At 74.3% G+C, this 57,671-nt stretch carries 39 protein-coding genes (1 of these 39 only partly in view); 23 read left to right on the forward strand and 16 right to left on the reverse strand.

Annotation, left to right across the window (positions count from 1 at the left end; genetic code table 11):
* Positions 1-102: 102 nt before the first annotated feature.
* Positions 103-2,073, reverse strand: a complete 1,971-nt coding sequence (locus ABTZ03_RS00690; RefSeq protein ID WP_350510649.1) for an AfsR/SARP family transcriptional regulator — start codon at positions 2,071-2,073, stop codon at positions 103-105.
* Between the two features lie 140 nt (positions 2,074-2,213).
* On the opposite strand from ABTZ03_RS00690, the gene ABTZ03_RS00695 reads away from it, so the two are divergent.
* Complete coding sequence (locus ABTZ03_RS00695; RefSeq protein ID WP_350510650.1) at positions 2,214-3,095, forward strand: alpha/beta fold hydrolase; 882 nt, start codon at positions 2,214-2,216, stop codon at positions 3,093-3,095.
* A gap of 68 nt (positions 3,096-3,163) precedes the next feature.
* On the opposite strand, the gene ABTZ03_RS00700 is transcribed toward ABTZ03_RS00695, so the two are convergent.
* Positions 3,164-4,324, reverse strand: a complete 1,161-nt coding sequence (locus ABTZ03_RS00700) for an FAD-dependent oxidoreductase (protein WP_350510651.1) — start codon at positions 4,322-4,324, stop codon at positions 3,164-3,166.
* 113 nt (positions 4,325-4,437) lie between these two features.
* On the opposite strand from ABTZ03_RS00700, the gene ABTZ03_RS00705 reads away from it, so the two are divergent.
* The gene (locus ABTZ03_RS00705) at positions 4,438-5,187 is read left to right on the forward strand and encodes a TetR/AcrR family transcriptional regulator (RefSeq protein ID WP_350510652.1); all 750 of its coding nucleotides are present in this window, start codon (positions 4,438-4,440) and stop codon (positions 5,185-5,187) included.
* Positions 5,188-5,210: 23 nt separating this feature from the next.
* Here the strand turns inward: ABTZ03_RS00705 and ABTZ03_RS00710 are convergent, their stop codons facing one another.
* On the reverse strand, positions 5,211-5,987 hold the full coding sequence (locus ABTZ03_RS00710; RefSeq protein WP_502894366.1) for a polysaccharide deacetylase family protein: 777 nt from the start codon (positions 5,985-5,987) through the stop codon (positions 5,211-5,213).
* A gap of 227 nt (positions 5,988-6,214) precedes the next feature.
* Here ABTZ03_RS00710 and ABTZ03_RS00715 point away from each other — a divergent pair, with 227 nt between their 5' ends.
* The 4 genes from ABTZ03_RS00715 (at position 6,215) to ABTZ03_RS00730 (ending at position 10,126) form a co-directional block, all read left to right on the forward strand.
* Positions 6,215-6,895, forward strand: coding sequence for a response regulator (locus tag ABTZ03_RS00715; protein ID WP_350510653.1), 681 nt, complete (start codon positions 6,215-6,217; stop codon positions 6,893-6,895).
* On the forward strand, positions 6,892-8,430 hold the full coding sequence (locus tag ABTZ03_RS00720) for a sensor histidine kinase (protein ID WP_350510654.1): 1,539 nt from the start codon (positions 6,892-6,894) through the stop codon (positions 8,428-8,430). The genes ABTZ03_RS00715 and ABTZ03_RS00720 overlap by 4 nt, the downstream gene beginning before the upstream one ends.
* Positions 8,427-8,903: a GerMN domain-containing protein gene (locus tag ABTZ03_RS00725; protein WP_350510655.1), complete on the forward strand. Its 477-nt coding sequence runs from the start codon at positions 8,427-8,429 to the stop codon at positions 8,901-8,903. Before ABTZ03_RS00720 ends, ABTZ03_RS00725 begins: the two co-directional genes overlap by 4 nt.
* Before the next feature lie 215 nt (positions 8,904-9,118).
* Positions 9,119-10,126 carry an NADP-dependent oxidoreductase gene (locus ABTZ03_RS00730; protein ID WP_350510656.1) on the forward strand — a complete coding sequence of 336 codons (1,008 nt, stop codon included), beginning with the start codon at positions 9,119-9,121 and terminating at the stop codon, positions 10,124-10,126.
* 21 nt (positions 10,127-10,147) lie between these two features.
* Here ABTZ03_RS00730 and ABTZ03_RS00735 read toward each other — a convergent pair whose 3' ends face one another.
* Together ABTZ03_RS00735 and ABTZ03_RS00740 are read right to left on the reverse strand one after the other, a co-directional pair.
* Positions 10,148-11,092 (reverse strand): DUF5996 family protein, encoded by a 945-nt coding sequence (locus tag ABTZ03_RS00735; protein ID WP_350510657.1) that lies wholly within the window; start codon positions 11,090-11,092, stop codon positions 10,148-10,150.
* Between the two features lie 99 nt (positions 11,093-11,191).
* On the reverse strand, positions 11,192-13,267 hold the full coding sequence (locus tag ABTZ03_RS00740; protein ID WP_350510658.1) for a hypothetical protein: 2,076 nt from the start codon (positions 13,265-13,267) through the stop codon (positions 11,192-11,194).
* A 183-nt stretch (positions 13,268-13,450) separates the two neighbouring features.
* Here ABTZ03_RS00740 and ABTZ03_RS00745 point away from each other — a divergent pair, with 183 nt between their 5' ends.
* From ABTZ03_RS00745 to ABTZ03_RS00765, 5 genes are all read left to right on the forward strand, one after another.
* The gene (locus ABTZ03_RS00745) at positions 13,451-13,543 is read left to right on the forward strand and encodes an Ms4533A family Cys-rich leader peptide (RefSeq protein ID WP_317620150.1); all 93 of its coding nucleotides are present in this window, start codon (positions 13,451-13,453) and stop codon (positions 13,541-13,543) included.
* A 155-nt stretch (positions 13,544-13,698) separates the two neighbouring features.
* Positions 13,699-15,432 carry an ABC transporter substrate-binding protein gene (locus ABTZ03_RS00750; RefSeq protein ID WP_350510659.1) on the forward strand — a complete coding sequence of 578 codons (1,734 nt, stop codon included), beginning with the start codon at positions 13,699-13,701 and terminating at the stop codon, positions 15,430-15,432.
* Positions 15,433-15,466: 34 nt separating this feature from the next.
* Positions 15,467-16,492: an ABC transporter permease gene (locus tag ABTZ03_RS00755; protein WP_350510660.1), complete on the forward strand. Its 1,026-nt coding sequence runs from the start codon at positions 15,467-15,469 to the stop codon at positions 16,490-16,492.
* Complete coding sequence (locus ABTZ03_RS00760) at positions 16,489-17,478, forward strand: ABC transporter permease (RefSeq protein WP_350510661.1); 990 nt, start codon at positions 16,489-16,491, stop codon at positions 17,476-17,478. Before ABTZ03_RS00755 ends, ABTZ03_RS00760 begins: the two co-directional genes overlap by 4 nt.
* Entirely contained in the window at positions 17,475-19,196 is a 1,722-nt protein-coding gene (locus ABTZ03_RS00765; RefSeq protein ID WP_502894359.1) for an ABC transporter ATP-binding protein, read from the forward strand. Before ABTZ03_RS00760 ends, ABTZ03_RS00765 begins: the two co-directional genes overlap by 4 nt.
* 115 nt (positions 19,197-19,311) lie before the next feature.
* Here the strand turns inward: ABTZ03_RS00765 and ABTZ03_RS00770 are convergent, their stop codons facing one another.
* Positions 19,312-24,588: a glycosyl hydrolase family 18 protein gene (locus ABTZ03_RS00770; RefSeq protein WP_350510662.1), complete on the reverse strand. Its 5,277-nt coding sequence runs from the start codon at positions 24,586-24,588 to the stop codon at positions 19,312-19,314.
* A gap of 586 nt (positions 24,589-25,174) precedes the next feature.
* On the opposite strand from ABTZ03_RS00770, the gene ABTZ03_RS00775 reads away from it, so the two are divergent.
* Positions 25,175-26,254, forward strand: coding sequence for a hypothetical protein (locus tag ABTZ03_RS00775; RefSeq protein ID WP_350510663.1), 1,080 nt, complete (start codon positions 25,175-25,177; stop codon positions 26,252-26,254).
* 18 nt (positions 26,255-26,272) lie between these two features.
* Here the strand turns inward: ABTZ03_RS00775 and ABTZ03_RS00780 are convergent, their stop codons facing one another.
* Positions 26,273-27,016: an SDR family oxidoreductase gene (locus ABTZ03_RS00780; protein WP_350510664.1), complete on the reverse strand. Its 744-nt coding sequence runs from the start codon at positions 27,014-27,016 to the stop codon at positions 26,273-26,275.
* Positions 27,017-27,313: 297 nt separating this feature from the next.
* On the opposite strand from ABTZ03_RS00780, the gene ABTZ03_RS00785 reads away from it, so the two are divergent.
* The 7 genes from ABTZ03_RS00785 to ABTZ03_RS00815 all read left to right on the forward strand — a co-directional run bounded on the left by ABTZ03_RS00785 (position 27,314) and on the right by ABTZ03_RS00815 (position 31,327).
* The gene (locus tag ABTZ03_RS00785) at positions 27,314-27,778 is read left to right on the forward strand and encodes an MmyB family transcriptional regulator (RefSeq protein ID WP_350510665.1); all 465 of its coding nucleotides are present in this window, start codon (positions 27,314-27,316) and stop codon (positions 27,776-27,778) included.
* A 39-nt stretch (positions 27,779-27,817) separates the two neighbouring features.
* Complete coding sequence (locus ABTZ03_RS00790) at positions 27,818-28,249, forward strand: Rrf2 family transcriptional regulator (RefSeq protein WP_350510666.1); 432 nt, start codon at positions 27,818-27,820, stop codon at positions 28,247-28,249.
* A gap of 94 nt (positions 28,250-28,343) precedes the next feature.
* Positions 28,344-29,090 carry an SDR family NAD(P)-dependent oxidoreductase gene (locus ABTZ03_RS00795; RefSeq protein WP_350510667.1) on the forward strand — a complete coding sequence of 249 codons (747 nt, stop codon included), beginning with the start codon at positions 28,344-28,346 and terminating at the stop codon, positions 29,088-29,090.
* A gap of 96 nt (positions 29,091-29,186) precedes the next feature.
* Complete coding sequence (locus ABTZ03_RS00800) at positions 29,187-29,603, forward strand: VOC family protein (protein ID WP_350510668.1); 417 nt, start codon at positions 29,187-29,189, stop codon at positions 29,601-29,603.
* Between the two features lie 32 nt (positions 29,604-29,635).
* Positions 29,636-30,001, forward strand: coding sequence for a hypothetical protein (locus tag ABTZ03_RS00805; protein ID WP_350510669.1), 366 nt, complete (start codon positions 29,636-29,638; stop codon positions 29,999-30,001).
* A gap of 127 nt (positions 30,002-30,128) precedes the next feature.
* Positions 30,129-30,461: a putative quinol monooxygenase gene (locus ABTZ03_RS00810; RefSeq protein ID WP_350510670.1), complete on the forward strand. Its 333-nt coding sequence runs from the start codon at positions 30,129-30,131 to the stop codon at positions 30,459-30,461.
* Positions 30,462-30,565: 104 nt separating this feature from the next.
* Positions 30,566-31,327: an IclR family transcriptional regulator gene (locus ABTZ03_RS00815; RefSeq protein ID WP_350510671.1), complete on the forward strand. Its 762-nt coding sequence runs from the start codon at positions 30,566-30,568 to the stop codon at positions 31,325-31,327.
* A gap of 225 nt (positions 31,328-31,552) precedes the next feature.
* Here ABTZ03_RS00815 and ABTZ03_RS00820 read toward each other — a convergent pair whose 3' ends face one another.
* The 4 genes from ABTZ03_RS00820 to ABTZ03_RS00835 all read right to left on the reverse strand — a co-directional run bounded on the left by ABTZ03_RS00820 (position 31,553) and on the right by ABTZ03_RS00835 (position 48,748).
* Complete coding sequence (locus ABTZ03_RS00820) at positions 31,553-32,383, reverse strand: DUF4389 domain-containing protein (RefSeq protein WP_350510672.1); 831 nt, start codon at positions 32,381-32,383, stop codon at positions 31,553-31,555.
* 154 nt (positions 32,384-32,537) lie between these two features.
* Positions 32,538-34,007, reverse strand: coding sequence for a condensation domain-containing protein (locus tag ABTZ03_RS00825; protein WP_350510673.1), 1,470 nt, complete (start codon positions 34,005-34,007; stop codon positions 32,538-32,540).
* Positions 34,004-47,242: a non-ribosomal peptide synthetase/type I polyketide synthase gene (locus ABTZ03_RS00830; protein WP_350510674.1), complete on the reverse strand. Its 13,239-nt coding sequence runs from the start codon at positions 47,240-47,242 to the stop codon at positions 34,004-34,006. The genes ABTZ03_RS00825 and ABTZ03_RS00830 overlap by 4 nt, the downstream gene beginning before the upstream one ends.
* 210 nt (positions 47,243-47,452) lie before the next feature.
* Positions 47,453-48,748, reverse strand: a complete 1,296-nt coding sequence (locus ABTZ03_RS00835) for an MFS transporter (RefSeq protein WP_350510675.1) — start codon at positions 48,746-48,748, stop codon at positions 47,453-47,455.
* A 320-nt stretch (positions 48,749-49,068) separates the two neighbouring features.
* Here ABTZ03_RS00835 and ABTZ03_RS00840 point away from each other — a divergent pair, with 320 nt between their 5' ends.
* A complete protein-coding gene (locus ABTZ03_RS00840; protein WP_350510676.1) occupies positions 49,069-50,445 on the forward strand; it encodes a histidine-type phosphatase in 1,377 nt (458 codons plus the stop codon).
* Between the two features lie 71 nt (positions 50,446-50,516).
* On the opposite strand, the gene ABTZ03_RS00845 is transcribed toward ABTZ03_RS00840, so the two are convergent.
* Positions 50,517-51,944: a DUF4190 domain-containing protein gene (locus ABTZ03_RS00845; RefSeq protein WP_350510677.1), complete on the reverse strand. Its 1,428-nt coding sequence runs from the start codon at positions 51,942-51,944 to the stop codon at positions 50,517-50,519.
* A gap of 306 nt (positions 51,945-52,250) precedes the next feature.
* Between ABTZ03_RS00845 and ABTZ03_RS00850 the strand changes: the two genes are divergently transcribed.
* Complete coding sequence (locus ABTZ03_RS00850; protein WP_502894360.1) at positions 52,251-53,351, forward strand: ABC transporter substrate-binding protein; 1,101 nt, start codon at positions 52,251-52,253, stop codon at positions 53,349-53,351.
* Between the two features lie 18 nt (positions 53,352-53,369).
* On the opposite strand, the gene ABTZ03_RS00855 is transcribed toward ABTZ03_RS00850, so the two are convergent.
* The 4 genes from ABTZ03_RS00855 to ABTZ03_RS00870 form a co-directional block, all read right to left on the reverse strand.
* Complete coding sequence (locus ABTZ03_RS00855) at positions 53,370-53,810, reverse strand: VOC family protein (RefSeq protein ID WP_350510679.1); 441 nt, start codon at positions 53,808-53,810, stop codon at positions 53,370-53,372.
* A 101-nt stretch (positions 53,811-53,911) separates the two neighbouring features.
* Positions 53,912-54,520, reverse strand: coding sequence for a response regulator (locus tag ABTZ03_RS00860; protein ID WP_350510680.1), 609 nt, complete (start codon positions 54,518-54,520; stop codon positions 53,912-53,914).
* Complete coding sequence (locus tag ABTZ03_RS00865) at positions 54,517-55,674, reverse strand: sensor histidine kinase (protein WP_350510681.1); 1,158 nt, start codon at positions 55,672-55,674, stop codon at positions 54,517-54,519. The genes ABTZ03_RS00860 and ABTZ03_RS00865 overlap by 4 nt, the downstream gene beginning before the upstream one ends.
* Before the next feature lie 41 nt (positions 55,675-55,715).
* Positions 55,716-56,129 (reverse strand): hypothetical protein, encoded by a 414-nt coding sequence (locus ABTZ03_RS00870; RefSeq protein WP_350510682.1) that lies wholly within the window; start codon positions 56,127-56,129, stop codon positions 55,716-55,718.
* 384 nt (positions 56,130-56,513) lie between these two features.
* Here ABTZ03_RS00870 and ABTZ03_RS00875 point away from each other — a divergent pair, with 384 nt between their 5' ends.
* Both ABTZ03_RS00875 and bufB read left to right on the forward strand, forming a co-directional pair.
* Positions 56,514-57,092 (forward strand): hypothetical protein, encoded by a 579-nt coding sequence (locus ABTZ03_RS00875; RefSeq protein WP_350510683.1) that lies wholly within the window; start codon positions 56,514-56,516, stop codon positions 57,090-57,092.
* Positions 57,089-57,671 carry the 5' portion of an MNIO family bufferin maturase gene (bufB, locus tag ABTZ03_RS00880; protein ID WP_350510684.1) on the forward strand. It continues 290 nt past the right edge of the window, so only the first 583 of its 873 coding nucleotides appear in the window; its start codon is at positions 57,089-57,091; its stop codon lies beyond the right edge, outside the window. The genes ABTZ03_RS00875 and bufB overlap by 4 nt, the downstream gene beginning before the upstream one ends.

Genomic DNA, 57,671 nt, shown 5'->3' on the forward strand with positions numbered 1-57,671 from the left:
CGCCCCGCGGTGGCGGCGGGGGAGTTTACTCATCGGCGACCACACCCACCCCAGCCCCCGCCCGCGCGCCCCCCCCCGTCCGCGTGTCCGTCCGTCAGTCCGTCAGTCCGCCAAGGCGGCCAGGTAGCGGTCGACCGGCCCGAGGGTGAGCAGCCCGCTGCCGGCCCCGGCCAGCTCACCGGCGGCGGGCAGCAGCCGGGCCCGCACCCCGGCCCTCAGCTCCGTGTCGCCCGACTCCACCACGAGCACGGCCTCCAGGCAGCAGCGGGCCTCGTACAGCAGATCGGCGGGCGAGGGCGGCAGCGCCCGCAGCGCGGCCCGGACTGCGCCCCGGTCACCGGCGGCGAGCAGCGCGAACGGCTCCACCCAGGGCCGGTACGGGCCCCAGTCCAGGCCGAGGTCCACCTCGGGGCGGCGGGTCCCGTCCGCGATCCGCAGAGCCAGCAGGGCCAGCGGCAGCAGCCCGGTCTCCAGCCCCGGCATGCCCGCCCCGGCCAGGTCGGCGGCGGCCGCGCGCACGGCCGCCACCGCCTCTGCGGTCCGCCCGCGGGCGGCCGAGCGCAGTGCCCGGTACCAGGCGGTGAACACCCTTACCAGGGGCAGTTCATGACGGTCCGACAGTTTTTCGGCGGCCGTCGCGTGCCGGTCACCGGCCGCGAAGTCGGCGCGGGCGCAGGCGGACTGGAGCCGGATCAGGTGGCCCAGTACCTCGTGCACGGCGAGGCCGTGCCGGGCCGACAGATCCACCAACTCCGCACCGACGGCGTCGCGTTCGGGCGCCAGACCGGCCCGGGTGCAGGACTGCATGAACCGGCCGTTCAGCGCGAAGGCCAGCAGCGCCGGGTCGTTCAGCCGCCGGGCGACCGCCTCCGCCGCACGCGCCGCCTGCGGGGCCCGCGGCTCCCGGCTGCCGCGCGACTCCAGCGCGACGGTGGCCAGCAGCCGGCAGCGGGCGGCGGTGTCCCCGGCGGGCAGCGCGACGAGGGCCCGCTCGGCGGCCGCGACCACCCCGGCGGCGAGCTCGGGGTCGTCGCTGCGGGTCCAGATCGCGGGGACGTCGAAGGCGCCGATCACCCGGGCGGTGAGTTCCGGGTCGCCGTACTCCTCCGCGGCCGCGATGACCGCCGACCGCTGCTCGCGGGCCGCGTGCAGACCGGCGCCGCCGCTGACCGCGAGGCTGCGCATCAGACCGACGGTGCTCTCCAGCCGCGCCCGCGCGCCGAGCGCCAGCGTCCGGTCGTACGCCGTCGCCGTGCGCTGCCACAGCCGGGCCACGGCGGCGTCGGTGGAGGTGCCGGCGGCGCTCCCGTCCACCAGGTCGAGCGCCGGGTCCTGGGCGAGGATGTCCGCCTCCAGCCGGCGCAACGCCGGGCCCGGGTCCAGCCCGAGGCCGTCCGCGAGCACCGCCCGGGCCTCGCGCAGCGCGGCCAGCGCCTCCCCCTGCCGACCGGTGCGGTACTGGGCGAGGGCCAGCAGTCGCCAGGCCTCCTCCCGCCAGAGGTGGTCCGCGAGGTGGGCCCGCAGGTCGGGGACGGCCTGGTCGGCACGGCCGAGCGCGAGCAGTGCCGCGGCCCGCTGTTCGACCGCGCGCAGCCGCAGTTCGGTGAGCCGGGTCCGCTCGGCCCGGGTCCAGCCCTCGTCCGCGTGGTCGGCGTAGGCGGGGCCGCGCCACAGGGCCAGGGCCCCGTCCAGCCGGGTCAGGGCCCGGTCGGCGGGCAGTCCGGCCGCCTCCTGGACCGCCGTCTCGAACCGCCAGGCGTCCACCGCCTGCGGCTCCGGTCGCAGCACGTACCCGGGGCCCTCGGTGGCGAGCAGCCGGGCGGGGGCGCGCGGCGGCCGTTCGGGTTCGAGCACCCGGCGCAGGTCGGCGACGAAGGTGCGCAGGGCGCCGAGGGCGGCGGGCGGCGGGTCGGCCCACAGGTCGTCGACCAGGCGACCGACCGGGACGACCCGGCGGCGGGCCACGATCAGCCGGGCCAGCACCGCCCGGTGCCGGGGCCCCTTGAGGGCGAGGGCGGTGCCGTCCCGCTCCGCGGTCAGTGCGCCGAGCACCCCGAACCCGACCTGCGCCATCGCGTCCCTTCCCGTACCTTGCCCGTGCCGTGTCGCTCCGCGTCGTTCCCGCAGGTCAGGCTAGAGGGTGCGGCGTACTGATCGGTTGCTGATCCGGGCCCGGCAGGCTCGAACCGTCCACCCCCGAGCGAGAGGCCCCCATGACCGTCACCATCCCCGGCTTCGCGTACCACCGGGTGCCCGTCGCCGACGGCGTCGCCCTGCACACCGCGATCGGCGGCCAGGGCAGCCCGGTCGTGCTGCTGCACGGCTTCCCGCAGACCCACCTGATGTGGCGGCAGGTCGCCGCCGACCTGGCCGCCGAGCACACCGTGATCTGCCCCGACCTGCGCGGCTACGGCGCCAGCGACAAGCCCGCCGAGACCCCGGACGGCCTGGCCTACGCCAAGCGCACCATGGGCGCCGACATCGCCGCCCTGGCCGGCGCGCTCGGCCACCGGCGCTTCGCCCTGGCCGGGCACGACCGGGGCGCGCTGGTCGCCTTCCGCACCGCTCTGGACCACCCCGACCGGGTCACCCACCTGGCCTCGCTGGACGTCCTGCCGACCCTGGACATGTGGGAGGTGATGCACGGCGTGTCGGCGGCCGTCGGCTTCCACCTCTACCTGATGGCCCAGCCGCCGGGCCTGCCCGAGCGGATGATCGCCGCCTCGGCGGACGAGTTCTTCGGCCACTTCCTGGACCTGTGGTCCCGCGACGCCGCCGCGATCCCGGCCGACGTCCGCGCCGCCTACCTGGCCGCCTGCCGGGCGGCCGTCCCGTCCATCGTGGCCGACTACCGGGCCTCGGCCGGGATCGACGTCGAGCACGACTCCGCCGACCGGGCCGCCGGACGGCGGCTGGCGATGCCCGTCACCGTGCTCCAGCAGGACTGGGGCGCCGCCCTCGGCTTCGACGCCGCCGCGCTGTGGCGCGCCTGGGCGCCCGACCTGGTGCACCGCACCGTCGACTGCGGCCACTTCATGGCCGAGGAGGCACCCGCCCTGGTCGCCGACGAGCTCCGCGCCCTGCTGGCCCGCTGAACCCTGCTGGCCCGCTGAACCCTGCCGGCCCGCTGAGCCGGGGCCCGCCCGCCGACCCCGTTGCGGCCTCAGGACGGCTTCGCCCCGGGGGCGAAGGCGGGCAGCCGCTCCAGGCTGCTGCGCACGGCCTCGGCGCCGTACCCGAACATCTGCCGCTCGTAGTCGTCGACCGCGTCGCGCAGCTCCCGGCGGCCGTCGGCCACCTCGACCAGTCGGCGGCGCAGCAGGTCGGCGTCGCGCAGTGCGGTGTTGGCGCCGTTGCCGCCGGTCGGGGAGGTGGCGTGGACGGCGTCGCCGAGCAGGGTGACCGGGCCGGGCGCCCAGCGCTCGCCGGGGTGGACGACCCGGATGGACAGCAGGGTGCTGTTGTCCGGGTCGGCCTGCTCGACCAGTGCGCGCAGCTCGGGGTGCCAGCCGGCCATCCGGGAGAGCACGGCGTCCTGGGCGCTCCGGTCGCCCAGCGGGCCCGAGCGGCCCGGCGAGCCGTCCGGCGGCAGGATCATCGCCCAGCGCACGTAGTCGCCGAGGTCGGGCAGGGTGACCTCGGGGGCCAGTCGCTCGGCGGCCTGCTTCGGCGGGGTGCGGAAGCGCATCGCGCCGAGCAGCAGGCTGACGCCGCCGCCGGTGACCTTCGAGCCGTAGGCCTTGGACAGGCCGGCGAACGCGTCGGTCAGCGGGGTGCGGCCGATGACGAACCGGACCCCGGTGTCGGTCGGGGTGGTCCCCGGCGACAGCACCCCGCGGACCGCGGAGCCGACGCCGTCCGCGCCCACCAGCAGGTCCGCGGTCGCGAGCAGGTCGGCGGCGGCCGGGTCGCGGCGGGCGAACCGGGCCCGGACGGTGCCGTCGGCCGGACGGTCGTAGCCGGTCAGCGCGGCGTCGGTGTGCACGGTGAGGCCGGTCAGCAGCAGCTGCCGCAGCACCTGCCGGTCGACCACGATGCCGGTCCGGGCGGCGCCGAGCCTGCCGATCTCGTTCAGCTGCGGGTCCAGGACCAGCTGCTCGGCGGAGGCGGGCATCACGATCTCGTCCAGCAGCGGGTGCCAGCGCGTCGGCAGGCAGTCGCGCACCGCCCGGAAGCCGACCGGGTCCAGCACCAGCCGGTAGCCCTGGAACCGGGCGCCGAGCCCCGGGTCGCGCTCGAACACCTCGGCCTCGATCCCGGCGCCCCGCAGCCCTTGCGCGAGCGCCAGGCCTCCCAGACCGGCTCCGACCACGGAAACCCGCATCACACACCTCCGGACGTCGATACGAACGCGGATCGCCTCGACGAACTAAGTTCGTCATGACGAACAATGTTCTACTCAACGAACTTAGATCGTGTCAAGGTAGGGTGACCGCCATGTCCGTCGATCCCCGCCGACACCGCGCGGCCCGCCACGCCCAGCCCGCCGCCCGGCCCACGGCGGAGCCCGCCGCAGGGGCCGCGGCGCCCGCGCCGCGCAAGCGGCCCATCACCGTCGAGCGGATCACCGACGCCGCCCTGGAGGTGGTCGCCGCCGAGGGGTACGACGCGCTGACCATCCGCCGGGTCGCCGCCGTGCTCGGCACCGGCCCGTCGTCCCTGTACGCGCACATCGTCAACAAGGACGACCTCGACGACCTGCTGATCGGCCGGCTCCACGCCGAGGTCGTGCTCCCCGCACCGGACCCGGCCGCCTGGCGCGAGCAACTGGTCGGCGTGTACGGGCAGCTCCGCGACCTGTACCTGCGCTACCCCGGGGTCTCCCGCGCCGCGCTGGCCGCGGTGCCCACCAACCTGGAGACGCTGCGGGTCGGCGAAGGCGTCCTGGCGATCCTGCTCGCCGGCGGCATCGACCCGAGGACGGCCGGCTGGGCCCGCGACGCGCTCTCCCTCTACGTCGCCGGCTACGCGCTGGAACAGTCACTGGTCCGGCAACGGCGCCGGAACGAGGACCAGGAGTGGGTGCTCAGCCACGACGAGGTGGTGGACCGCTTCGCCGCCCTGCCGGCCGACCGCTTCCCGCACACCCGGCGCCACGCCGCCGAACTGGCCTCCGGCACCGGGCCCGACCGCTTCGCCTTCGCCCTCGGCCTGCTCCTGGACGGCCTGCGGCCCGCGGCCGACTGACCAGCCGACCGGCGGTCGGGGGCTCACCGCTCCGGGAAGCTGAAGGCGTAACCGTTCTCCGTCAGCCAGGGCAGCAACTCCTCCAGGGCCGCCAGGGTCTGGGCCCGGTTGCCGCCGCCGTCGTGCAGCAGGACGGTCGGGCCGATCCGCAGCTGCGCCTTCGCCGTCTCGACGATCTTCTCGACCCCGGGTCGTTCGAAGTCCCGGGTGTCCACGTTCCAGCCGAGCGGGCGCATCCCGTGGGCGGCGGCGATCTGCCGGCTCTCGGGGGTGAACGCCCCGCCGGGCGCCCGGTAGTACGGGACCGGTGCGCCGCCGGTGGCCTCCTGGATCATCCGCTGCCCGTCGACGATCTCCTTCTCCTGGTACGCCACGTCCTTGTGGTCCATCGCGGTGTCGTGGCTCACCGAGTGGTCGCACAGCCGGTGCCCGGCGGCGACCACCTTCCGGGCCAGGTCGGGGTGCGCCTGGGCGTTGGGGCCGAGCATGCAGAAGACCGCCTTGGCGCCGTTGCGGGCGAGCACGTCCAGGACCCGCGGGGTCCACTGCGGGTCCGGGCCGTCGTCGATGGTGAGGTTGACGGTCCTGCCCGGGTCCTCGGACCGGCGGGAGATGCTCATGTCCACCAGCGGCGACGCCAGGTTCGGGTCGGGCGCCGCGGCCGCGCCGCTGCCCGCGGTGGCCGCGGTGGCCGCGCCGGGCCGGTTCACGGCGTGGCCGACGCCCAGCAGGGTCAGCGCCGCCGCGCCGAGGGCGGCGACCCCCAGGGCCGCGCCGCTCCGGCCGGACGGGCGGCGCAGCCGGTCCGCCCGCGGGTACCAGCTGCGCGGGGCGTCGTCGGCCTGGGACTGCTCTCGGTACTGGCGCACGGCGGTGCTCCTCGGTTCCTCGGGGGTGTCTCGGTGCCCACCACCCTCGGCCGCCCGCTTGCGCACCCTGTGAGCTGCGTATGAGCATTTCGCAACAACCCGGCCCGGACCCGCGCCGCAGGTACGTTTCCGCAGGTCAACACCCGATACTGGCTGACATGCCACGGGTACTGCTGATCGAGGACGACGACTCCGTACGGGAGGCGCTGGCGCTGGGCCTGCGCCGCCAGGGCCATGAGGTGCGCACCGCCGCCACCGGTGAGGAGGGCCTGGAGCGGGCCCGGCAGGAGCCGCCGGAGCTGGTCGTGCTGGACCTGATGCTTCCCGGCATCGACGGCTTCGAGGTGTGCCGACAGCTGCGGCGGTCCGGTCCCACCCCGGTGATCATGCTCACCGCGCTCGGGGACGACGTGGACACCGTGCTCGGCCTGGAGGCCGGGGCCGACGACTACGTGGTCAAACCCGCGAAGTCCCGCGTCCTGGACGCCCGGATCCGCGCGGTGCTGCGCCGCGCCACCGGCCACGGCCCGGAGCCGGAGCGCGAGGCGCACGGGGACCTGGTGCTGGACCGCTCGGCGCTGACCGTCACCAAGCGCGGCGTCCCGCTCCCGCTGCCGCCCAGCGAGCTGCGGCTGCTGCTGGAACTGGCCGCCGCCCCGGGCCGGGTCTTCAGCCGCGAGCAACTCCTCGACTCCGTCTGGGGATTGGGCCGCCAGGAGGACATCCGCCTGGTCGACGCCGGGGTGAACCGGCTGCGCGCCAGGCTTGAGGACACCCCCGCCGTGCCGCGCTACATCCAGACGGTGCGCGGCTTCGGCTACCGCTTCGGACCGCTGTGAACAGCGCCGGCACTCCGGCCGAGCCCCCGGACCCACCCGACCACCCGGCCCCGTCCACGCACCCGGCCCCGCACGACCGCCCGCCCCGACTGCTGCGGCTGCGCCGCGCGGTGGCGGGCCTGCGGCCGCGGCTGCTGGTCGCCTTCGTCGCCATCGCCGCGCTGAGCGCCCTGGCCACCGCGGTGCTCACCTACCGGGCCGCCACCAACTCGACCCTCGACCTCACCCAGGACACCGCCCTGGACGAGCTGCGCCGACGCGTCGACGTCCTCGCCCCCGACCTGCCCTTCCCGCCGACCCAGGGCGAACTCGACCGGCTGGCCGGGGAGTTGTCCGGCACCGGCGGCTTCCGGGACTGGCGGGTACTGGCCTCGTACGGCACCACCCACTCCGAGTGGACCCAGCCCTTCGCCGTCCCCCCGACCCTGGAACGGGTGGTCGGTGGCGGCCGCGCCGCCTTCCAGCGGTTCAGCGCCGACGACCACCTGTGGCTCGCCGTGGGCGTCCCCGTCACCTACGCCGCCTCCCTGCCGTCCGGCCCGACCGGCCCCTCCGGACTCACCGTCTACGCCGCACTGCCGCTCGACCGCGAGCAGAGCGCCGCCGACGCCCTGCTCGCCGCGGCCGCCGGAGCCGGGGCGTTCGCCGCCGTCCTGGCCGCCGGACTGGCCCTGCTCGCCGCCCGCCAGGTGCTGCGCCCGGTCCGCGCCCTGGGCGACGCCGCCCACGCCCTCGCCCAGGGCCGGCTGGACACCCGGCTCACCGTCACCGGGCACGACGAACTCGCCCAGCTGTCCAAGACCTTCAACCACACCGCCCGCACCCTCCAGGGCACCATCGAGGAGCTGCGCGCCGTCGAATCCCAGGGCCGCCGCTTCGCCGCCGACGTCTCCCACGAACTGCGCACCCCGCTGGCCGCGATGCTCGCCGTCACCGACATCCTCGACGAGGACGCCGAACAGCTCCCCGCCGACACCGCCGCCGCCCTGCGGATGATCAGCAAGGAGACCGTACGACTCACCCGACTGGTCAACGACCTGATCGAGATCTCCCGACTGGACGCCGGGGCCGCCCCGCTGCGCGCCGAGCGGATCGACGCCGTCACCGCCGTCCGCGACACCCTCGACCTGCGCGGCTGGCTCGACCGGCTCACCCTCGACCTGCCCGCCGCCCTGCCCGCGGAACTCGACCCGCGCCGCTTCGACGTCATCGTCGCCAACCTGGCCGGCAACGCCCTGCGCCACGGCCGCCCGCCCGTCCGGGTCGCGCTGCGCGGCTCCGACGACACCCTGGTGCTCACCGTCACCGACCACGGCCCGGGCATCCCGCCCGCCGCCCTCCCCCACCTCTTCGACCGCTTCTACAAGGCCGACAAGGCCCGCGCCCGCTCCGAGGGCAGCGGCCTCGGCCTCGCCATCGCCCAGGAGAACGCCCGGCTGCACGGCGGCGTCATCGAGGCCGCCAACACCCCCGGCGGCGGCGCGGTGTTCACCCTGATCCTGCCCCGCGGCCTCGACACCGAGGAGACCGAGTGACCCCCCGCCGCCTGACCGCCGTGGCCGCCCTGCTCCTCACCGCCTGCGGCTGCTCCATCGCCACCACCAGCGCCGTGAAGAGCGGCCAGGCCGCCACCGGCATCCAGCCCGGGACCAGGCTCTACTTCCTCGACCAGCACGGCACCCGCCTGGCCATCCGCCCCGGGGCCCAACGCGAGGACCTCCAGCAGACCCTGGACAGCCTGGCCGCCGGCCCCGACCTCGCCGAGGACCGCTCCGGCCTCCGCAGCGAGCTGCCCGTCGGCGGCCGCGTCCAGGCCACCACCACCCCGGGCACCGTCACCCTCCGCCTCTCCTGGCCCGCCGCCTCCCTCAGCGCCGCCGCCATCCAACAACTCGTCTGCACCGCCGAGGACGCCCCCGCCCCCGGCCCCGCCCCCAAGATCGCCATCCTCAGCAGCGACGCCCCCTCCGCCATCCACCAGGAGTGCGACCTCCACCGCGCGGGCTGACGGCCTCAGAACTCGCCGGTGTCCAGGTCGAGTTCGAAGGGCCCGGGAAGCCGGACCGGCACGGCGTTCTCCTCTGTCGCGCCGATCTCCGCACAGCCTGGCACCCCACCACGCCCAACCCACTGGATCCGGACATTCTCTAGTCAGATGACTAAGCGCTTGCTTAGACTCGGACGTCCGTCCAGGTCCACCGCCGAGCGCCCCCAGGAGTTGCCATGACCGGAGTCAACCGCCAGATCCGCCTTGCCCGTCGACCGGTCGGTGAGGTCCGGCCCGAGGACTGGGCGCACGTGGAGGAGCCCGTGGCGGTGCCCAGGGAGGGGGAGTTCCTGGGGCGGACGCGCTACGTGTCGCTGGACCCGGCGATGCGCGGGTGGCTGGACGACCGGCCGTCTTACCTGCCGCCGGTGGGGCTGGGCGAGGTGATGCGGGCCGGGTCGGTGGTCGAGGTGGTGGCGTCCAATCACCCCCGGTTCCAGGTCGGCGACCACGTGGTGGGGTCCTTCGGGGTCCAGGAGTACGCGGTGTCCGACGGCAAGGGGGCGCTCAAGGTCGATCCCGCGCTCGCCCCGCTGTCCACCTACCTCGGGGCGCTCGGCATGCCCGGGATGACGGCCTGGTTCGGGCTGCTGGAGGTCGGCGCCCTGAAGGAGGGCGAGACCGTGGTGGTCTCCGGCGCCGCCGGGGCGGTGGGCACCATGGTCGGCCAGATCGCCAAGGTCAAGGGCTGCCGGGTGGTCGGCATCGCCGGCGGGCCGGAGAAGTGCGCGCTGCTCACCGGGGAGCTCGGCTTCGACGCGGCGATCGACTACCGCTCCGAGGACGTCCGCAAGGCGCTGCGCACCCACGCCCCGGACGGCATCGACGTCTACTTCGACAACGTCGGCGGTCCGATCCTGGACGCCGCGCTGACCCGCCTGGCGATGCACGCCCGGGTGGTGGTCTGCGGCGCGATCAGCCAGTACAACAACGAGGAGGCCGTGCAGGGCCCGTCCAACTACCTGTCCCTGCTGGTGCGTCGGGCGCGGATGGAGGGTTTCGTGGTCTTCGACTACGCCCGCCGCTACCCCGAGGCGGCCGCCGAGCTCGCCGGCTGGATCGCCGAGGGCCGGATCAAGGTCAAGGAGCACCTGGTCGAGGGCACCGTCGCGGACTTCCCGGAGACCTTCGGGATGCTGTTCCGCGGCGAGAACACCGGCAAGCTGGTGCTCCGGCTGACCTGAGCGCCCCCGGGGCGGCCGCCGTCAGCCCCCGCTCCGGGCCGCCACCGGGTCGGTGACGCCCCCGGGCGAGGCCTCACCGCGGACGTTCCAGCCGGCCAGGCCGGCTGCGGCCCGGTAGACGGACTCGTAGAAGTCCAGAACCGCGCCGCGCGGGTCGTCGCCGCCACGGACGTCGTCGTAGTGCAGGACCGCCAGGTGGCTGCCGTTCCGCTCGATCCAGCGGGCGGCCCCGGGGCGGAGCGGGTGGTCGGCCAGGCCGGCGGCCTCGGGCGCCGCGTAGGAGTAGAAGGCCGGCTGGGGAAAGGTGTCGTCGCCGAACCAGAAGCCCGCGCTGATGACCTCGCGGGAGTAGGCCTCGCGGGTGACCGGGTCGACGGTCGGAGGCTGGTCGATCTCCCGGCCGGAGAAGCGGGTGACGGCGATGTCGAAGGTGTGCCAGAAGTGGTGCACCGGGCTGGTCTTCCCGCAGAAGCCGGCCGCGAACTCCTCCAGAACGAGGGAGACTTGGCCGAGTACCTGCCAGTAGCGGTTGACCCAGTACGGATCGTAGCCGGCGTGTTCGGTGTCGTCGGCGAACGGCCGGTCCGCGTCGGGCAGGTCGAACGGGTGCGGGTTCCGGAGCGACACCGGCACCCCGACCGCGGCGAGGGCGTCGAGCGTCCGGCGGTGGAACGACGCCACGGACTGCCCGGTGAGCGGGAAGGAGGCCCTGCGGCCGTCCGAGGAACAGACCACCAGCCGGTGGTCGACGAAGTCGAAGTCGACGCAGAAGGTGCCGGACCCGTCGGCCGTGGCCATCGGACGCGTGGTGATCCCCCGCCCGGTGAGGTGGTAGGGGACGTTCCACCAGTGGTTGCGGCGCACGCTGTACGCCAGCCGGACCTTGCCGACGACCTGGGCGAACCGGTGCAGCGACTCCTTGGAGTCCCGCCAGTCGGCCAGCGGAATCGGGGGGAACAGCTCCATGGGGGTCACGCTAGGGCAGCGGGAGCGGCCCCGCACCCGCACGCGGAGTGGGGAGTCCACTGCACCGGCCGACCCCGCGGGCTTGAGGCCGAGGGCGGGTCACAGCCCGGACAGCAGCTCCCGCCACTGCTCGTCCTCGCGGACCAGCTCGTCCCCCGTGCCGGGGCGGACGATCCGCCGGTCCCCCTCGACGAGTTCGGCGACCCGCCGCCGCTGCCGGGCGTCCAGGGCGTCGGAGCCCAGCGCGTGCAGGGCCTCGCAGGCGCCGCCGATGTCGAAGCCCGCGTCGACGGCGCCCAGGGCGATCCCGGCGAGCCGGGTGAGGTCGAGAGCCTCGGGGCCGGCGATCCGGAGCAGGGCGAGGATCGCGGTGGGGGCGTTCTCCGGCTGGTCGAGCAGCGCTTCCAGCCGGGGGACCAACGGCCGGGCCGCCGGGCCGAGCTGGGCGGCCGCCCGGACGGCGCGCAGGACGGTCCAGCGGAACCACAGCGGATTGCCCACCCGGTCCAGGACGTCGCCCAGGATCCGGACGGCCTCCCCGGCGTCGCCGCCGATCCGCCGGAGGGCGGTGGCGATCGCGATGTCGGTGTCCAGCTGCGGTGTGGTCGGCTCGGCGTCCGTGCTGATCGCCGCGCGCAGCGCCGGGAGCAGTTCGACGGCTGCCGGGCCCAGCTCGGCCGCCCCCTGCACCGCCTCGTCCAGCTCGCGCGGGACGGTCAAGCCCTCGATGACGGCCGCGAGCAGGACGTCGGGCTCGCCGGTGAGCCGGTGGTGGGCGCGCGCCACGATCAGCGGACCGGCGGCGGCCCGCAGCACGGCGGCGGCCTCGCGGCGTTCCGGCTGCGGGCGGTCGGTGGCCACCGCGGCGATCGCCGTGGCCGCGTAGCGGGTGTGCGGCAGGGCGGCGTACAGCTCGGGCAGCCCGGCGGCGGCCCGGCCACCCCACTGGTACAGCAGGTGGACCAGGCGGACGGTCTCCCGGCCGCCGATCCCCTCGGTGGCCAGCCGTGCGCGGACGGCGGTGAGCAGCGCCGGGTCGAAGGGGAAGGCGGGGGCCAGGTCGTGGCCGGCCGCGTCGAGGGCGCGCGGGCGCCGGTCCAGGTCGCGGGCGAGCAGCGGGGCGGCCTGTCGGGGTGCGACGCGGACGAGTACGGCCAGGGCCCGGTCGGCGGACTTGTCGTCGGCCTGCTCGGCGAGTCGCAGCAGGACGGGCGCGGCATCGGCGGCGACCGGGCCCAGCCGGCCGAGCAGCCGTTCCGCCAGGTCGCTCCCGCCGGCGTGCGGGGCGATCGCCGGGACCAGCCTCCGGGCGGCGGCACGGGAGCGTTCGCAGGCCTGGTCGGCCGCCAGCAGCGCCTCGAACCGCACCCCCGGACGCTCGTCCCGCAGGGCGGCCTCCGTCAGGGCGAGCGCGGCCTCCCGGTCGGCCTCGGTGCCGCGGGCGAACAGGTCCTCGACGGCGGCGGGCAGCAGCTCCCGGTGGTGCATGCCGGTGCGGTCGACGTCGAGTTCACGGGTGGGCAGCACGGCGAGCGCGGCGGTGTGGTGGGCGGCGTTCCACGGGTCCCCGGCGTTCAGGCAGACCATCAGCGCGGCCAGCCGGAGTGGCCGCGGGGTGGCTTCGCCGAGCAGTGCGTGGGCCTGGCCGACGGCCGAGCCGGGGTCCAACCGGCCCATCGCGAGGAGCAGTTCGGCCCGTACCTCGGCGCGCTGCTCCACCGCCCAGCGGCCGCGCAGCGCGGGCAGCACGTCCCCGGCCTCCCCGAGCCGTCCGAGGACGGCGGCGGCGACGCCCCGGACGTCCCCGTCCTCATCCGCCGACAGCGGTAGCAACAGCGGGAGTTGGCCGACCACGGCGGCTCGCACCGCACCGCCCGGGATCTCCCGCTCGTCGTCGCTCTCGGCCATCCCGCCCAGCAGCACCAGGGTCTCGACCACCTCGCACCCGGCGGCGGCGATCCGGACCAGGAACGGCACCGCCGCCACGCTGGCCGGGTACACCGTGCCCTGGTGGAGCAGGGCCGAGTACAGCTCGTCGCGGGCCTCCTCGCCGTCCTCCCCGCCCCCGGCGAAGGCGCGCAGCAACTCCGGCAGGTCCTCGGCGGGGCCGTAGGCGTGCGAGACGGAGGCCCAGGGGTGGTCGTCGAGGTCGGCGAGGGCTTCAGCGAGATCCATGGGCGTGATCTTCGCACCCCGCTCCGACAACGGCGCCGCAGCCGCCGTCCCGCTCGAATTCGGTCCCGTCGAACGCTTTCCGGTCGGTCGCGCCCCGACCCATGGGCGCTGACCAGCCCGTTCTCCCGGTCCTCCGTAACCAGAGGTTTGACATTCCGCTTATCGTCCTACAGTCTTCTCAGCATGTCTGACCGTCACCCGATCGAGTGCGCCGCCATCGAGCTGGCGCTGATCGGCGTGGCCGCGCACTGCGTCTCCGACAATCTCTGTCGCTGAACCCGCCTGTCCCGAAGCGTTGCGGTGACCGCCGCCTCGGGGCGTCGCCCCCTCCTGCGGGCGCGGTGCCGCTCACCTTCCTCGATGCCTCACTGCCGCCCGCCTTCCTCCGTGCACCGTCCGTGCACCATCGGTAGCGAAAGGCTCACTTTCCGATGTCCCGAACCGCCCTGCCCCGCACCACCCTCACCCCTCGCCGCGTCGCCGCGGCGACCGTCACCGCCGCCCTGGTCGTCGGTCTGGCGGCGTGCGGGCCGAAGGCCGACGGCGGTGGGAGCACCGGCAAGGACGCCGCACCGCAGCAGGGCGGCACCCTCACCGTCCTCAACCAGAACCCGCAGGACCAGTTCGACCCGGCCCGGCTCTACACCTCCGGCGGCGGCAACGTCCCCTCGCTGGTCTTCCGCACCCTCACCACCCGCAACCGGGCCGACGGCGCGGCCGGCACCAAGGTCGTCCCGGACCTCGCCACCGACACCGGCACCCCCTCGGACGACGCCAAGGTGTGGACGTTCCACCTCAAGGACGGCCTGAAGTTCGAGGACGGCTCGCCGATCACCACCGCCGACATCAAGTACGGCATCGAGCGCTCCTTCGCCCCGGAACTCTCCGGCGGCGCACCGTACCTGAGGGACTGGCTGGTCGGCGCCGCCGACTACCAGGGCCCGTACAAGGACGGCCGCACCCTGGACGCCATCGAGACGCCGGACGAGAAGACCATCGTCTTCCACCTGAACAAGCCCGAGGGCGACTTCCCGTACCTGGCCACCCAGACCCAGTTCGCGCCCGTCCCCAAGGCCAAGGACACCGGGGCGAAGTACCAGGACCACCCGGTCTCCTCCGGCCCCTACCAGGTGGTCAAGAACGAGAACGACGGCACCCACATCGTCCTCAAGCGCAACCCCAACTGGTCGACGGCGACGGACGACCAGCGCAAGGCCTACCCCGACACCATCGACGTGCAGTCCGGCCTGGACCCGGCGGTGATCAACCAGCGGCTGGCCGCCGGCACCGGCGCCGACGCGGCCGCCGTCACCACCGACACCAACCTCGGCCCCTCCGAACTCGCCCAGGTGAAGGACGACAAGGCGCTCGCCGCCCGGGTCGGCACCGGCCACTTCGGCTACGTCAACTACCTGGCGTTCAACCCCAAGGTGAAGCCCTTCGACAACCCGAAGGTCCGGCAGGCCGTCGCCTACGCGCTCAACCGCACCTCGGTCGTCAACGCGGCCGGCGGCTCCTCGCTCGCCGAGGCCGCCACCACCTTCCTGCCCAACCAGGAGACCTTCGGGTACACCCCGTACGACCCGTTCCCGGCCGGCGCGACCGGGAACCCGGAGAAGGCCAAGGAGCTGCTGAAGGAGGCCGGTTACCCGGACGGCCTGACCATCACGCTCACCCACTCCAGCGCCACCGGCAAGGGCTACGGCCCGGACCTCGCCACCGCCGTCCAGGACGGTCTGAAGGCCTCCGGGATCACCGTCCAGCTGGAGGCCCTGGACTCCACCAAGTACTCCTCGACGGTCCACACCGTCGGCACCGAGCCCGGCCTCTTCCTCTCCGGCTGGGGCGCCGACTGGCCGTCCGGCGGCCCGTTCCTGGCCCCGATCTTCGACGGCCGGCAGATCGTCACCGACGGCTACAACTTCAACTCCGGCCTGCTGAACGACCCTTCGGTGAACGACGAGATCGACCGGATCAACCGGATCACCGACCACGCCGAGGCCGCCAAGCGCTGGGGCGCCCTGGACAAGCAGATCGGCGACCAGGCCCTGACCGTCCCGCTGTTCCACCCCGTCTACAAGCGCCTGTCCGGCAAGGACGTCCGCAACATCGTGATCAGCGACTGGACCGGCGTGCTCGACATCTCCCAGGTCGCGGTCAAGTAGCCAACGGGATCGTAGGGATCGGTCGGACACCACCATGGCTCCACAGAAGCCCACCACCGGGGAGGCCCGCACGGCCTCCCCGGCCGCCGGGGGACGGCAGGTGTGGCGGCGGCTGCTCGCGCGGCGCGCCGCCCGCACCGCCGGCCTCGTCATCGTCCTGCTCACCCTGATCGCGGTGGCGGCCCCGCTGCTCAGCGCGCTCGAAGGGCAGGACCCCACCAGCTACCACAACGACCTGCTCGACTCGGCGGCCGGCGGGGTGCCCACCGGCACCCTCGGCGGCGTCAGCGCCGAGCACTGGCTCGGCGTCGAACCGGGCACCGGACGGGACGTGTTCTCCCGGCTGGTGCACGGCGCGCAGATCTCCCTGCTCGTCGCCGTCGGCGCCACCTTCGTCCAGGTCACCATCGGCGTGCTGCTCGGCCTGGCCGCGGCCCTCGGCAGCCGACTGCTCGACCAGCTGATCGGCAACACCACCGAGGTGATGCTCGCGCTGCCCTCGCTGGTCTTCGCGATCTCGCTGATGGCCGTCGTGCCCTCGGACTTCCCCCGCCCGCTGCTGCTGACCCTGGTCATCGGCCTGCTGGGCTGGGCCGGCACCTCACGCGTGGTCCGGGCGCAGACGCTCAGCCTCCGTCAACTCGACTACGTGGCGGCGGCCCGGCTGGGCGGGGCGAGCCGCTGGCGGATCGCCCGCCGGGAGCTGCTGCCCTCGCTGGCCGCGCCGGTCATCACCTACGCGATGGTGCTGCTGCCGACCAACGTGATCTCCGAGGCGGGGCTCTCCTTCCTCGGCGTCGGGGTCAAGCCGCCGACCTCCTCCTGGGGGCAGATGCTCTCCGGCGCGACCACCTGGTTCCGCGCCGACCCGATGTACGTCCTGCTCCCGTCGGCGCTGCTGTTCGCCACCGTGCTCGCCTTCACCGTGCTCGGCGACGCCGTGCGCACCGAACTCGACCCGCGCGCCGCCTCCCGGCTGCGGGTCGGCACGGCGGACGACACGGCGGCCGGCACCACCGGCCCCGCGACGGAGCGCACCGCCGAGGAGGCCTCCGCATGACCCGCTTCCTGCTCCGCAAGGCCCTCGGCATGCTCGGCGTGCTGCTCGCCCTCTCCCTGGTCATCTACGCGGTCTTCTACATCGCCCCCGGCGACCCGGCCCAACTGGCCTGCGGCGAGAAGTGCAGCCCCGCCCAGGTCCTCCAGGTGCGCGAACGCCTCGGCCTCGACGCACCGGTGTACCTGCAGTACGCCCACTTCCTCCAGGGCCTGGTCGCCGGCCGCGACTTCAGCGCCGGTACCGGCCTGCTGCACTGCCCGGCGCCCTGCCTGGGCGTCTCCTACCGCAGCGGCGAACAGGTCACCGACATGATCACCGCCCGGCTCCCGGTCACCGCCTCGCTGGCGCTCGGCGCGATGGTGCTGTGGCTGGTCCTCGGGGTGGGCACCGGACTGCTCTCAGCGCTGCGCCGGGGCCGGCTCAGCGAGCGCCTGCTGACCGGACTGACGCTGGCCGGCAGCTCCGTCCCGGTCTTCGTGATCGGCCTGGTGCTGCTCATCGTCCTGTGCGCCCAGCTCCAGTGGCTGCCCTTCCCCAGCTACGTGCCGCTCACCGAGGACCCCCAACAGTGGTTCTGGGGACTGCTGTTGCCCTGGGTGTCGCTCGCCCTGATCGAGTCCGCCAAGTACGCCCGGCTGACCCGCGCCTCGATGCTGGAGATCCTCGCCGACGACCACATCCGGACCTTCCGGGCGTACGGCGTCAGCGAGCGGCAGCTGGTGACCAGGCACGCGCTGCGCGGCGCGCTCACCCCGGTGATCGCGCTCACCGCGATCGACCTGGGGACGATGTTCGGCTCCGCCGTGCTGACCGAGACGCTCTTCGGCCTGCCGGGCCTCGGCAAGCTGCTGGTCACCTCGGTCGGCCTGATCGACCTGCCGACCGTGGTGGGCCTCGTCCTGGTCACCGGGTTCTTCGTGGTCCTCGCCAACGTCATCGCGGACGTGCTCTACGCGGTGACCGACCGAAGGGTGGTCCTCACGTGAGCGCCGAACTCCTGAACCCTGAACCCCTGAACCATGAACCCCTGGTCGACGTACGGGACCTGGTCGTCGACTTCCCCACCGGTACCGGTGCCGGCCAGCTGCGCGCCGTCGACGGCGTCGGCTTCCACCTGGCGGCCGGGCAGGCGCTCGGCATCGTCGGCGAGTCCGGCTCCGGCAAGAGCACCGTCGCCTACGCCCTGCTCGGCCTGCACCGCGGGACCGGCGCCCGGATCGGCGGCTCGGTCCGGGTCGCCGGCGTCGACGCCGTCACCGCCGAGGGCGAGGACCTCCGGCGGCTGCGCGGCTCGCTGGCCGCCATGGTGTTCCAGGACCCGCTGTCCGCGCTCGACCCGTACTACGCGGTGGGCGACCAGATCGCCGAGGTCGTCCGGGTGCACCGCCCGGTCTCCCGCCGGGCCGCCCGGGAGCGGGCCGTCCAGGTGCTCGACCGGGTCGGCATCCCCGACGCGGCCCGCCGCGCGCGCTCGCGTCCGCACGAGTTCAGCGGCGGCATGCGCCAGCGGGTGCTGATCGCGATGGCGCTGGCCTGCGAACCGCGACTGCTGGTCGCCGACGAGCCGACCACCGCGCTGGACGTCACCGTCCAGGCCCAGGTCCTGGACCTGCTGCACGAGTTGCGGGCCGAGACCGGGGCCGGACTGGTGCTGGTCACCCACGACCTGGGCGTGGTCGCCGGCAGCGTCGACCGGGTGCTGGTGATGAAGGACGGCCGCGCGGTCGAGCACGGCCCGGTCACCGAGGTGCTGGGCGCACCGCGCGAGCCGTACACCCGGGCGCTGCTGTCGGCGGTGCCCCGGATCGACGCCCCGCCGGCCGCCCGGACCCTTCAGACCCCGCCGACCGCGCCGCCGGCAGCCGACGGGGACGTCCTGCTCGAAGCCACCGACCTGCGCCGGGAGTTCGGCGCGCGCGGCGGCCTGACCCGGCGCGCCGCCCCGGTGGTCGCCGTGGACGGCGTCTCGCTCACCGTCCGGGCCGGCGAGACCCTCGGCGTCGTCGGCGAGTCCGGCTCCGGCAAGACCACCCTCGGGCGGATGCTCGTCCGGCTGCTGGACCCGACCGGCGGCCGGCTGCACTACCGCGGCCAGGACATCGGCGCGCTCGGCGAGAAGGAGCTGCGCCCGCTCCGGCGCGAGCTCCAGATGGTCTTCCAGGACCCGGTCTCCTCGCTCAACCCGCGGCGCAGCGTCGGCGAGTCCGTCGCCGACCCGCTGCGCATCGCGGGCGAGCGCGACGAACGCCGGATCCGCGCCCGGGTCGGCGAACTCCTCGAACGGGTGGGGCTCGACCCCGACTGGTACCACCGCTACCCGCACGAGTTCTCCGGCGGACAGCGCCAGCGGGTCGGCATCGCCCGGGCCCTCGCACCCGAGCCGCGGCTGATCGTCTGCGACGAACCGGTGTCGGCGCTGGACGTCACCACCCAGGCCCAGGTGGTCGACCTGCTGGGCGAGTTGCAGCGCGACCTGGGCCTCGCCCTGGTCTTCATCGCGCACGACCTCGCGGTGGTCCGCCAGGTCAGCGACCGGGTCGCGGTGATGCAGGCCGGCCGGATCGTCGAACAGGGCGACGTCGCCACGGTCTACGACTCGCCCCAGCACCTCTACACCAAGAACCTGCTGGCCGCCGTCCCGGTCCTCGACCCCACCGAGGCTGCCAACCGCCGCCACACCCGCCTCGCCACCGCCGCCCTCTGACCACCGCTCAGCGGCCACAGACAGGCCCGGGACCCGGGAGAACGTCGCCGTTCTCCCGGGTCCCGGGCGGTCATCTCCGGCCGGAGTGGTCAGCTCCGGTCGGAGCCGGGGGCGGTCACGGTGTGGGGCCGAGCTTCTGCCAGGAATCGCTCTTGCCGGGCTCGTCCGTCGCCTTGTTCCACCACTTGGCGCGCCAGTAGAAGCCGTTCCACGACACCGTCGAGGCCCAGGCCCCGGCGATGTCCCCAGCGATGATCTTCGTGCCGGGGGAGGTGACGCTGTTGGAGGGCGCGGCGAGGTAGGCCGGTGTCTTCCACCAGTCGGCGCTCCCGTCCGCGAAGCCTCCGAGTGCGTAGGCGCCGCCGTGCTTGGGGCCGCCTACGACCCACCGGTCCAGCTGGGGCTTGCCCACGGTGGCCTGGTCGGTGCTGAGCGGCACCAGGCGCCACCACTGGTCCGTCTTCCCGTCGCAGTCCCGCACCGTGAGGGTGCCCCTGGCCGTGGTGGCGCCGAGGCACTGGTCGTGGCCGCTGGAGGAGGACTTGATGTGGTACCAGCCCTGGTCCGCCTCGCTCACCGTCCACAGCTGGTTGGCGTTGCCGGCCTGCTTGTTCACCAGGTGGGCGTCGGTCCAGCTCCCGGGGTGGTCGAGGACGTTGCCGCTGTTGCGGTCCTCGATGATCCACTTGTCGCCGGTCTGCCAGAACGCGAACGAGGGGTTCGGGTTGTAGGCGTGGGCCTGCCACGGCGCGGCCTGGCACTGCGCCCCGGATGCGGGCGCCGGCGGATCGACGGTCGTCACCGCGCGGCGCATGTCGCCGGTGGATCCGTAGTCCTGGCCGCCGATCCGGAAGGTGACGTTCGCCGGGCCGGTGACGGGCAGGTAGTACTTGACCTCGATGTCCTTCGACTTCCCGGCCGGGATGTCCTCGCAGTAGCCGAGTTTGACGGTCACCCGGTGGAAGTCCCCCTTCAGGCCGCCCGCGTTGGGCCCGGTGTGGCCGGGGACGATGCCGCTCATCTCCTGCCAGGCCCCGTCCTTGACCACGGACGGGGTGGAGGTGGGCAGGTCGAAGGAGATCTCCGTGCCCTGGGCGAGGGCGACCTTGGAGTTGTTGGTGATCCGCAGCTTCGGCTGCATCGGCCACATGTCGTCGAGGGCCGTCGGGAAGTCCACCAGCTCGGCCTTGGCGTCGATCACCTGGGCGGGCAGGGTCTTGCCGCCGCCGGTCGCGTTGCCGGGGGCGCCCGCGCCCCGGAGGGCGTTGTCCAGGCGGGTGGTCAGGTCGTAGCCCATCCCCCACTCGCCGTTGGAGCGCTTGGTGTAGTCGCCCGCGAGCTCCCAGATCATGGCGCCGCCGATGCCCTTGTCCGCGATGTACTTCGCCTTGGCGTCGATCGACCGGTCGTTCTCCGTGGAGAGGAACACCTTCTTGGTGTCGTTCCACAGCCACGAGGCCTGGAGCGGGTCGGCGTACTTCTCGCTGTAACCGCCGGTCAGCTTGCCGGCGTCGGTGGCCGGGTCGACACCGTAGGACTTCAGGTAGCCGGGGGTGCGGCCGTCCTGGAGGTTCTTGGTGTGCCACAGCGGGTTCGATCCGGCCCCGACCTCGCGGCCGTCCTCGGTGTCGTGCCAGACGTTGTCGATGCCGGTCGCGCCGAGGCCGCAGTTCTGGCCCTTGGCCGGGCCCCGGCCGCCGAGGCCCTTCGGGCACTGGGACTGGTCTGGCATCGCGGAGGTGCCCCACAGGCCGTCCGTACCGCCCTGCACGTTCTGCCAGCCACGGGAGTAGTAGGGGATGCCGAGGTTGATGCGCCCGGGCGGGAGGGCGCCGCGGTAGTAGTGGTAGGCCCAGTCGATGTTGAAGTAGCCGTTCTTCTGGTAGCCCTTGGTCTTGTCGTCCTGGTCGTTGTAGATCCCGGCGTCGGCCAGCTCGTTGTCCTGTCCGGTGTCGTAGAGCGGGGCCTGCGGGCCGACGTACTTGTTCCAGGAGCCGTGCAGGTCGTAGCTCATGACGTTGACGTAGTCCTGGTACTGGAGCGCCTGGCCGGCGTCCAGTCCGCGGACGAGGTAGCCGGACGCGGAACCCGCGGAGGTGAGCAGGTAGTAGCGGCCCTTGCCCGCGCCCGCCCGGTCCAGCTTCTCCCGCAGCGTCTTCATCAGGGCGTTGTAGCCCTGCTGGAGGCCCTTGCGGCGCGGATCGGAGACGTCCCAGTCGTTGGGGTTGCCCGTGTTGGGCAGCGCGGTCGGGTACTCGTAGTCGATGTCGACCCCGTTGAACCCGTACCGGCCCAGGAACTCGGTGACCGAGTCGGCGAACGCGTCGATGCCCGCCTGGTTGACCGAGCCGTCCGCGTTGGTGGCCATCGCGTAGAAGTTCCGGGTGTCCGCCCAGCCGCCGACCGAGATCAGCGTCTTCACCGCCGGGTGCTTCTTCTTGTACGTGTTCAGCAGGTTGAAGTGCCCCTTGTACGGCAGCGACGGGTCCATGGCGTTCCGGTCGCCGTCCCAGGTCATGCCGGTGGCCGGGTTCTTCGGGTCGTTCGGGTCGCCGATGCTGATCCGGTTGTCCTCCACGCGGGCGAAGGCGTAGTTGATGTGGGTGACCTTCGACCAGGGGATGTTGGACACCAGGTAGGCGGGGTCGCCCTTGGCGCCGGAGCGCCACCCGGTGAAGTAGCCGACCGTGCGGCGGGTGCGGTCGTTGCCGACCCACTCACGGCCGTTGCCGTCGTAGACGTCGCAGTAGCGGGCCGAGACGCCCTGGGTGGGCGTCATGCCCTCGGGGCGGCAGTCGCCGGAGGACGCGGGCTTCGTCCCGCGGCCGTCCGCGGCGTCGTCGAAGGGCGAGCCGGCGTCACCGACCTCCTCCGGCTTGTCCGGGGTGAATCCGGTGGACCGCCACCGCTGCCCGGGGTTGCCGGACGCGCAGTCCTTGAGGGTCAGTGTCTCGTCCGGGGCGCCGGCCGTCAGACACAGGCCACCGTTGCGCAGACGCGTCCATCCGCTCCCCGCGTCCTCGGCCTGCCAGAGCTGGTCCGCACCGCCGCCGTCGTCCTTGGCCAGCCGCGCCTCGTGCCGGCCGGTGTCGTGGGCCAGGGCGGGCCCGCCGTCCAGGGCGCTGACGACCTGCCACCCCTCGGGCGTGGCCCGGGTCCACCACTTCTGCGCGGTGTTGCCCTTGGCGGCGAGTGCCTTCACCCGGGTTCCCGGCGCCGGGTTCGCGTTGTCCACATCGGCGACGAGGTCGTCCTTGGCGGACCTGAGGGGGCCGGCCCGGTCGATGGGCAGCGGGCGCGGGGTGATCTTGACGGTCGACGTGTCGACCCGCCACATCTGGGTGGCGACCGCCGGTCCCTCGGTCGTGCACGGCCAGAGCGCGCCCCAGGTCGTCCTGCGGGTCAGGCACCACTTTCCGCCCTCGGTCGTGATCCGGAAGGCCAGTTCGTCGCTCTTCTGGCGTTCGAGCGTCCACAGCCGGGGGGTGTCGGAGACCGAGGCCCACTGCCACGACTTGCCACCGTCCCCTTGCAGGTACTGCCCGGTGGCGTTCTGGATGGTGGTCTCCAGCTTCCCGCCGGGCGCGGGCAGTTCACCGTTGATGTACCACCGGCCGAGCTGACTGTCGTCCGGACCGGTGGAGACCCACTTGGAATCGGATCCGTCCCGCTGGAGCACACCCGTGTTGCCCGCGATCGGGCTCTGCGGAACCCGGTGGATCCTGACCGTCTGCCGCTTCCCGACGCCGTCGATCCCCCGGCCGGGAGTCCCGGCACAGGTGTACGTCCTGGGAGACCCGGGCTTCTCGGGACTCTGAGCGGCAAAGGCCGTCAGGCAGATCGCGAGGGCCCGCTGCCCGTACGCGTTGGGGTGGACGGCCTCCTGCTTGTCCCCCTGGGACCCCCACAGCCAGCCCTTGGTCGTCTCGAACTGGTAGGGGACCCAGCGGACCCACTCGGCGTCCGATTCCGGCAGCGGCTTGGCCCGCGAGTTGGCGCTCGTGGCCTGCTGGGCGCTCCGGCTGCACAGTTCGTGCCCGGCGAACACGTCCTGCACGTCCAGCAGGGACGCCCCCGTCTCGTCCGACGCGGTCCTCAGGGCAGTGGTGAGCTTCGGCATGAGTTCGTCGCGGGCCCAGTCCGCGTCGGAGTCGCGGAAGGGGCATCCGCCGGCCGAGTAGCGGATGGAGTCGTCGTACCGCATCTGCGAGCTGCGGGGCAATGGGTTCGGATACGTGCTCAGCACGAGCTCGTAGTCCTCGCTCGCGTACCCGGCGTCCGTCATGACGGAACGGATCTTCCGCAGGGCATCACTGACGTTCTGCCGGGTCTGCTCCAGTTTCTGGTCCAGCGCCGGGTTCGGGGAGCCGGGGTTGCAGGTGCTGCCGACCACCCCCACCCAGTAGCGCTTGACGCAGTCGGTGATGATGTCCTTGAAGCCCAGATCGTTCCCACCGATGGACACCACGATCATCCTGATGTCGTTGTCCTTCGCCAGCCGTGCGAGCTGCTCGGCCTGCGGCGGCTCGCCCTGGTACGACTCCGAGATGATGTGCTCGGTCCTGGCCCCCGAGCAGGCGATGTTGAAATGGCGCTCCCCGGCAATTCCGTCGAACACGGCGCTCGTGAGGGGTGAGATCTCCGAGCGGTCGCAGCGGTTGCCGCCGTCGTAGGACGTGTCGCCGTAGACGCAGTCCTTGCCGTCCGGGCAGTCCGCCCTGCGGTCGGTGCCCCACACATCGCCACCGGGAGAGGTGTTGGCGTTGCCCGCCCACCGGCCGCCCTCGCCCGAGATGTAGCTGTCGCCCATCGCGACGACGGCGCGCGGCTTCGTCTGGCCACACTGCCCCGCCAGGGCCGCCAGGGCCACTCGCGGCAAGTCGTCGAGGTTGCAGACCTGGCGCGGGGGAGCCTGATTGTTGGCGTTGGTCCGGAACAGTACCGGGTAGTGGTCGGAGGTGTTCTCGAACGTGAGGCGGAAACCGGTGTACTGATGGCCCTGGGGCATCCCCTTGGCCACCATGTAGTCGAGCTCGGAAACCGGGTTCCTGACGGGATAGGTCGACAGATCGGAGCGGATCAACTCACTGCCCGCCGGCAGGGCGGGAAGCGACTCGGGATCGCGGTTGAAGTCCCCCATCACCGCCCAGTGGTCCCCCGACACCTGAGCAACCGCGGCGAGCACGGCGGGAACATTGTTCACCTGCGCCGCGCCCACGCGATTCGTCGCGTGCATGCTGTAGATCCAGGTGCCGTCCCGGAGATGAAGGCCCAGAGTCGGTTTCGGGCGGTCGCCCGGTCCCAGCGGCGCGATCACGCGCACGTCCGTTACCTCGTCCTGGGCCTGGTTGACGACGAAAGCGATTGCCCGGTTGTTGTTGTCCGCTTCCACCTTGTAGACGACACAGGGACGCCCACCCACCTGGTCCGTGCAGTTGGTCCAGTTGAGTCGCCTCACCTCGTACCCGTTGCTCTGAGTGACAGCAGCCACAGCTGCACCGGCCGCGGGTTCCATCTCGGCGAGATCTTCGTCCCTCACCTCCTGCAAGGCAAGAAACTCGACCCTCCTCGCGATCGGATAGATCCCGTGACTCCACCGGTCGGTCGAATTGTTCATGTTGAACGTCGCCATCGTATGGTCGCTCACCGCCGCCATGGCCGATTGCGAGAAGGCAACCACCGAAAGGAGGCCGGAGAGCAAGCCCACCAGCACGGCGAAGGCAACTATGCGTCCCCTTCTCCGTCCGGCGGCTGCTCCTCGCCCCGGTGGACCGGCGACGCGGGCGGGTGAGGGCGATATGCCCATGGAAGTCCTTACTTGCTCACGGCCGCACCGACCGCACCGACGGCGGCCGATCGGCCTGGGCCGTCCTTGACGGTCCGTCGAGACACGACGGGATCCGAGACCGTCAGGCTGGCGTGAGTTGGTAGACGATCGATGAACGACCTGAGGAACACGGCGATCGGGAGACACAGGCATGGCCGCGCACGGGTACTTCACGCTGGACGCTTCGCCCCGGTGGCGGTTCAGGTCGCCCGACGGGGATCCGTTCCTGTCCATCGGCGTGGTCCACGCGGACGACACCAATCTGCGGTACCCGCACAACTCCGGTCTGTTCGCCGAACGCTACGGGTCCTTCCGGCGGCGCTGGCTGCGGGAGGGCCTGGTGCCGGAACTGACCGCGTGGGGGTTCAACACGCTGGGCTGGAGCGCGGAGTACGTCAGCGGCAGCGGGCTGGCGGCCACCCACGACGCGGTCGACCTCGGGCACTCGGACGGCCTGCCCGACGACGAGGCGGCCGCCGCCGGGCTGCCCTACACGCTGTCGCTGCGGGTCGCCGGGATCGAGCGCTGGAACGGTCACCCGGCCTACCGCGACCCCCGCTCCGAGGACTTCGCCCAATGGTGCGACCACCTGGCCCGCACCCGGTGCCGACCGGAGGACCCGAACCTGATCGGCTACTTCCTCGTCGACGCCCCGGCGTGGGCGCGGCACCCGAGCGGCGCGGGCTACCCCCGGAACGAACTCGCGGAGATCGCCGAGGCCTACTACCGGGTCGCGGCCCGGGCCATCCGCCGCCACGATCCGAACCACCTGATCCTCGGCGACCGCTACGGGACCCGGGCCGGGATCCCGGAAGCGGTGCTCGACGCGGCCGCGGCCCACGTGGACGTGCTGAGCCTGCAGACCTTCCCGGCCGTCGACCGGGCGGCGATCGACGCGGTCGCCGCCCGGTTCGACGCGTGGCACGAACGCACCGGGCTGCCGATCCTCGTGGCGGACACCGGCAACTGGTGCCCGACCGTCATGAGCCCGTCGCGGACCGGCTCGGCCCGCGACCAGGCCGAACGCGGCGAGGGCTACCGGATGATCGCCGGCACCTTCGCGGCCCGACCGTGGTGCCTGGGCTGGCACTGGTGCAGCTGGCTGGAGAACCCGCAGCGCGGCTTCGGGCTCAAGGACCCGTGGGACGAGCCGTACGCCGACCTCGTCCGGGCCGCTGCCACGACCAACCGGCGCTGGCGGGACGCCGTCGCGCCCGCGCCGCCCGCGTGACCCGGCTCCTGCGTGCGCTCACCCCTGGGCCGTGGGCCGGACGACGATCTCGTTGACGTCCACCTCGTCCGGCTGGTCGACGGCGTAGCGGAGCGCCTCGCCGATCGCGGTGGCGGGGATCGCGATGCCCATCTGCTCCCGCACCGCGTCCCTGACCCCGTGGTCGGCGATGGACCCGGTCAGCTCGCTCCTGGTCAGACCCGGACTGACCACGGTGACCCGCAGCTCCCGGCTCTCCTGGCGCAGGCCCTCCGACAGGGCGCGCACGGCGTGCTTGGTGGCGCTGTAGACGGCTGCCGTCGGGTCGACCCGCAGCCCCGAGACGGAGGAGATGTTGACGATGTGCCCGCGCCGCTGGTCCCGCATGATCGGCAGCACGGCGGCGATGCCGTGCAGGACCCCGCGCAGGTTCACGTCGATCATGCGGTTCCACTCGTCGACCCTCAGTGCGTCCAGGCGCGACAACGGCATCACCCCGGCGTTGTTGACCAGGACGTCGATCCGCCCGTACCGGTCGTACGCGGCGCGGACGAAGGCCTGGACGTCCGCGGGGTCGGTCACGTCCAGGCCCAGCGGAAGGGCGTCGCCTCCCCGGTCCTCGATCTCCTCGGCGAGGGCGACCAGGCGCTCGGTGCGCCGGGCTCCGAGCACCACGTGGTGGCCCGCGGCGGCGAGGGTCCGGGCGGTGGCCTCGCCGATTCCGCTGCTGGCCCCGGTGATCAGGACCACCTTCGGAGCAGGCCTGGTGGGCGAGTTGGACATGGGCTTCCCTTCGCGGTGACGACGGTCGCGCGGTGCGACGACCGGTGCCGCCAGGATGGATCCGATCCCGCGCCCGCGGCAGGACGGGGCTTCCTGGGTGGGGCGCTCCCAGGAACCGGCGGCATACGATCCGGGGATGAACGGCAACGAACTGGGCGAATTCCTGCTGGCGCGTCGCTCCCGGGTCAGCCCGGTCGACGTGGGTCTCCCGTCGTCCCGGGGCACCGGGCCTGTGCGCCGGAGGAGGAGCGGGTCGCGGCGGAACTGCTGCGGCTGACGGACGCCTTCCCCCTGGCGGTGGCGTACGTGGTCGTCCTCGCCTCGAACCCGCTCGCCGACGCCCTGCTCGCCCCGCTCGCGGACCCCCGGGGCATGGCCCGGTCCCTGTTCTGCGACCCCTCGGCCCGCGAACTGTTCGCCGACTGGCACGCCGTCGCCCGCGACACCGTCGCCACGCTGCGGCTGGCCCACGGCCATGAGCGCCACGACCCGCGCATGCGCGCCCTGGTCGAGGATCTGCTCGCGGAGAGCGCGGAGTTCGCGGCGCTCTGGAGCCGTCAGGACGTCAGCGGCCTGGGCAGCAAGAGCAAGAGCTTCCGCCACCCGCGGGCCGGACGGCTGACCCTCAGCTACCAGACCTTCGAGGTGCAGCACGCTCCGGGCCAGTTCCTCCTGGTCGGCACCGCGGAGCCCGGGAGCCCCGACGCCCGACGCCTGGCCTCGCTCGGGGACTCGTCCGAGGACTTGCGCCAGCCGTCGTAACTGTTATGGTGACAACAGGACAGGGAGAGGGAGGCCGGGATGAGCGCCAACAGCAGGCTGACCGTCGCGGCGCACGCCCTCACCTGGATCGGGCTGTACCAGCGGCGCGGCCACGAGGTCGCCACCTCCGAGCAGATCGCGACGAGCGTCAACACCAACCCGGTGGTGATCAGGCGCCTGCTGGCCCAACTGCGCAAGGCCGGCCTGGCCGACTCACGCCGAGGTGCCGGCGCCGGCTGGACGCTGTCGCGGGAGCTGTCGACGATCACCCTGCTCGACGTCTACGAGGCGGTGGAGCCGGGGCCGGTCTTCGCCCTGCACCCCGCCACGCCCGACCACGAGTGCGTCGTGGGCCACGGCATCGGACCGGTACTGGGCACCGTCTACGACGGGGTCGAGGCCGCCCTCCGCGCCGAGTTGGCGAGAACCACACTGGAGGACGTCCTGCGTGACGTCCTGAACTCCGCCTAGCCTCGACCGCGCGCCCCACCGGGCCGCAGCAGCAGGACATTTTTGCGGCCTGAAATGTAACAACATCAGTTACATCAAACACCTGGAGAACACCATGGGACAGCTGGACGACAAGACCGCCCTCGTGACCGGGGCCTCCACCGGCATCGGCCTGGCCATCGCCCGCCGGTTCGCGGCAGAGGGCGCCACCGTCTACCTCACCGGCCGCCGCGAGGCCGAACTGGCCGACGCCGTCGAGCAGATCGGCGGGCGAGCGGTCGGCATCCGCAGCGACGTGTCACAACTCGACGACCTCGACCGGCTGTTCGCCGAGATCACCGAACGCAGCGGCCGCCTCGACATCGTCGTGGCCAACGCCGGCGTCGGCGACTACGGCCCGCTCGGCACGATCACCGAGGAGGAGTACGAGCGCACCACCGCCATCAACCTCAAGGGCACCGTCTTCACCGTGCAGAAGGCGCTCCCCCTGCTGCCGCCCGGTGCCTCGGTGATCCTGCTCTCCTCCAGCGCGGCCCTGCGCGGCGTCCCGGGCCTGGGCGTCTACGCCGCCACCAAGGCCGCGATCCGCAGCCTCGCCCGCACCTGGGCCGCCGAACTCGCCGCCCGGGGCATCCGGGTCAACGCCCTCACCCCCGGTCCCGTCACCACTCCCGGTGCCGACGAACTGCGGGCCGCACTCCCGCAGGACGGCGGGGCCGCCGCACCCGCCGCACCGACCCCGCTCGGCCGGGCCGGCCGGCCCGAGGAGGTCGCCGCCACCGCCCTCTACCTGGCCGGCGACCAGAGCTCCTTCACCACCGGTGCGGAACTCCTCGTCGACGGCGGCGCCACCCAGCTCTAGCCGTACGCCCGGGCCGGCGCGGATACCGGACCGGTTCTGTCCGGTATCCGTCCTAGCCTGCGGAGTACACCCCTTCAGCACCACCGAGGAGCTCCTGTGCACTTCGTCTCGATCCGCATCATCACCGCCGACGTGGCCCGTCTCGTCGCCTTCTACGAGCGGGCCACCGGGGCCCGGGCGGAGTGGGCCACCGAGGACTTCGCCGAGCTCAGGACCTCGGGTGCGACGCTCGCGATCGCGGGTACCCGCACCGTGCCGCTGTTCGCGCCGGGGTCGGCCCGACCGGCGGACAACCACAGCGTGATCACCGAGTTCCTGGTCGACGACGTGGACCGGGTCCACCGCGACCTGGCGGAGTTCGTCACCGACGTCGTCGCCGAGCCCACCACGATGCCCTGGGGCAACCGGTCGCTGCTGGTCCGGGACCCGGACGGCCACCTGGTCAACTTCTTCACCCCGGTCACGCCGGCGGCCGTCGAGAAGTTCGCGAAGTTCGCGCAGCTCGCCGGTTGACGCACCGTCCCACCGGGTGATCGGCTCCCGGGATGGACCACACCACCCCCGGTGACCGCCTCCCCGCCGAGGCGGTCACCCTCCTGGAAGCCCTGCTCGCGGACGACACCCCCGCCTTCCGCGCCCTGCGCGCCCAGATCCCCCACCTGCGGGTCACCGGCGGCTGCGGGTGCCCCTGCGCCAGCCTCGACTTCCGCCTGGACGAGACGGCGGCCGTCCCCGCCGCCCCCGCCGCAGGCTGCCCCGCCGCCGAGGCCACCGTGCTCGACGCCGACGGCGAGCCGATCGGCGGGGTGCTGGTGTTCGTCAGCGAGGGGCAGCTGTCCGGTCTGGAGGTCTACACCTGGGCGGACGAGCCGATCACCCGCCTCCCCTCCCCCGACCGCCTCCAGCCGTAGACCCCTGCACACCCGTGGATTCCGGCAGGGCTGGAATCACGGCGCGGCGGATTTCCCGGGCCGGGCGCCGGTCCGGGAGGGTGGGGGCTCGACCGTTCCCCGCCCGAACCCGATCCGAAGGACCGCCATGATCTTCATCACCGTGAAGTTCCCCGTCCGCCCCGAGCTCAGCGCGCAGTGGCTGGACATCGTCCACGACTTCACCGAGGCGACCCGGGCCGAGCCGGGCAACCTGTTCTTCGACTGGTCCCGGAGCGTGGCCGACCCCAACGAGTACGTCCTGGTGGAGGGCTTCCGGGACGGCGAGGCCGGGCGGGAGCACGTGGAGTCGGCGCACTTCCGGCAGGCCATGGAGACGCTGGCGGGCGCGGTCGCCGCCAAGCCGAGGATCATCAGCGTCGACCTCCCGGACCGTTCCGGCTGGGACGAGATGGGCGAGATCACGCCGCGCGAGGCCTGAGCCGCCGGGTGACCGGGGCGCGGCCCGGGGGCCGGTGGTCGGCCGGGGGCCGGGCACCGGCAGACTGGACGGGTCACCCAGGACGACCCCGAGGAGCACCCGTCATGGCCGGTCAGACCGGGCCGCGCGCCGCCGACCGCACCCTGGAGGTGCTGGAACTCGTCGCGCGGGCGACCGGGCCGGTCTCCGCCAAGGCCCTCGCCCGCGGCCTCGGCTGCGCCCTGTCGACGGCCTACACCCTGCTCACCCCGCTCACCGAGCGCGGCTACCTGGTGCGCACCGACGGCGGCTACACCCTGGGCTACCAGGTCTCCGCCCTGCACCGCGCCTTCCAGCGGCAGATGGGCCTGAGCAGCGGCATCGACGGCGTGCTCGCCCGGATGCGGCAGACCGCTCGGGCCTCCGCGAACTACGTGGCCTACCAGGGCGACGGACTGGTGATCGCGGACGTGCGCACGGTGGCCGCCGACGGCGACGAGCGGCCCGAGCTGGCGATCGGCGTCGACCCGCGCTCGCACGCCTACGCCCACGGCAAGATCGCGCTGGCCGCCGCCGGGCCGGCCGCCCGCCGCCGCTACCTGGAGCAGCCCGGGCTGCGCCGCTTCACCCCGCAGACCATCGCCTCGGTCGAGCGGCTCGACGAGGAGTTGCGGCGGATCCGGCGGACCGGCGTCGCGCTGGACGTCGAGGAGGCCCGGCCGGGGCTGGCCTGCCTGGCGGCGCCCGTGCTCGGCACGGACGGCGCCGTGGTCGGGAGCGTCTCGCTGTCCGTCCGCCCCGAGGACCTGCGGGCCCGCCGGCGGCAGCTGATCGCCGCCGTCAAGCGGGCCGCCGAGGAGGCCGCCGAGGCCGGTCAGCAGGGCTGACGGCGGCTCAACGGGTGGTCAGCGGCCTGGACCGTCATCAGCCGGCCCTCCTGCATCATCCGGCCCTCCTGAGGCGGGGACGACAAGGGCCGGGCCAGCTGGGGTGAATAGGGCTGCGATCCCATCCACACCAGCTTGCCCGGCTGTCGCACAGCATCTTCCTTCGCGAGGACCTTCGTCAAGTCCCGCGCGGTGCGGTGATGTTGGCCGGATTCCGGCTTGGCCTCAACGCTCGGCGCCCTGCCCGACCGGGCCCGGGACGAGGGGCGCGACGACGCGCTGGCTCGGGTTGATGCCGTTGTCGTCGTTGGTGTCGTCGTCACCGGAGTTGACCGAGGCGGTGACCGAGCTGGTCACCCAGGAGATCAGGCCGAGGATCAGGAAGACCACGAGCAGGAGGCGCCCACCGCCGCTCAGGACCAGCGGACGGGTGGCCGACACCCGCTCCGGCTCACTGCCCGGCTCCTCGCCGAACAGCCGCTTGGGGTAGGCGGAGCTGAGCATCAGCAAGTACGAGGTGTACCGCAGCTGGTAGCGCAGGATCGCGGTGGTCGCCTCGTACAGCGACTGCGGCATCCGGCCGAGCACCAGCACCACCAGCCAGCTGATGAAGCAGACCGCCCACCACCCCGCGTGCAGCAGGCCCTGCACGATCGAGGCCGGGATCACCAGGATGATCCGGAACAGGACGGCCAGCCGGTTCAGCTCCCCCGGCCGCAGCTCCACCTGCACGGGGTACCCGGGAGCCCGGAACCGGAACGGCGGGTAGTGGTCCATGGTGAGCATCAGGTACGCGTTCACCCGGGCCTCGTACGGGACGTACGCACTGAGGTAGTCCGCCGCGAAGCCGGGCAGCCGACCGAGCAGCAGCGCACCGAACCAGCCGATCACGGTGACGAAGAACGCCACCACCGACAGCACCCAGAGCACCACGAACTGCGGGATCAGCAGCAGCAGACGTAGCAGCACCGTCCAGCGGTCCTGCCGCCGGGGCGCGGGCATGTCCAGCACCGGGAGCCACTCACGGCTGACGGGGGCGGGGGGAGCCTGCCACATCCGGGCCTCCACGGTCTGCGGTCCCGGGCACGGCGCGGTCCCCGGAAGACGGGACCCGGCAGTCGGTCACCGCCGGGTCCCTCCGAAGATCGCAGCCCCCCGCCCGCCCCGCGCGTCACGTTGCTCCGGACGGGTCTGCCGCCCGGCCGGCCGCTCAGTCCGTCAGTTCCTCCGTCAGGCCGGCCAGCAGGGTGTCCAGCCAGGAGCGCACCGTCTCCGGGTCGAACAGGTCGGCGTCGTACTCGGCCATCCCCGCGTAGCCGTCCTCGTCCGGGATGAGGGCCAGCAGCAGGTCCGAGCGGTTCGACGGGCCCGGCACGTCCTCGATCTCCACGGTCAGGCCGGGCAGATCGAGGGCGGCGGTCGGGGTGCTCAGCAGGGTGAGCAGGACCTGCGGGTACGACGGGGGCAGCTGGACCCCGCGCTCGCGCAGTCGGTCGACCAGCTGGCCGACGGGCACCACGGCGTGGTCGAGGGCGGTGGCGACCGCCCGCGCGGCCGCGTCCACCAGCGCCCCGAAGCCGCCCGGGAGGCGGGTGGGCAGCCGGATCGGCAGGCCGAAGGTGAGCAGGCCGACGACCCGCTCGTCGATCGGCCGGGTGCGGTTGGCGTGGGAGAGCATCACCAGGGTCTCCGCCGCCCCGGTCAGCTCGCCGAGCAGCCGGGCGTAGCCGGCCAGCAGCACCGCCGAGGCGGTGGTGGAGCGCCCGGCGGCGTAGCGGTGCACCGCCCCGGCCAGGGCGGCCGGGACCCGGAAGCCGACCGTGCCGCCGTTCCCGGAGCGTTTCGCGGGCCGCGGCCGGGCGGTGGGCAGGGCCACCTCCAGCGGGGCGCCACCCAGCACCGCGGTCCAGTGGTCGATCGCCTCGGCGACGGCGGCCGGGGTGACCACGGTCCGTTCCCAGCAGGCGTGGTCGGTCATCCGGCCCGGCTCCGGCAGCGGGTCGGCCGGGTGGTACAGCGCGCCCAGGTCGGTCAGCAGGGTGGCCAGCGACCAGCCGTCCACCACGATGTGATGGAGCGTCAGCACCAGTACCCACACCTCGTCGGCCGTCCGCAGCAGCCGGGCGCGCAGCAGCCGGTCCCCGTTCAGGTCGAACGGCTGGTCGCCCTCGGCCCGGACGGCCTCGGCGAGCGCCGCCTCCCGGGCGGCGGGGGCGAGCGCGCGCAGGTCGTCCAGCGGCAGTTCCACCGGGGTGTTCGGCAGTACCTGTTGGAGCAGGCCCAGGTCGGTGTCCCGGTAGCGGGTGCGCAGGCTCTCGTGGCGGTCGGTCAGCGCGGTCAGGGCGGCGGCCAGCCGTTCGGGTTCCAGCGGCCCGCGCAGGGTGAGGCGCTGGGTGATGTTCCACACCGCCGGGTCCGCGGAGCGGCCGTGGGTGCCGTGCAGGCGGCGTTGGGCCAGTCCGGCGGGCGCGGCGGCGAGCGCCGTGCCGGAGTCGGTCAGCACGGCCAGCAGCCGGTCCCGGTGGGCCCGGACCAGTCCGGCCGCCTCCTCGTCCAGCGCGCCGGGCGGGGCCAGGTAGCCGAGCCGGTCGCCGGTGGTGCGCAGCACGATCCCGCGCTCGTCGAGCAGCCGGACCAGCCGCTCCCAGCCCTCCCCGGCCCCGGATTCGGCGGCGCTCACAGCTCGCCCTCCTCGAAGGCCTGGCGGTCCTGGGCCGACGGGGTGTGGGCGGCCATCCCGCGGATGGTGGGGCGGCGGAAGAAGTCCAGCACGCCGATCCGCAGCCCGGTCGTCTCGCGGACCCGGTTCAGCAGCCGGGTGGCGGCCAGCGAGTGGCCGCCGAGGTCGAAGAAGGAGGTCTCCACGCCTGCGGGGCGGCCGAGTTCCTCCTCCCACAGCCGTTGCACGGTGCGTTCCAGTTCGGTGGCCGGGGCGGCGGCGGCCAGGCCGGCGCCGAGCGGCAGCGGTTCGGGCAGGGCGGCGGTGTCGAGCTTGCCGTTCGTGGTGAACGGCAGCCCCTCGACCGCGGCCCACAGGCCCGGCACCATGTGCTCGGGCAGCAGGTCGGCCAGGTGGTCGCGCACCCGGGGCAGGTCGGCGGCCGCGCACTGGACGTACCCGGCGAGCATGGTGCCCGCCGCGGTGCGCCGGCCCGTGACCGCCGCGCCGCGCACGCCCGGGACGGTCCGCAGCACGGTCTCGACCTCGCCGGGTTCGATCCGGTAGCCGCGCACCTTGACCTGGCGGTCGACCCGGCCGAGGTACTCCAGGGTGCCGTCCGGCCGCCAGCGGCCGAGGTCGCCGGTGCGGTAGCGGCGGCCCTGCGGGGTGTCGGTGAAGACGGCGGCGGCCTCCTCCTCCCGACCGGGGTAGCCCAGGCCGACCTGGACACCGAGCACGTGGATCTCGCCGACGGCCCCGGTCGGGACCGGGCGCCCGGCGGCGTCCAGCAGCACGATCCGGCTCCCCGGCACCGGGCGGCCGATCGCGGCGTGGTCCGGCCCGTCCGGGGGGATCACGCCGGCCGTGACCCCGTGGGTCTCGGTGGGGCCGTAGTGGTTCAGCAGCCGGCAGCCGGGGTTGCGGGCCAGGAAGGCCCGCAGTGCCGGGGTGAGCAGCAACTGCTCGCCGCCCTGGACCAGTTCGCGCAGGTGGGGCACCGGTTCCGCGCCGAGCGCCTCGACCAGCGCGGCCAGCGGGGTGTACGGCAGGTGCAGCCGCTCGGCCCGGGTGGCGCGGACCACGGCGGCCAGCGCGGTGATGTCGTAGCGGGTCTCCTCCTCGATCAGCAGCAGGGTGCCGCCGCCGCCCAGTGTGGTCAGCATCTCCTGGACACTGACGTCGAACCCGCAGGAGGCGTACTGGAGGGTGCGGGCGGCCGGGTGGTCGGCGAGGTTCCAGGCGATCAGGGAGGCCAGGCCGAGGGTGTGCATCAGTACGCCCTTGGGTGTACCGGTGGATCCGGAGGTGTACAGCAGGTACGCGGCGGCCCGCGCCGAGGGGACGGGCAGCGGCGGGAGTTCGACGGGCTCGGCCGCGGTGCCAGGGGCCGCCGCCGTGCTGACCGTCGGCAGCGAGATGCCCATCAGGTCCGTGCCCGGTGCGGTGAGCAGCACGGTCGGGGCGCTGTCCGCGGCGATCAGCCGACAGCGCTCCGCGCCCTGCACCGGGTCGATCGGCACCAGGACGGCGCCCAGTCGCAGCACCGCCAGCAGCGCGGCCACCTGGTCCACCGAGCGCGGCAGCAGCACGGCGACCCGGCTGCCCTCGCGGACCCCGGCGGCGAGCAGTCGGCGGGCCAGTTCCTCGGCCCGGGCGCCGAGCGTGCGGTAGTCGGTCCCGGTGCCGTCGGCGGCGACCACCGCGACCGCGTCCGGCCGGGCCGCCGTGGTGGCGGCCACGACGGCCAGCGGGTGCGCGGGCGCCGGGTCGGCCTCGGGCCCGCACTCCAGGGCGGGGTCGGCGGGGGCGGCCGTCAGTTCGGCGAACGGACGGGCGGGGTCGGTGACGGCGGCGGCGAGCAGCCGCTCGAAGTCGTCGAACAGCCGGTCCACCGAGGCCCGGTCGAACAGCGTCTCGGCGTACTCCACGTGGCAGCGGATGCCGTCGGGCAGGTTGGTGAGGAACAGCGACAGGTCGAAGGCGGAGCGGTCGACCACGTGGTCCAGCGGACGGGCGGTCACCCCGGGCAGGTCCAGTTCGAAGACCGCGTGGTTCTCGAACTCGACCATCACCTGGAAGAGCGGGTTGCGGCTGGTGTCCCGCTCCGGGTTGAGCTCCTGCACCAGGACCTCGAAGGGCAGTTGCTGGTGCTCGTAGCCGTCCAGCGCGCTGGAGCGGACCCGGTCCAGCGCCTCGGTGAAGTCCGGCTCCCCGGACAGGTCCAGCCGCAGCGCCAGGGTGTTGACGAAGAAGCCGACCAGGCCGTCGGTGCCGTCCGCCCGGTTGGCCAGCGGGGTGCCCAGCACCAGCTCGTCCTGGCCGCTGTGGCGGTGCAGCACCCCGGCGAAGGCGGTGAGCAGCACCATGAACAGGGTCGAGCGCCGGCTACGGGCCAACTCCCGGACACCTGCGGACAGTTCGGCGGACAGATGGCGGACGTGGGCGCGGCCGCGGCCGTCCGGCACGGCGGGGCGGGGGCGGTCGGTGGGCAGGGCGAGTACCGGCAGGTCGCCGCCGAGCACCTTGCGCCAGTGGTCGAGGCTCTCCTGGTACGCCCCGGCGGCCACCGCGGCCCGCTCCCGGGCGGCCTCGACGGCCGGGGTGGTGGTGAGCGCCGGCAGCCGGGCGGGCCGCCGCTCCCGGGCGGCCCGGTACAGCTCCCCCAGCTCGCGGGTGATCACCACGGTGGACAGGGTGTCGATCACGATGTGGTGCATGGACAGCACCAGGACGTGCCGCTCTGGCCCGGTCGTCAGCAGCCGGGCGCGGAACAGCGGGCCCTCGGCCAGGTCGAAGCGGTGCACGCCCTCGGCGGCGACGGCGGCGGCGACCGCTTCCTCCCCGGCCCCATCGGCGGGGATCCGCTCCAGCACCGGGCCGCGCGGGGCGGGCAGCACCTGCTGGTACGGTTCGCCGTCCTGCTCCCGGAAGACGGTGCGCAGCCCGACGTGCCGCTCGACCAGCGCCCGCAGCGCGGCGTCGAGCGCGTCGACGTCGAGCGGGCCGTCCAGTGCGACGGCCTTGACCTCGTTGTACTGCGCGGCGTCCGGCCGCATCCGGTGCAGGAACCACATCCGCTGCTGCGCGTACGACAGTCGGGCCCCGCGCCCGGTGGCCCGGCGCAGCGCGTCCAGCTGCGGCAGGCCGGCGGCGACCAGGTCGGGGGCGAGCCCGAAGTCGACGAAGCAGGCGATCTCGTCCGCGCCGGCCGCCCGCAGTTCGGCGAGCACGGGGCGCACGCTCTCCGGGGTGCCGATCAGGGCGCGCGCGGCGCAGTAGCGCTCGTAGGCGCGTTCCAGCACGAACTCCAGGTCCTCCTCCCGGGTGTTCTCGAAGTCCAGGGTCAGGCCGAGGCTGTTGGCCATCTGCCCGAACAGCGACAGCGAGGAGCGCAGGTAGTGGCAGAACGGGCGGTAGGCCTGCGCGCGGGCGGTGTCGAGGTCGGCGCCCAGGTAGGTGTGGACCAGCACGACCACCCGGCCGGCCTCCGGGTCCAGGCCGTGTTCGGCCCGGGTGCGCCGGTAGAGGGCGACGTTCTCGGCGAGTTGGGCGACGTCCTGGGTCATCAGGTTGGTGATGACGCCCAGGTCGTGCCGGGCCGCCTCGCGGAAGCTGTCCGGGTTGCCGACGATCGCGGTGAACATCGGCGGCTGCTCCTGCAGCGGGCGCGGGTGCAGGGTCACCTCGATCGGCTCCCCGTTGCCGTTGCGGCCGCGGTAGGGCTCGCCCCGCCACAGGGACCGCACGGTGTCGATCTGACGGTGCATCAATTCCTTGTGCCCGCCGTAGTTCTCGGGGAAGAACAGGAAGTCGTTGGGGTGCCAGCCGCTGGCGCAGCCCAGGCCGACCCGGCCGCCGGACAGGTTGTCGACCACCGACCACTCCTCGGCCACCCGGACGGGGTGGTGCAGCGGGAGCACCGCGCAGCCGGCGTTCAGCCGGATCCGGCCGGTCTCCCGGGCGAGGGCCGCGGCCAGCACCGAGGGATTGGGGAAGATCCCGCCGAAGGAGTGGAAGTGGCGCTCCGGCAGCCAGACGGCGTGGAAGTCGTGCCGGTCGGCGAAGCGGGCGCTGTCCAGGACGATCCGGTACTTCTCGTCCTCCGGGGAGTCCAGGGGGTAGTCGCCGAAGAAGTAGAGGCTGAAGTCCACCGGGCGTTCCGGGTCGCGGACCGGCTGGTAGGAGGTGGGGACGGGCTCGGTGCGGGTCTCCTTCGCGGGCTCGGTGCGGGTCTCCGCCGCGAGGCCGGGCAGCGCGTCCGCCGCCGGGCGCGGGGCCGGGAGCCGTACCCCGGGCGGGGCCGGGAAGAACCCGCCGCGCCGCAGGCCGCGCAGCGACTCCCGGACCGCGTCGACCACGAACTCGACGTCGCCGTCGGTGTGGGCGGTGGAGAGGAAGAAGTTGCGCCACTCCCAGACGTAGACCCCGCGGGTCAGCAGCTCGGGGAAGAACAGCTCCACGTCGGCCCGCGGCTCGAACCGGAACAGCGAGCCGAAGTGGGCCAGCCGCAGCGGGAACTCCTCCTCCTCGAAGAACCCGTTGAGCGTGGCGGCGAGTTCGTCGGTACGGGCGTTCAGCCGCTCCTGGAGGCCGGGGCCGGCCTCCTTGAGGTGGCGCAGCACGGCGCCCGCCGCGGTCATCGCCAGCGGGTGCTGGATGTAGGTGCCGCCGAAGAAGGTGGTGTCCTTGGGCGGGTAGCTGTCGTCCCCGTAGTCCCAGTGGCCGCCGTCGATCCCGTCCAGCAGGTCGGCGCGTCCGGCGATCGCGCCGATCGGGTAGCCGCCGCCGAGCACCTTGCCGTAGGTGGAGAGGTCGGGGGTGACGCCCCAGAAGCCCTCGGCGCCGCGCAGGTGGGGGCGGAAGCCGGTGAGCATCTGGTCGAAGAGCAGCACGATGCCGCGCCGGGTGGTCAGTTCGCGCAGCGCGCGGACGAACTCGACGGGCTGGCGCCCGGGGTGGCGGCTCTGCACCGGCTCGACCAGGACGGCGGCGATCCGGTCGCCGAGCTCCTCGATGACCTGGAGGCTCTGCGGATCGCCGTAGCGCAGCACCACCAGGTCGGCGACCGCGCCGGCCGGGATGCCGCTGGACACCGGGACGGTCTCCCGGTCGGCGCCGTGGCCCACGGTCCGGCCCAGGGTCTGGTCGGAGTGGCCGTGGTACGAGCCCTCGAACATGACGATCGTGTCCCGGCCGGTGTGGGCGCGGGCCAGCCGGATCGCCCCGGCGTTCGCCTCGGTGCCGGAGTTGGCGAAGGCGACCCGCTCGGTGCCGGTCAGCTCGGCCAGCAGTTCGGCGGCCTCACCGGTCTCCGGGCCGCGCGGGCCCAGCCGCAGCCCGCCGGCCAGGTGCTCACGGACGGCCTCGGCGACGAACTCCGGGTCGTGGCCGAAGAGCAGGACGCCGAAGCCCATGGTGATGTCGACGTAGGTGTTGCCGTCGAGGTCCTCCAGCCGGGAGCCCCGGGCCCGGCGGGCGGCCAGCGGGTAGAGCATCTCCTTGGTCGCGGAGCGGAAGCCGACCACGGCGCGGCTGTCGGCGAGGGTGCGCCGGTGCCGGCGGGTGACCGCCTTGGAGGCGGCGGTGCGGACGGTGAAGCGGGCGACCAGCCCGTCCACGTGGGCGCGCTGCTGCTCGGTCAGGCCGCCGGAGGCCATGCCGGACTCGCGGGAGAGGGTCACCCGGGGGCCGTGCACCTGCGGGACGGCGGGGGCCTCGGGCGCGGCGACGGGCACGGGGGCGGGGGCCACGGGCGCGGCGGCCACGGTGGGTGGCAGGACGGCGGGAGCCGCCGCCGGGACGGGCGCGGGCGGCACCGGCCCGGTCCCGGCCAGCAGGCCGAGCTGGTCGCGCATCAGGTCGGAGAACTGGCCGAGCAGCGCGAGTTGGCGCTCGATCAGGGCGGTGCCGTCGGTCACCGGGGCGGCGGCGGCCGGGACCGGGAGCGCGGCCGGTACGGGTACGGCGGGCGCGGTGGGTACGGCGGGCACGGGGGCGGGGGCCACGGGCACGACCGCTCGGGGCGCCGGTGCCGGCTCGACGACGGCAGCGGCAGCGGCAACGGCAACCGGCGCAGGAGCGGCCACCGGCTCGGGCGCGACAGCCGGCTCGGGCGCGACGGCCGGTACCAGTGCGTCCCGGACGGCGGGCTCCAGCCGCCCGGCGATCAGCCCGGCCAGCCGGGCCGGGGTGTCCGCCTCCTCGAACAGCTCGCGCATCGAGATCCGCACCCGGTAGGCGCGCTCCAGGTCCCGGATCATGTTGATCATCCCGAGCGAGTCGGCGCCCAGGTCGAAGAAGGGGTCCTCGGCTCCGACCTCCCCCTCGTCGTGGCCCAGTTGTCGGGCCGTCTGCTCCAGCACCCGGCGCAGCACGGCCGCCTCGGCCGACTGCTCGGGCCTCGCGACGGACGGCGGAACAACGGCTACGGGCTGCTGGGGCGGCGGTGCCTGGTGCATGGCGGGGTCCTCGGTGGTCGGCCGGTCGGGGGCGGTGAACCAGTGGTGGCGGCGCTGGAAGACGGTGGTCGGCAGCGGCACCCGGCGGGCCGGGCCGTCCGGCCAGTCACGGGCGGCGGCGAAGCGCGCCCAGTCGATCGGGACGCCGTCCGACCAGAGCGCGGCGGCCGCGGCGTCGAACTGCAGCTCCTGCGAAGCTCCGCGCCGGGCCCCGGCCACGAAGTGGCGGTGCGGCAGCTCCCGGCGGCCCATCCCGGTGAGCGTCGGGTGCGGGCCGAGCTCCAGGAGGACGTCGTGGCCCAGCCCGTCCAGCCCGGCCAGCACCTGGTCGAAGCGCGCGGTCTCCCGGGTCTGCCGGACGAAGTAGTCGGGGGTGGGCACGGTGCCGGGGGCCAGCACCTCGCCGCCCAGGTTGCTCACCAGCGGGACGGTCAGCGGCCGCAGCCGCAACCGGGCGAGCTGTTCGCGGAGCGGTTCGAGCACCGGGTCCAGCAGCCGGGAGTGGAACGCCCGGTCGGTGCCGAGCCGTTCGGTGGTCACCCCCTGGGCGGCGAGTACGGCCTCCGCCGCCGCGATCCCTTCCGGCGGACCGGCCAGTACGCACTGTCCGGCGCCGTTGACGACGGCCAACTCGACCCCGACCCCGGCCAGTCTGGCACCGAGCTCGGCGAGCCGCTGCGGACCGGCCATCACCGCCGTCATCGCCCCGGGCGCGGTCGCCCGGTGCATCAGCCGGCCGCGCAGCGCGGTGAGGAACATCCCGTCGGCGAGGTCGAGGGCGCCCGCCGCGTGGAAGGCCGCGTACTCGCCGGCGCTGTGCCCCGCGACGGCGGCCGGGCGGAGCCCGAGCTCCTGCCAGAGCCGCAGGTAGGCCGCCTGCAGTGCGAACAGCGCGGGCTGGGCCGCCTCGGTGGTCCATACGTCCTGGGCCCCGGCGGGCACGGCGTCGAGCAGCAGCGGCAGCAGCGGTTCGTCCCAGGCCTCGCGGTGCAACCGGTCGCACTCCGTCAGGACGTCCCGGAAGACCGGGAAGGCGCGGTGGAGTTCGGCGGCCATCCCCCGGTACTGGCCGCCCTGGCCGGTGAAGAGCAGCACCGGCCGGACGTCACCGCGCGGCGCCTCCCGGCGTACCGGTACGGCTCCGGTGGTGCGGCCCGCCAGGTGGGCGTCCAGGCCGCGGCGCAGTTCCTCGGGGTCGGCGCCGGTGACGGCGAGGCGGTGGCGCAGCGCGCGGCGCCCGCCGCCCACGGTGAGCGGCAGGTCGCCGGGGGCGGGCGCGGGCCCGGTGGCGAGGCGGTCGCGGAACCGGGCGACCAGCTCGGTCAGGCCCTGCTCGGTGCGGGCGGACAGCGGCAGCACCGTCGGGGCCGACCAGGGGCCACCGCCGGGTGCGGCCGCCGGGGCCTCCTCCAGCACCAGGTGGGCGTTGGTGCCGCCGACGCCCAGCGCGCTCACCCCGGCCCGGCGCGAGGTGGCACCGACCGGCCAGTCGCGGGCTTCGGCGGAGAGCCGGAACGGGCTGCCGGCCAGCTCCAGCGCGGGGTTGGGGCGCTCGAAGCCGACCAGCGGCGGGACGGTGCCGTGCCGCAGCACCAGCAGGGCCTTGATCAGCCCGGCCAGTCCGGCGCAGGTGTCCAGGTGGCCGATGTTGGGCTTCACCGAGCCGAGCGCGCAGAAGTCGACCGCTCCGGTCCGGGCGCGGAAGGCCTGGGCCAGCGCCCGGAACTCGATCGGGTCGCCCAGCGGGGTGCCGGTGCCGTGCGCCTCGATGTAGCCGACGCTCTCGGCCGGCACCCCGGCCAGGTCGAGGGCCCGTCCGACCACCGCCGCCTGGCCGTCCACGCTGGGCGCGGTGAAGCCGACCTTCTGTCCGCCGTCGTTGTTGACGGCCGAGGCGAGGATGACGCCGTGCACGGTGTCGCCGTCGGCCAGTGCCCGGTCCAGGCGCTTGAGCAGCACGGCCGCGACCCCGTTGCCGCCGACGGTGCCGCCGGCCGCCGCGTCGAAGGCCCGGCAGACGCCGTCGGGGGCGAGGATCGAGCCCTCCTGGTAGCGGTATCCGGCGGCCTGCGGGATGTGCAGGGCGGCGGCGCCGGCCAGGGCCAGGTCGCAGTCGCCGGCCAGCAGCGCCTGGGCCGCCAGGTGCACCGCGACCAGCGAGGTGGAGCAGGCGGTCTGCACGCCGATCGCCGGGCCGGTCAGGCCCAGCCGGTGGGCGACCCGGGTGGCGGCGAAGTCGGCCTGGTTGCCGATCGCGGTCTGCAGCGCGGGGACCGGCTCGGCCGGGTCGGCGGTGGCGGCCAGGGTGTGCTGGTAGTAGGTGCGCAGCGCGTACAGGGTCATCCCGGTGCCGGCGAAGACCCCGACCCGACGCTGCGGGTCGGGCGCGTCGTAGCCGCCGTCCTCCAGCGCCTGGCGGCAGGTCTCCAGCAGCAGGCGCTGCTGGGGGTCCATCAGCGCGGCCTCGGCGCCGCTGATGCCGAAGGCCTCGGCGTCGAAGCGGTCGGTGTCGGGCAGCGCGCCGGTCACCGGGACGAAGTCGGGGTGACGGTACTCCTCCGGGCGCAGCCCGGCCGCCGCCAGCTCCTCCTCGGTGAACCGGGTGGTGCTGCGGACCCCGTCGACGATGTTGCGCCAGTACTGCTCGGGGGTGTCGGCGCCGGGGAAGCGCAGGGCCAGGCCGACGACGGCCACCCGGCGGTCGTCGGCGCCGCCGGTCGGCGGTGTGGCGGAGGACGCGGTAGTGGGCGCGGCGGTGGCCGCGGGCGCCTCGGTGAGGTGGGCGACCAGGGCGTCCACGGTGGGGTGCCGGAACAGTTCGGTGGGTGACGGGGGCGCCGGCAGGGCCGCGCTCAGGGCGCCGTGCACCCGCATCAACTGCAGGGAGCCGATGCCGAGTTCGGCCAGCGGGCGGGTCGGGTCGAGCGGGGCGTCGAGGACCGCCTCGAAGGCGTCCAGGACGGTCCGGCGCAGTTCGGCGCCGGCGGGCGCGGATCCCGGGAGGCCGGTCGGCTCGGCGCTGGGCCGCGGGGTCCGTTCCCCGGTCGGCCTTTCGGTGGGCGCCTCGGCGACCGGTCTCGGCTCGGTGGCCAGCAGTCGGCGGCGCGCGGCGGGCGCGCTGGGCTCGGGCCCGGCGTACCAGCGGCCCGGGGCGCCGTCCAGCAGCAGCCGCGTCAGTCGGCGGCCGCCCGCGGCGCTCAGCACCGCGATGCCCCGGTCCGCGGCGACCCGGTCGAGGTCGGTGGCGGCGTTCATGCCGACCCGGCTCCACAGGCCCCAGGAGATCGTCCAGGCCGGTCTGCCGCTCTCCCGGTGCAGTCGTTCGGCCGCGCTCTCCAGGTAGCGGTTGGCGGCGGCGTACGCGGTGGAGCCGACGGCCTCCTGGAAGCCGACCATCGAGGAGAAGCCGACGAACTGGGCGCCGGGGCGCTGCCGGACCAGCTCGATCAGGTGGTCGGTGCCGGTCGTCTTGGCGCGCACCGCCTCGCGCCAGCTCTCCGGACCGGTGCCGGAGAGCAGGGCGATCCGGTAGGCGCCGGCCAGGTGGAGCACGCCGTCCAGCGGTGCCTGCCAGTCCCGTTCGGCCTCGGCGACCACGGCCGCCAGCTGCTCCCGGTCCGTCACGTCGGCCCGGCGGTAGTCGACCCGGCCGCCGTAGCCGGACAGCCGCTGCAGGGCGGCGCGGCGGTCGGCCGCCTCGGCGGTCGGCGCGTCCAGGTCGGTGCGGCCGATCAGCAGCAGCCGCGCGCCGTGGTCGCGCAGCAGGCCGGGCAGCAGTTCGGCGGCGATCCCGCCGAGGCCGCCGGTGACCAGGTAGCGGGCGCCGGGCGAGAACAGCGAGCAGCCGCCGGGCCCGGCCGGGCCGGCGTCGACGGAAGGCCCGGCCGTGGAGGCGCCGCCGGCGGACTCGACCGCCGCGAGCCGGGGCACCCACGGGCGGCCCGCGCGCCAGGCGCACTCGGGTTCCGGCCGGGGATCGGCCAGCAGGGCGAGCAGCGCGGCGGCCTGCTCCGCGGGCGGCAGGCCGGCCGGCAGGTCGATGTGCCGGGCGGCCGGCACCAGCTGCTCGGCTCTCGCCCCGGCGGTCAGCGCCGCCGTCAACTCGGCGGCCGGATCGGTGAGTTCTCCGGGCAGGACGGCGTGCAGCCCGGCGCTGACGGTGACCAGCTCGCCGGAGGGCGGCCGGTCGCCGAGGGCGCGCAGCAGGGCGAGCAAGGCCTCGTCCGGCGGCGCGGCGTCCACCGGCCGTACCGCGTCCACCCGCCGTACCGCGTCCACCGGCCGTACCGCGTCCGCGCGGGCCGCGTCCCACAGGTGCAGCACCCGCCCGGGGCGCTGCTCGCCGAGGGCCCGCAGCCACTGCCCGGGGTCGGCGGTCGGCGGCCGGTCCACCACCACGGCGTGCGGCAGGGCCGCGCGCAGCGCCTCGACCAGGGTGCCCGGGCCGGACGGGCCGAGCAGCAGGGTCGGCCCGGCCGGGTCGCCCTCCGCCGGGGCGACCCCGACCGGGTCCGGGGGCACCGGGCGGGGTTCCCAGCCGATCCGGCGCACACAGTCCGGCAGGGTGCGGGAGTTGGCCTCGGCCAGGTCCAGGGCCACGATCTGCTCGTCGAGTCCGCCGTCGAGCAGGCGCTCGCGCAGTGCGGTGCGCTGGATCTTGCCGCTGGTGGTGCGCGGGAACCCGGCGGCCGGTACCGGCAGCACCAGGACGGGGGCGGGCTGCCGACGGGCGGCCAGCACCCGGCGGACCTCGGCGGCCACCGGCGGTGCGGGGGCGTCCGGGTCGCTCGGCACGTAGGCGATCACCAGCTGTTCGGTGCCGGTGCGTTCGTCCGGCACCCCGAAGGCGGCGACGTGCCCGGAGCGCACTCCCGGCACGGAGGCGACCACGTCCTCCAGCTCGTGGCAGAAGTGGTGCACCCCGTTGACGATGATGATCTCCTTGCGCCGGCCGGTGAGCACCACCTCCCCGTCGGCCAGGAAGGCCAGGTCCCCGGTGTCGAACCAGCCGTCGCCGACGAAGGACTCCCGGTCGGCGGCCGGGTTGTTCAGGTAACCGGGCGTCACCCGGCCGGAGTTGACCTGGAGCCGGCCGACCCGGTGCTCGGGCAGGGCCCGGCCGTCCTCGCCGGCCACCCGGAACCGGGCGCCGGGGGCGGGGCGGCCCATGCTGAGGAAGGCGGTGCCGCGCTCCGCGGAGTCCGGGCCGACGGGCTCCAGCCGGCCGCCCAGCGAGTCGGTGCGCACCAGGCGGCGGGCGCCGTCCTCGTGGTAGCGCTTGTAGGCGATGGCGGTACAGGTCTCGGCCATGCCCCAGCCGAGCAGCAGGTGCTCCGCCCGGACGCCGAACGGCCCGGTGGCGGACAGGAATTCGTCCAGCACCGCCTCGGTGCACTGCTCCCCCGCGTTGATCAGGGACTTGACCGCGGAGAGGTCCCAGTGCCGGCCGGGACCGGCCGCCCGTACCGCCTCGGCGACCAGCCGGTAGCCGAAGTTGGGCGACCAGGAGTGCGCACCCCGGTAGCGCTCCAGGGTGTCCAGCCAGACCAGCGGGTCGGCGAGCACCAGCTCGGTGGGCACCTGCACCTGGTCGGCGGCCAGCGCCACGTCGCGCAGGTGGAACATCAGCAGCCCGGCGACGTGGTCCAGCGGCAGCCAGTTGACGGTGACGTCCTCGGGCGAGCTGCCTTGGGCCACCGCGCCGGCCACGTACTCCAGGATGCCGCGGTGGGTGATCTGCACCGCCTTGGAGCGGCCGGTGCTGCCGGAGGAGAGCTGGAGCATGGCCACGTCCCCCGGCTCCGGGGCACGCTCGACGCCGGGGCGGGCGGGCGGCGCGCCCTCGTCGGCCCCGGCAGCGGTGGGGCGGTCGACCGCGACGACCCGCAGCCCGGGCGCCGGGTAGAGCTCGCCGAGCCGGGCCAGGCCCGCCACCGCCGGACCGGAGGCGAGCACCGGCGGCTCCTCCAGGGTCTGCCAGGCGTGCCAGAGCTTCTCCAGGACGGGGTTGGGCTGGTCGTACGCCGGCGGGCGGGCCACCGTGACCGGCTGGATCCCGCCCAGCAGGCACCCCCACAGCGCGGGGAAGTAGTGCTCCGGGTCCGGGACTTGGAGGATCACCCGGTCGCCGGGCCGCAGTCCGGCGGCGGTCAGCAGGGCGAGCGTCTCCCGGGACCGCTCCAGCAGTCGGGGGTAGGTCAGCCTGGTCGCCCGGCCGTCCGCCCGGACCAGGTGCAGGCCGTGCTCGGGGTACCGTTCGGCGGCGCGCAGCAGCGCCTCGGGCAGCGTCCGGGGCGCGTCCGGCGCCGGTGCGGGCAGCGGGGCGCCGACCGCCTCGATGCCGGGCTCCTCGGTGCCGGGCTCCTCGGTGCCGGGCTCCTCGGTTCCATGCTTCTCGATTCCGGCACGCTCGGGGACGGCCGACCCCGGGGTGCCGAACGGCTGCCAGTGCGCGGTGAGTTCGCGCAGGTGGCGGAGGGCCGGCCCGGGCCCGGCGGGCGGCCGGGTCACGGCGGCGGCGAGGGCGGCACCGTCGGGCTCGCCCTCCGGGGTGCGGACGATGCCGTCCAGCAGGTGCACCTCGGCGCCCGGGTCGGCGTCCACCAGGACGGCGGTGGCCCGGCGGCGCAGCGCGGCGGGGTCGGTGTCGACGGCGGGCACCAGGTAGGCCAGCAGGCCGGGGCGGCGGTCGGCGCGCTCGACCGGCAGCAGCGCGCAGTCGGCGACCTCCGGACGCAGCAGCAGCCGGGCCTCCAGCGCGCGCAGCCGGGCGCGGTCGGGACCGGTGGGGCTCATCAGCTACGGCACCTTTCGGATCGGTGCGGGGCATGCGCGGGTGGGCTGCCCCGGGGTGCGTCGGGTGGGCGGATCGGGGTCGCCTGCGGCCTCGTGGGCGTCGGCGGTTCCGGTGGCGCGGTACCTGTGGGTGCGGTCGAGCGGGCGTACGGAGGCGCGGCGGTACGGCGGTTCAGCGGTGCGGCGGAGCAGCGGTACGGCGGTTCGGGTTCAGCGGGTGCGCGAGCGGGCGACCAGGACCAGGAAGCCGAGTGCCAGCACGATCGGGACGGCGTGCGAGACGCCGACCACGGTCAGCGGGCTGAACAGCGCCAGCAGCGAGCCGCTCAGGAGCATCCCGGTGCCCATGCCGACGTTCTCGGCGGAGGCGAGCAACCCGAAGGCCTGGCCGCGCCGTTCGTCGGTGAGGGCCTGGATCCGGGTGGTGTACGAGATCTCGGTGAAGCCGTCGCCGAGCCCCGCGCCGGTCGCCACCAGCAGGAACAGCGGGGTCGGCAGCCCGGTGAAGACCAGGATGAAGCAGCCGGACATCAGGCAGGTGCCCAGGGCGAAGGCGCGTTCGCCCGGCTCGATGCCCCGGCGCAGCAGGAGCCGGGAGACCAGTTGTTGGGCGGCCAGGTTGCCCACCGCCCAGGTGGCCCAGAAGGTGCCCAGCAGCGCGGCCGGGTTGCCGGGGTCGTGCTGGTTGGCGAAGACCGGCAGGCTGATGTTGTGGGCGGCCGAGCCGAAGGCGTCCAGCAGGCGGATCCCGGCCATCGCGCCGACCACGGGGGCGGCCCGCAGGACGATCAGGGCCTGCCAGCGGCTGCCGAATCGTTTCCCCGTCCCGCTGTCGGCATCGGTGCCGCTGCCACCGGAGGGCGTGGCGTCGGTAACGGCGGCACCCCCGGCCCCGGCGGCTTCGGGCCGGGTGCGCAGCGGCAGCCGGAGCACCACGGCGGCGAACACCACGAAGCTGGACGCGTCGATCAGCAGCGCCGCCCGGAAGCCGGCCCAGGCGACCACCACACCGGCGGAGGCGAAGCCGAGCACCATGGCGGCCGAACGGCAGCTCGCCATCAGGCTGTTGGCGCGGGCCCGGCGCTCGGAGCCGACCATCTCCGGGATGCTGGTGCGCAGCGCGACGGCGCATACCGCCGCCGCCCCGCCGAAGACCAGCGCGAGCAGGTAGAGCACCGGGATGCGGGCGGGCGCCGGGACCAGGGCCACCACGACCAGGGCCACCGCCTGGGCCAGCGCGCAGCCCGTCATCAGCCGTCGCCGGTCGGTCCGGGCCACCAGCCGCCCGGAGACCAGCCCGCCGACGAAGCCGCCGGTCAGCCGCAGGATCAGGTACCCGGCCGTGCCGAGCGCGTTCCCGGCCGCCTCGTAGGCGAACAGGCTGAGCGCCACCAGGTCGAGCTGGCTCCCGTAGGTGGACAGGGCGTCGCCCAGCGCCAGTCGGTAGAACACCCGGGGCAGCTTCTCGACGGTCCGGGGCGGTACGTGCTGTGCGGTGTCCGGCACCGGTCCCCCAGGAAGGCCGCGTCGGTCGTCTCAGTGTGACATTGCACGGCAATCTAGGAGCCACCCACGGGTAGATCAAGTGTTTGATCGTCCACTGTCCGAAAGATCGTGAGTTCGGCCGACTCGGGACCATCTTTCCGGTCAGGCTGGCGAGTTGGTGCTGGTACGTCCGATCCGCGAGCCCCGCCGCCGTCGGCCTTTCGTCACCCGCAGCACCACGTCGCGTCGACCCGTGTCTACATGCTCATGACACCATAACCGACGAACCGTCATCAGCCTCCCCCGACCGGCCCCGACCCACCCCGACGAAAAGGACCGCCGTGAAGCGCACCGCCGCCCTCTCCACCGCCCTGGCCCTCACCCTGGCCGTCGGCGTGCTGTCCACCGCGGGCAGCTCGTCCGCCGCCGACCGCCCCGGCTCCGCCCACCGCACCCACCAGCACGGCCGGTACGGCACGAAGACCCCCTACGAGCCACAGGGCGGGCCGGACCGCTACCAGCAGCCCCCGGCCGGCTTCCGCCCGGTCTTCACCGAGAACGTCGCCCGCCACGGCTCCCGCGCCATGTCCGGCAGCGACGACGCCGACACCGTGCTCGCCGTCCTGGACCAGGCCGGGGGGCAGCACGCCCTCACCGACCTCGGCGCCGAACTCGCCCCCCAGGTGCGGTCACTCCGGTCCGCCGCCGCCACCCTCGGCTACGGCAACCTCTCCGCCCGCGGCGCCCTGGAGCACCGGCGGACCGCGCTGCGCCTGGAGCAGCGGCTGCCGTCCCTGTTCCGGGAGATCACCACCGGCAAGGAGCCCGTGGTGGTGGAGACTTCGGGCGTTCCGCGCGCGGTGGCCAGCGCCGACGCCTTCACCGCTGGCCTGACCGCCGGTGACCCCGCGCTCGCCGGCCTGATCAAGCCCCCGGTCACCGACAAGGACCTGCTGTACTTCCACAAGCAGCCGCAGAACGCCGACTACCGGGCGTACCTGGCGGACGACCCGGACCTCGCCGCCGTCCTGGACCGGACCGAGGCCGATCCGCGCACCGCCGAATCCGCCCGGCACACCCTCGCGCGCCTGGTCCGGGCCGACTTCCTCGCGGCGATGTCCGTCGACGACCAGGTCTCCTTCGCCCGCTCGCTCTACGAGCTCTACAGCGCGGCTCCCGACCTGAGCATGGAGGCCCCCGGGGCCGACCTCACCCGCTACCTCACCGACCACGACACCCGGTGGCTCGCCTACCTCGACGACACCGAGGAGTTCTACCAGAAGGGCCCCGCCTTCCGCGGACGCACCATCACCTACAGGATGGCCGGCGTCCTCTTGGACGACCTGCTCGCCCAGGCCCGCGCCAGGGCCGCGGGCACCAGCCGCAACGGCGCGGTGCTGCGCTTCACCCACGCCGAGGAGATCATCCCGCTCGCCGCCCTGCTGGGACTGCCCGGCAGCACCGAGGCCGCCGACCCGGCGCAGCCGTACACCTACGCCGACAACCCCTGGCGCGGCGCCGACGTCGCCCCGATGGGCGCGAACATCCAGTGGGACCTCTACGAGAACTCCCCCTCCGACGGCCGGCCGGCCGAGCACCTGGTCCGGATGCTCTACAACGAGAAGGAGACCGCCTTCAAGCCCTCCTGCAAGCCGGTCGCCGCCGGCTCCGCCTTCTACCGGCTGGACGAACTCACCCGCTGCCTCGCCCACGGCTGACAGCCGCCGACATGACGGGACCCCCGGGCCGACGGCCCGGGGGTCCCTGCGTCAGGCATCACGCGTCGGGATCAGCTCGGGGAGCCGGACCACGTCACGGTCTTCATGCCGACACCGAAGTAGGTGAAGGCGACGGTGAACGGGTCGGCCGAGGCGTTCGGCAGAGCGTACGCGGAGACGCTGGTGGCCTGCTCGCCCGGCGCCAGCATGCCGCGGGGGATCTTCATCCGACGGCTGCCGTCGATCAGCGCGGTGACCAGGGTCCCGTTGGAGTCCTTCACGGAAGGCAGTCCGTAGGCGTCGAGCGGGACGTCCTTGGAGCCGTTGTTGACGATGGTGATCGTCACCTGGATGAACTTGGAGTTCTTCGGTGCCGCGAACACCGTCTCGTTCGGGACGTACGGCTCCGGCACGGCCATCGAGACCTTCAACCCGTCCGCGAAGGTGTACGACTGACCGAACCCCAGATGACGGGCCTTCTCGTCGGCAGCCCTCGCCTGCTGCTCCTCCTCGATCTTCTTCTTCGCGGCGTCGAGCCGCTCCTTCTCCTTGGCGGCCCGCTCGGCGGCGGCCCGGTCCGCCTCGTCGGCGCGGACCCGCGCGGCCTCCGACTCGGCCTTGCTCTGCTCGTGCGCCCGGTACACCCCGTAGCCGACGAACACCCCGGCACCGACCGAGACGACCAGCCCGGATATGCCCAGGATCACCCCGGCGAGCGCGACCCCCCGGTTGTTCGCCACGCCCTTGCGGGCGTTGCCCAGGCCGATGATGCCGAAGATCAGGGCCAGCAGGGCGGGCAGCCAGGACACCCAGAAGAAGATGATCAGCAGGCCGAGGACGACGCCGATGATGCCCAGCACCAGGGCGGCGGTGCCCAGCCCGTTGCGGGGCTGCGGCGCGGCCACCGGGTACTGCGGCCAGTACGGGTAGCCCGGCTGCTGGCCGTAGCCGGCACCCGGAGCGGGCGCCGGGTACGGCGACGCGAACGGCGTGGGAGCCCCGACGGCGGCGGGGGCCTCCATGGGCGCGGGTGCGTCGGCGGGCGCGGGAGCGTCAGCGGGCGCGGCAGCATCGGCGGCTGCCGGAGCGTCAGCAGGTGCCGGGGCGTCGGCCTTGGTGAGCGCGACGGTGGGCGCAGGCGCTTCGGCGGGCGCGGGAGCGTCAGCAGGCGCCGGGGCGTCGGCCTTGGTGAGCGCGACGGTGGGCGCAGGCGCTTCGGCGGGCGCGGGAGCGTCAGCAGGCGCCGGGGCGTCGGCCTTGGTGAGCGCGACGGTGGGCGCAGGCGCTTCGGCGGGCGCGGGAGCGTCAGCGGGCGCGGCAGCATCGGCGGCTGCCGGAGCGTCAGCAGACGCAGGAGCCTCGGCCACGGCGGGCGAGGGCGTCGTGGCCTCGCCCTGGCCCGGGGCCTCGCTCTGCCCCGGGGTCAGCGGCGCCTCCGGGTCGGCGCCGGCGGGCACCTCCCCGGACTGCGGTCTGTCGGGCGGGACAGGAACGGTCATACGAGATCCTTCGGAGACGTCGAGACGATGAGTCGATGAGCGGCTGGTCCACCCCGGGCCGAGGTCCTTCCGAAGTCCCCCCGCGCCGACGGCCCGACCGCCGGGACGGGGCCGGTCCGGGCCGGACCCGCGCGTCGGCAGCCCGGAACGGGCGCGCGGCAGGGTCGGCGAGTGATCAACATACAGGTGCCCGCCGACAGCCCCGACACCCCGGGTACCGGAACAACCCGGAAACAACCGCCGTGCTTCGTCCCCGACTGACCTCGACGGATATTCGCTTGCCGGTCCGCCACGGCGGTCGATTGAATGTCCCGCGTGACCACGCAGGTACCCCCACCGTCGTCCGTGCCGATCGGCGCCCTCGTCCCGCTGAGCCGACCGGGCTGGGCGGAGGCGGGCCGGCACCTGCTCGCCGGGCTGGAGACGGCCGTCCAGGAGGTCAACGACGCCGGCGGGATCGCCGGCCGACCGCTCGACCTGCTGGTCCGGGACACCGCGGCCGATCCGCAGCGGGCCGCGGCCGCCGTGGACGAGCTGGCCGGGCTGGGGGCCGCCGCCGTGGTCGGGGAGTACCACAGCGTCGTCGCCCGGGCCGTGGCCGCCCGGACGGAGGCCCTCGGGCTGCCCTACCTCTGCTCCTCGGCCGTCCTCGACGCGCTCGCCGACCGGCCGACGGACCGGGTCGCCCGGCTGTGCCCGGCGCAGTCCCACGGCTGGCGGATCTACGCGGACTTCCTCCTCGACGCGGGCCACCGCCGGATCGCCGTGGCGACCCAGCCGAGCGTCTACTGGTCCGCCGGGGCCCGCATCCTGCGCGAGCACCTCGCCCCGCGCGGCGGCACCGTCGTCGAGCTCGACACCGGCGCGCTCTCCCCCGCCAAGCTGTGCGGGGAACTCCTCCGGCACGGTGCGACGGCCCTGCTCCTCCTGGTCGGCCACCCCGAACCGGCCGTGCCGATCGTCCGGGCGGTGCGCGCAGACCCGCGCCTCGCCGAGGTCCTGATCGGCGCCCCGGCGGGGCAGCCGGAGTTCGCCGAATGGCGGGCGCTGCTGGGCGGCCAGGGCGCGGCCGTCCCCTTCCTGCGCTACCTGCCCGAACGGCTCGGCCCGCGCGGCGAGCGGGTCGCCGCGGTCCTGCGCGAACGGCTGGGCGGGGAACCGTCCTTCGTCGCCTTCGAGGGGCACGACACCGTCACCGTCCTCGCCGAGGCGCTGCGTTCCGCCGGGACCGACCACGAACGCATCGCCGCGGCCTGGCCGCGGCTCTCCGTCGAGGGCACCCGCGGGCCGATCCGCTTCACCCGCCCGCCCGGCTCCACCGTCTGGCAGTGGGCCTGGCCGCCGGTCCAGGTCGTCGACCGGGACCCCTCCGCCCCCGACCGTTTCCGGGTCCTGCGCACCGGCTGACCACCGACCGGACAGCGCCTACCCGACCGCCGGACCGGCCGCGACGCAGAACTCGTTGCCCTCCGGATCGGCCATCACCACGTGGTGCCCGTCGTGCTCCGCCAGGACCCGCCCGCCCGCCGTCACCAGCCGGGCCGCCTCCGCCCTGATCCGCGCCCAGCGCTCGGCCGGGCCGCCGTGGCCCGGCACCCGGATGTCGATGTGCAGCCGGTTCTTCGCCCGCTTCGGCTCGGGCACCCTGAGGATGGACAGCCGCGGCCCGGCCCCCGCCGGGTCGCAGAGCCAGGCGCCGTCGTCCGCGGAGTCGTCCTCGGGCAGGTCGAACTGCGCGAGCCACTCCTCCCGCGTCCGGAACGGGGGCGGCGGCGGCTCGTCCACGTACCCGAGGGCCGTCTTCCAGAACTCGGCGAGCAGTCGCGCGTCCGCGCAGTCGAGGGTCAGATCGATCCGGGCAGCCATGTCGCGACCGTACCCCGCCCCACCGACAGCCCCCGCGACGGCGGCCCACCGATCTGCCGCCGGCCCCGGACAGCTGAGCGGCGCCCGACAACTGAGCGGCGCTACAACCAGCCGCGCTCGTCGGCGGTCCGCAGTGCCTCGGTCCGGTTGCGGGTGCCGGTCTTGGCGATGGCGGCGGAGAAGTAGTTGCGGACGGTGCCCTCGGACAGGTAGAGCTTCCCCGCGATCTCGGCGACCCCGGCGCCGGAGCGGGAGGCGTTGAGGACGTCGCGTTCGCGGGCGGTGAGCGGGGAGGCGCCCGCCGCGATGGTGGCGGCGGCGAGCTCCGGGTCGACCACCCGCTCCCCCGCCGCCACCCGGCGGATGGCGTCGGCCAGCACCTCCGCCGGGGCGTCCTTGACCACGAAGCCGAGCGCGCCCGCCTCCATCGCCCGGCGCAGGTAGCCGGCCCGGCCGAAGGTGGTGAGGATCACCACCCGGCAGCCGGGCACCTGCTGGCCGAGCACGGCCGCGGCCGCCAGGCCGTCCAGTCCGGGCATCTCGATGTCCAGCAGGGCGACGTCCGGCCGGTGCTCGCGGGCCGCCTCGACCACCTGGTCGCCGCGTCCGACAGCGGCGACCACCTCGAAGTCCTCCTCCAGGTCGAGCAGGGCGCCGAGCGCGGTGCGGACCAGTTCCTGGTCCTCCGCGAGCAGCAGGCGGATCGTCATGTCGTCCTTCCAGGGTGGGCGTCCGACGGCCGGACGGTGACCAGCAGTCGCCAGCCGCGCGGTTCGAGCGGGCCGGCCTCGACCGTACCGCCCGCCGCCGCGACCCGTTCCCGCAGCCCGGTCAGTCCCTTTCCGCTGCCGACCAGTCCGCCGCCGGGGCCGCTGCCGGGGCCGTCGTCGCGGATCTCCACCGAGGTGGCGGTCAGCAGCACCGAGCAGCGGGCGGCCCGGGCGTGCCGGACGACGTTGGTGAGGCCCTCGCGCACCACCCAGCCGAAGAGCTCGCGGTGCTCCGGTCCGACCGCGTCGGCCGCCGACGGCAGGTCGGCCACCACCCCGGCGGCGCGCAGCAGTTCGCGGCCGCGGGCGAGTTCGCCGGCCACCGTGACCTCGCGGTAGCCGGTGACGGCGGCCCGCACGTCGGCCAGCGCCTGGCGGGACAGCGACTCCACGGCCGTCATCTCGGCCACCGCCTGGTCCAGGTCCTTGGCCGCCAGCCGTTGGGCGAGGCGGGACTTGACGGTGATCGCGGTGAGCGAGTGGCCGAGCAGGTCGTGCAGGTCGCGGGCGATCCGGTTGCGCTCGGCCTCGGAGGCCAGCCGGGCGACCTCGGCCCGGGCGGCGACCAGGGCCTCGTTGGTGGCGGCGATCTCGGCGAAGGCGCCGCAGGTGAGCGTGGTGAACAGCAGGGCCAGCGCCTGGAACCCGCCGGGCCCGGTGTGCCAGGCGGGCACCGCCCAGGGCACCAGCAGGGCGGCGAGCGTCCCGGCGGCCGCCAGCTTGACCAGGTGCTCGCGCCACAGGATCCCGGCCACCGAGACGATCACGGTGGCGAGGAAGAAGGCGTCCGCGTGGGCGGCCGGCAGCGCGGCCAGGAACAGGGCGGTCATCGCCGCGAGCAGTCCCTTGATCCAGCGCACCCGGTGGTCGCCCCCGGTGCGCCCGGAGACGATCGCGAGCAGCACGAAGCAGAGGCAGAACGCGGCGACCACGGCGTAGCCGGCCACCGCCGCCGCCCCGCCGACGTTGCCGCTCATCGCCACCGCGGTCAGGGCCGGGAAGACCAGCATCCCGGCGCCCAGCACGGTCCGCCGTACGCCTCCCGCCCAGTGCCGGGCGGGGGCCGGCGCGTTCTCGTGGTCGAGGTCGCTCACCCTCGCGTTCCTTCCTCGGGCCCCAGGACCCATCGAACGTCTCAGGGCCGGTCGAACAGCGTACGCAGCTGCCGCCCGTTGATCACCAGCGCGACGCCCAGCAGGGCGAGGCCGCAGCAGCCCTGCTCGATCTTCATCCAGACCGGGAAGACCCCCGGCACGGCGATGATCACGGCGATCGCGGCCAGCATCACGCCGGAGACGATCCGCAGCCGCCGGAAGGCGCCGCGCGAGCCGCGAGCCGCCCGGACGGTGAGCAGCAGGGTGACGGCGGCGCCGAGCAGGACGAGGGTGCCGCGCACCCACACCGCCGGGGTGATCAGGTCGGTGTGGGAGCGGAGGGCGTACGCGGCCACCATCGTGAGCGCACTGAGACCGAGGTAGACGAGGACGCAGTTCCGGACGGTGCGGAAGGCCCGCAGGGTGTCGGGGTGGTGCAGATCGGTGGAGGTCATGCCCTCATCGTGGCCGCCGCCCGGGGCCGGTCGGCAGTGTGCTGCCACACCCCCGCACCATGACAATTGTCAGCCCCGCGCGGCGACCGACACCGGCGCCCGGGGTGGTCGGCCCCGCACCGGACCTGTGATCGCCGGCCGTGTGCGCCGCTGGAATGACGCGCTCCTGCGTCCGGATCCTCTTGCCCGTCCCGCGTCATCGGGCACCGCCCTCCGGGCCGGTGCCCGAACGGATCCCGGAGGACCGCACTGGCCTGCGGGATTCCCGCGCACCGGCTTCGCGGACACCCCGGTGCCGACCCGTCGTCATCGAGGTGCGGCGGGCCCGGCTCCCTGGTAGCCGTTGTGCGGAAGCACCCGCGGGGGCGTCACGAGGAGGTCGGAATGAAAGCGGAGCACAACGGACACGGGAAGGTCGACGGCCACCTGACCAATCTGGAGGACGTCGAGTCGCTCCTCGCCGGTGGTACGGAGGGCAGGCAGCGGCACCTGAAGGCCTCCGAGGCCGGTCCGGCCCGTACCGAGCCCGTGAAGCTGCAGGCCGCGATCGACCTGCACGTGTGCATGGGGTTGAACGCCTGCAAGGGCCACGGGGTCGGCGGCTCCGGGAAGATGGCCGGCATGGGCGACTGCGCGACCGTCTTCCACGTCTGCCACGGCGCCAACGAGTGCCGCGGGCAGGGCGGTTGCGGCTACAGCGGCTCGGATGCCGAGCAGGCGAAGCCGGGTGACCAGGACTGCCGGTGGAACGGCAGCTGCGCGAGCCCGATCAACGTCAGCCGGGTGCACGCGGCCGGCCCGTACCGCGGCACCAGTGTGTGGAAGCGGGCCCGGAAGATCTTCGAGCACCGGATGTTCGAGGCCGGCGTCCCGTTCGGCCCCTCGCCCGGCGAGGGCTACCCGGACGACCTCGTGCCCAGCTACGAGAAGCCGTACACCGGCCGGCACACCTCCGGCAAGTGACCGGGACCGACACCGCCGTGGACGTCCCCGGCTCCGCCGGCCTGGGCCTCGGGCTGGGCCTGCGCTTCCCGCACCTCGCCGAAGTGCTGGAGACCTGGCCCGAGGTGGACTGGTTCGAGATCATCTCCGAGAACTTCATGGACTCCGGCGGCTACCCCCGGCACGCGCTGGACCGGATCGCGGAGCGCTACCCGATCGTCATGCACGGCGTCTCGCTGTCGATCGGCAGCACCGACCCGCTGGACCGCGACTACCTCGCCCGGCTGCGCCGTCTCGCGGACGCCACCGGGGCCCGCTGGGTGTCCGACCACATCTGCTGGACCGGCGCGGCCGGGATCAACACCCACGACCTGCTGCCGGTGCCGTTCACCGAGGAGTCGCTGGCCCACCTGGTGCGCCGGGTCCGCACCGTCCAGGACGTCCTGGAGCGGCCGCTGGTGCTGGAGAACCCCAGCACGTACGCGGCGTTCGCGGGCGCGAGCATGCCGGAGTGGGAGTTCGTGGCCCGCCTGGCCGAGGAGTCCGGCTGCGGACTGCTGCTGGACGTCAACAACGTGTACGTCTCCGCCGTCAACCACG

The sequence above is a fragment of the Kitasatospora sp. NPDC096077 genome, assembly GCF_040303245.1.
Lineage (GTDB): Bacteria > Actinomycetota > Actinomycetes > Streptomycetales > Streptomycetaceae > Kitasatospora.

Excerpts from the sequence above, each read along its gene's own strand:
- ABTZ03_RS00690 (WP_350510649.1), bottom strand. The coding sequence starts at position 2,073 with ATGGCGCAGGTCGGGTTCGGGGTGCTCGGCGCACTGACCGCGGAGCGG.
- ABTZ03_RS00695 (WP_350510650.1), top strand. The coding sequence starts at position 2,214 with ATGACCGTCACCATCCCCGGCTTCGCGTACCACCGGGTGCCCGTCGCC.
- ABTZ03_RS00700 (WP_350510651.1), bottom strand. The coding sequence starts at position 4,324 with ATGCGGGTTTCCGTGGTCGGAGCCGGTCTGGGAGGCCTGGCGCTCGCG.
- ABTZ03_RS00705 (WP_350510652.1), top strand. The coding sequence starts at position 4,438 with ATGTCCGTCGATCCCCGCCGACACCGCGCGGCCCGCCACGCCCAGCCC.
- ABTZ03_RS00715 (WP_350510653.1), top strand. The coding sequence starts at position 6,215 with ATGCCACGGGTACTGCTGATCGAGGACGACGACTCCGTACGGGAGGCG.
- ABTZ03_RS00730 (WP_350510656.1), top strand. The coding sequence starts at position 9,119 with ATGACCGGAGTCAACCGCCAGATCCGCCTTGCCCGTCGACCGGTCGGT.
- ABTZ03_RS00735 (WP_350510657.1), bottom strand. The coding sequence starts at position 11,092 with ATGGAGCTGTTCCCCCCGATTCCGCTGGCCGACTGGCGGGACTCCAAG.
- ABTZ03_RS00740 (WP_350510658.1), bottom strand. The coding sequence starts at position 13,267 with ATGGATCTCGCTGAAGCCCTCGCCGACCTCGACGACCACCCCTGGGCC.
- ABTZ03_RS00745 (WP_317620150.1), top strand. The coding sequence starts at position 13,451 with ATGTCTGACCGTCACCCGATCGAGTGCGCCGCCATCGAGCTGGCGCTG.
- ABTZ03_RS00750 (WP_350510659.1), top strand. The coding sequence starts at position 13,699 with ATGTCCCGAACCGCCCTGCCCCGCACCACCCTCACCCCTCGCCGCGTC.
- ABTZ03_RS00755 (WP_350510660.1), top strand. The coding sequence starts at position 15,467 with ATGGCTCCACAGAAGCCCACCACCGGGGAGGCCCGCACGGCCTCCCCG.
- ABTZ03_RS00760 (WP_350510661.1), top strand. The coding sequence starts at position 16,489 with ATGACCCGCTTCCTGCTCCGCAAGGCCCTCGGCATGCTCGGCGTGCTG.
- ABTZ03_RS00775 (WP_350510663.1), top strand. The coding sequence starts at position 25,175 with ATGGCCGCGCACGGGTACTTCACGCTGGACGCTTCGCCCCGGTGGCGG.
- ABTZ03_RS00780 (WP_350510664.1), bottom strand. The coding sequence starts at position 27,016 with ATGTCCAACTCGCCCACCAGGCCTGCTCCGAAGGTGGTCCTGATCACC.
- ABTZ03_RS00790 (WP_350510666.1), top strand. The coding sequence starts at position 27,818 with ATGAGCGCCAACAGCAGGCTGACCGTCGCGGCGCACGCCCTCACCTGG.
- ABTZ03_RS00795 (WP_350510667.1), top strand. The coding sequence starts at position 28,344 with ATGGGACAGCTGGACGACAAGACCGCCCTCGTGACCGGGGCCTCCACC.
- ABTZ03_RS00805 (WP_350510669.1), top strand. The coding sequence starts at position 29,636 with ATGGACCACACCACCCCCGGTGACCGCCTCCCCGCCGAGGCGGTCACC.
- ABTZ03_RS00810 (WP_350510670.1), top strand. The coding sequence starts at position 30,129 with ATGATCTTCATCACCGTGAAGTTCCCCGTCCGCCCCGAGCTCAGCGCG.
- ABTZ03_RS00815 (WP_350510671.1), top strand. The coding sequence starts at position 30,566 with ATGGCCGGTCAGACCGGGCCGCGCGCCGCCGACCGCACCCTGGAGGTG.
- ABTZ03_RS00820 (WP_350510672.1), bottom strand. The coding sequence starts at position 32,383 with ATGTGGCAGGCTCCCCCCGCCCCCGTCAGCCGTGAGTGGCTCCCGGTG.
- ABTZ03_RS00830 (WP_350510674.1), bottom strand. The coding sequence starts at position 47,242 with ATGAGCCCCACCGGTCCCGACCGCGCCCGGCTGCGCGCGCTGGAGGCC.
- ABTZ03_RS00845 (WP_350510677.1), bottom strand. The coding sequence starts at position 51,944 with ATGACCGTTCCTGTCCCGCCCGACAGACCGCAGTCCGGGGAGGTGCCC.
- ABTZ03_RS00850 (WP_502894360.1), top strand. The coding sequence starts at position 52,251 with ATGTCCCGCGTGACCACGCAGGTACCCCCACCGTCGTCCGTGCCGATC.
- ABTZ03_RS00855 (WP_350510679.1), bottom strand. The coding sequence starts at position 53,810 with ATGGCTGCCCGGATCGATCTGACCCTCGACTGCGCGGACGCGCGACTG.
- ABTZ03_RS00860 (WP_350510680.1), bottom strand. The coding sequence starts at position 54,520 with ATGACGATCCGCCTGCTGCTCGCGGAGGACCAGGAACTGGTCCGCACC.
- ABTZ03_RS00870 (WP_350510682.1), bottom strand. The coding sequence starts at position 56,129 with ATGACCTCCACCGATCTGCACCACCCCGACACCCTGCGGGCCTTCCGC.
- ABTZ03_RS00875 (WP_350510683.1), top strand. The coding sequence starts at position 56,514 with ATGAAAGCGGAGCACAACGGACACGGGAAGGTCGACGGCCACCTGACC.